This is a genomic window from Micromonospora sp. NPDC050200, from assembly GCF_040656135.1.
GTDB lineage: Bacteria > Actinomycetota > Actinomycetes > Mycobacteriales > Micromonosporaceae > Micromonospora.
On the sequence record NZ_JBFALG010000052.1, the window covers coordinates 1 to 44778 of the forward strand.

Consider the following 44778-nt stretch of genomic DNA (forward strand, 5'->3'; position numbering starts at 1 on the left):
GGCCAGCGCGCCCGCCGCGGCGAGCGCGGCCGACCCCTCGGGGGTACGCAGCGCGGCGAGCTGGTCGATGTCCACGCACCCATTCTCGCGGCCCGCCCTCCCGCCCCGTCCCGGTGGGGCGACCGGGCCGGGGCGGGGGCGATCATGGGCGGTCGGCCGCGACGCGCCGGGCGGCCGGCTGGCACTCTCCTTGACGGAGTGCTAGCCGAGGAATAACCTGCGATTAGCACTCTCACCCCGAGGGTGCCAGCTCCCGGGCCATCCGGCGCGGGCGCTGAACGCCAGGCGGACCGGCACCCGCGACGACGGCCCCGCCCGGTGGCATGTGGCAGATTGACGCTGGTCGGCGTGCCGACCGGCAACGACACCAAGTACCCCAGGAGGGTATGCCCGTGACTACCGCGACCAAGGTTGCGATCAAGCCGCTCGAGGACCGCATCGTGGTCCAGGCGAACGAGGCCGAGACCACCACCGCCTCGGGCATCGTGATCCCCGACACCGCCAAGGAGAAGCCGCAGGAGGGCACCGTCCTCGCTGTCGGCCCGGGCCGGATCGACGACAAGGGCAACCGCGTGCCGATCGACGTCAAGGTCGGCGACACCGTCCTCTACTCGAAGTACGGCGGCACCGAGGTCAAGTACGCCGGCGAGGAGTACCTGGTGCTCTCCGCCCGCGACGTCCTCGCGGTCATCGAGAAGTAAGCAACCGATCAGTGTCGTTGCCCCGGTCCGGCTCGCCGGGCCGGGGCAACGACGCTTCGAAGGGACATTCATGGCGAAGATCCTGAGCTTCTCGGACGACGCCCGGCACCTGCTCGAGCACGGTGTCAACGCCCTCGCGGACACGGTCAAGGTCACCCTCGGCCCGCGCGGGCGCAACGTCGTCCTGGACAAGAAATTCGGTGTGCCCACGATCACCAACGACGGCGTGACCATCGCCAAGGAGATCGAGCTCACCAACCCGTACGAGAACCTCGGCGCGCAGCTGGTCAAGGAGGTGGCGACCAAGACCAACGACGTCGCCGGCGACGGGACCACCACCGCGACCGTGCTGGCCCAGGCCATGGTCCGTGAGGGCCTGCGCAACGTGACCGCCGGGGCCAACCCGTCCGGTCTCAAGCGGGGCATCGACGCGGCGGCCGCCAAGGTCTCCGAGGCGCTGCTCGACCGGGCCGTCGAGGTTTCCGGCAAGGAGTCGATCGCGCACGTCGCGACGATCTCCGCGCAGGACGCCACCATCGGCGAGCTGATCGCCGAGGCGATGGAGAAGGTCGGCCGCGACGGTGTCATCACCGTCGAGGAGGGTTCGGCACTCACCACCGAGCTGGAGGTGACCGAGGGCCTGCAGTTCGACAAGGGCTTCATCTCGCCGAACTTCGTCACCGACGTGGAGTCGCAGGAGTCGGTCCTGGAGGACCCGTACATCCTCATCACCACGCAGAAGATCTCGGCGATCGAGGAGCTGCTGCCGCTGCTGGAGAAGGTCCTCCAGAACAGCAAGCCGCTGCTGATCATCGCCGAGGACGTCGAGGGCCAGGCGCTGTCGACCCTGGTGGTCAACTCGATCCGCAAGACCCTCAAGGTCTGCGCGGTGAAGGCCCCCGGCTTCGGCGACCGTCGCAAGGCGATGCTCCAGGACATGGCGATCCTGACCGGCGCCGAGCTGGTCGCCCCGGAGCTGGGCTACAAGCTCGACCAGGTCGGCCTGGAGGTGCTCGGCACCGCCCGGCGGGTCGTGGTCGACAAGGAGAACACCACCGTCGTCGACGGTGGCGGCCGGTCCTCCGAGGTCGCCGACCGGGTCGCGCAGATCCGCAAGGAGATCGAGGCCTCGGACTCCGAGTGGGACCGGGAGAAGCTGGCCGAGCGGCTGGCGAAGCTCTCCGGCGGCATCGCGGTCATCAAGGTGGGCGCGGCGACCGAGGTCGAGATGAAGGAGCGCAAGCACCGCATCGAGGACGCGATCGCCGCGACCAAGGCCGCCGTCGAGGAGGGCACGGTGCCCGGTGGTGGCGCCGCCCTGGCGCAGGTCCTGCCGGTGCTCGCCGACGACCTGGGCCTGACCGGCGACGAGAAGGTCGGTGTCTCGATCGTCCGTAAGGCGCTGGTCGAGCCGCTGCGCTGGATCGCCCAGAACGCCGGCCACGACGGCTACGTGGTGGTGCAGAAGGTCGCCGGCAAGGAGTGGGGCAACGGCCTCGACGCCGCCACCGGCCAGTACGTCGACCTGGTGAAGTCCGGCATCATCGACCCGGTGAAGGTGACCCGCAACGCGGTCACCAACGCCGCCTCGATCGCCGGCCTGCTGCTCACCACCGAGAGCCTCGTGGTGGAGAAGCCGGAGAAGGCCGAGCCGGCCGCCGCCGGTGGGCACGGCCACGGTCACGGCCACCAGCACGGCCCGGGTTTCTGACCCACGGCGTACGCCGACTCAGGGCGCACCGTCACGCGACGGTGCGCCCTGACGCGTTCCCGGGGTGCATTACGGAACGCTGACGTGGTTGGCGGTCCGGCCGATTGATCGACAACACTGGTCCGATGAGCAGCACCCCCCGCGGCCTCGCCGCGCTGGCCGGGATCACGGCCGCCGCCGTGGCCATCGGCGCCGCCGAGCCGGTCGCGGTCCTCACCGGCCCCCGGTCCGCCCCGCTGATCGCGGTCGGTGGGCTGGTCGTGGACGTCGTACCCGAGCCGTTCAAGCAGTTCGCCATCACCCTGTTCGGCACGTACGACAAGATCGCTCTGCTGGTCGGGACGGCGCTGCTGCTCGCCGCGTTCGCCGCGCTGCTGGGGCTGCTGGCGGTTCGCCGGTTGTGGGTCGGCCTGGCCGGCATCGCGGCCTTCGCCGCCCTCGGCGTGGCCGCCGCCCTGACCCGGGCCGGCGTGGACGCCGCCGACGCGCTGCCCTCGCTGGTCGGCGCGGCGCTGGGCGGGCTGGTGCTCTGGGCCTTCCTCGCCGGCCCGCTGGAGGTCGAGCCGTGGCCCTGGACCCCGCCGACGCCCCTGCCGACGGACGGCCGGGAGGCGACGGCCGGCCCGGTTCCGGCGGGCGGTCCGCCGGCCGGGTGGGAGCCGTTGGAGACCACCGACCCGGAGTCGCGGCGCCGGTTCCTGCGCGGGGTGGGCGTGCTGGCCGGCGCGGCCGCCGCGGCCGGCCTGGGCGGGCACTGGCTCGCCGGCCGCCGGGGCGTCTCGGCGGCCCGCGAGGCGGTCGCGCTGCCCACCCCGTCGGCGGTGGCCCCGGCCGTCCCGGCCGGCGCCGACCTGTCGCTGGCGCAGCTGGCCCCCTACGTCACCCCGAACAGCGGGTTCTACCGGATCGACACCGCGCTGGTGGTGCCGCAGGTGGATCCGGATACCTGGCGCCTGCGCATCCACGGGCGGGTGCGCAATCCGATCGAGCTGAGCTTCGCCGATCTGCTCGCCCGGCCGATGGTGGAGCGGTACGTCACCCTGGCCTGCGTCTCCAACGAGGTGGGCGGGGACCTGATCGGCAACGCCCGGTGGCTGGGCGTACCCATCCGGGAGTTGCTGGACGAGGCGGACCCGGAGGAGGGCGCGGACCAGGTGGTGGGGCGCTCGGTCGACGGCTGGACCTGCGGCACCCCGACGGCGGTGCTGCGGGACGGGCGGGACGCGCTGCTGGCGGTCGGAATGAACGGCGAGCCGCTGCCGGTCGAGCACGGCTTCCCGGTCCGGATGGTGGTGCCCGGCCTGTACGGCTACGTCTCCGCCTGCAAGTGGGTGACCGAGCTGGAGCTGACCAGCTTCGCCGACTTCGACGCGTACTGGGTGCCGCGGGGCTGGTCGGCGCAGGGGCCGGTCAGGACGCAGTCCCGCATCGACACGCCGCGCCCGCGGAACCGGCTCACGGCCGGCCCGGTGATGGTGGCCGGGGTGGCCTGGGCCCAGCACCGTGGGATCAGCCGGGTGGAGGTACGCGCCGACGGTGGCCCGTGGCGCGACGCGACGCTCGCCCCGACGGTGTCGGTGGACACCTGGGTGCAGTGGTCCTGGCGCTGGGACGCCACCCCCGGCGAGCACACCCTCCAGGTGCGGGCGACCGACGCCGCGGGCGAGCCGCAGATCGGGCGGGAGCAGCCGGTCGAGCCGGACGGCGCCACCGGCTGGCACACGGTGAAGGTCACCGTCCGCTGACCGGACACCCGACTGCTCTCCCGCTCGTCCCCGGGACGTCATCAGCTCCACAGCGTCTCCGACACGCTTCCCGTTCCGGGCGGAACGCACCGCAGGGCGGGAGCACGACGACGCCGCGCTCCGGTGCGGAGCGCGGCGTCGGTCGGGGTCTCTCGGCCGGGATCAGGCGACCTTGCGCTGGTCCGGCACGGCGGACTTGTGGGGGCGGCCCAGGCGGGCCTCCAGCCGGGCGACGTCGACCCGGGTCTGCCGCCGGTCGGCCAGGTCCTCCCAGCCGAGCGCGAGCAGGCGCAGCCGCTCGGACTCGCTGAAGCCGCCCCAGACGCCGTACGGCTCGCGGACGGACAGGGCGTGCGCCGCGCACTCGGCCCGGACCGGGCACGCCCGGCAGACGGCCTTGGCGCCGGACTCGCGGCGCAGCCGCGAGGAGCCACGCTCGCCGTCCGGGTGGAAGAACTGGGCGGTGTCGCGACCCCGGCAGGCGCCGAGCCGCTGCCAGTCCCACAGGTCGACGATGGGTCCGGGCAGTCTACGTACGTTCGACATCAGCACCCCTCTTCCCGCGCGGCACCGCGGAGGTCTCGTTCACATCCGGTGTCCGGGCGGCGGTCCGCGCAGGCGCACCGTTTCCGGCCCGGCGTCTCGGTACCCGACCTTTCCCCGACTCACACATGTGTGATCGAAAACGCCGGACGACTTGCGTCATATGCCCTAGATGTCGGAAAAGTTCGGAGGATTGCCGGGAACCTCCACCCCGGCACAGCCCGCCATGGTCTGCTCTCTGCGGAGAGGAGACCACCGTGCGTACCGTTCTCGTCTGCGTTCGGACACCACTCGCCGCGCAGCAGTTGACCTCGGCGGCCGCTCGGCTCGGCCTGGCCGCAGCCGTGCGGACCGCCGTCTCCGACCCCGAGGTGATGTTGCGGTTGGCCGAGCGCCCGGTCGACGTGGTGCTCGCCGACACGGCCCTCACCCGACCCGACAGCGCCGGCTTCGTCCGCCGGGTGCTGGCCCGCGCGCCGCAGGCCGCCGTGCTGCTGCTCGGTGCCGAGGAGTCCGAGGCCGCCGCCGCGACGATCAACGCCGGGGCCCGGGGGCTGATCCAGGGCACCGACCACGACCTGACCAGCGCGGTGGCCAAGGCCCTGCTGCTGCTCTCCGCCCCCGGCCGGACGACCCGGAACCGGGTCACCGACCCGGCCCGGGACACCGCCGCGGTCGGCGCGCCGCCCCGGCCCTCGGCCGGGCGTACCCCGGGCAAGCCCGGCCCGGGCTGGTCTCCCGGACCGGCCGAGGGACCCGGCGGCGGCCCGTCGGTGGTGCCGGTGCAGCGAGGCGACGACGAGGCCGAGCCGGACGCCGCCGAGCCGGACGCGCCCGCGCCCGCTGGCCGGCGTGGCGCGCCCGGCGCCCGGGGCGGGCGGAGCGCGGTCGGACTGACCGAGCGGGAGCTCCAGGTGCTGCTCGGGATGGCCGAGGGGAAGAGCAACGCCGAGATCGGGCGGGAACTGTTCGTCTCGGAGGACACCGTCAAGACGCACGCCCGACGGCTGTTCCGCAAGCTCGGCGCCCGGGATCGCGCGCACGCGGTGGCCGCCGGCTTCCGCGCCGGCCTGGTCGCCTGAGCGAGCCGCCCCGGCAGTCGGGCTCAGTCGTCGGAGGGGGACTCCTCCTCGGCGGCCTCGGTCAGCGTGTCGTGCACCCCGTCGGCGTAGCCGCGCGCGTAGTCCCAGGTGACGTAGTGGTCCGGGTCGGGGTCGTAGGCCGGCTCGTGCACCCGGGGGCGGCCGGAGCTGAGCAGGTGACGCAGGTTGCCCCGGAGCAGGTCCCAGTCGAAGTAGTGCGGCTCGCGGCAGTCCTCGCACTCGATCACCAGCCCGCGCACCCCGATCGGCGACAGCAGGGCCTGGTAGATCTCCAGGTCGGCCAGGTCCTCCAGGACGTCCTGGCGCTCGACCTCGGTCAGCGGGTCGAGCTGGTCGTCCTCCCGGGGATCGTGCAGGCCAGCAGCCGGATCGGCCGGGTCGCCGTTGAACGGGTCGATGGGCTCGTCGTGCACCCCCTCACCGTAGTCCCAACGCTCGCCGGACGCGTCCCCCCGGCCGTCCTGTGGCCCCGGCGACCCGCGGCGGCACCGCCGGGGGCGGCCCAGGTCAGTGGGTACGATGAAACGACGCGCCGTCACTCCGGCGTGCGCCGGTGCCCGCGCGCGCCACCTCGCTGAAGCCCGTCCAAGCAGCTCAGGAGAGCAATCGTGGAGAATTCGCCCAGCACTGATCTTTCCGGCGGCGCCGGCGGCGAGCCGGGTGGTCACCTGCCGGAGCTGCCGGCCGGCTCGGCGCGGGTGGTGCCGCTCGGTCTGACCTTCGACGACGTGCTGCTCCAGCCGGGCGAGTCGGACGTGGTGCCCAGCCGGGTCAACACCCGCACCCGGCTCACCCGCAACGTCGAGCTGACCGTGCCGCTGCTGTCCAGCGCGATGGACACGGTCACCGAGGCGCGGATGGCGATCGCGATGGCCCGCCAGGGCGGCATCGGCGTGCTGCACCGCAACCTCTCCCTGGACGACCAGGCGCTCCAGGTCGACCTGGTCAAGCGCTCCGAGTCCGGCATGATCACCAACCCGGTCACCGCCAGCCCGGACGACACCCTCCGCGAGGTCGACGAGCTCTGCGGCCGCTACCGCATCTCCGGCGTGCCGGTGGTCGACGGCGACGGGCAGCTGGTCGGCGTCGTCACCAACCGCGACATGCGGTTCGTCTCCGACCCGGCCACCCCGGTCCACGAGATCATGACCCGTACCCCGCTGGTCACCGCGTCGGTCGGGGTGAGCAAGGACGAGGCCCTCGACCTGCTCCGCCGGCACAAGGTGGAGAAGCTGCCGATCGTGGACGGCTCGGGCCGGCTGCGCGGGCTGATCACCGTCAAGGACTTCACCAAGAGCGAGCAGTACCCGAACGCCACCAAGGACGACGCCGGGCGGCTCCGGGTCGCCGCGGCGGTCGGCGTGGGCGACGACGCGTACAAGCGGGCCCGGACGCTGGTGGACGCCGGCGTCGACGTGCTGATCGTGGACACCGCGCACGGCCACCAGCGGGCGGTGCTGGACATGGTCCGCCAGCTCAAGAAGGACGTGAGCATCGACATCGTCGGCGGCAACGTCGCCACGTACGCCGGCGCGAAGGCGCTGGTCGACGCGGGCGCGGACGGCGTCAAGGTGGGTGTCGGCCCGGGCGCGATCTGCACCACCCGGATCGTCGCCGGGGTGGGCGTACCGCAGATCACCGCGATCATGGAGGCGGCGCGGGCCGCGCGGCCGGCCGGCGTCCCGGTGATCGGCGACGGCGGCATCCAATACTCGGGCGACATCGCCAAGGCGCTGGTCGCCGGTGCCGACACGGTGATGCTCGGCAGCCTGCTGGCCGGCTGCGAGGAGAGCCCCGGCGAGCTGATCTTCATCAACGGCAAGCAGTACAAGGCGTACCGGGGGATGGGCTCGCTCGGCGCGATGCAGTCCCGCGGCCAGGCCAAGTCCTACTCCAAGGACCGCTACTTCCAGCAGGACGTGCTCGCCGAGGACAAGCTCGTCCCCGAGGGCGTCGAGGGCCAGGTGCCCTACCGCGGGCCGCTGTCCGCCGTCGCCCACCAGCTCATCGGTGGGCTGCGCGCCGCGATGGGGTACGTCGGCGCGGAGAGCATCCCCGAGCTGCACCGCCGCGGTCAGCTCATCCGGATCACGGCGGCCGGGCTCAAGGAGAGCCACCCGCACGACATCCAGATGACCGTCGAGGCGCCCAACTACCACTCCCGCTGACCATCCCCTGCGACAACTGGAGTCCCCATGCGTGACGTGGTCGAGATCGGGCTGGGCAAGACCGCGCAGCGCGGTTACCACCTGGACGACATCGCCATCGTGCCGAGCCGCCGCACCCGGGACGTCGACGACGTCTCCACCGGCTGGCAGCTCGACGCGTACCAGTTCGGCATCCCCTGCGTCGGGCACCCGTCGGACGCGACGATGAGCCCGGCCACCGCCGTGCGGCTCGGCCAGCTCGGCGGGCTCGGCGTGCTCAACGTCGAGGGCCTGTGGACCCGGTACGAGAACCCGGCCAAGGTCCTGGAGGAGCTGGCCGGCCTCGGCGAGGACGCCCGGGCGACCAAGCGGCTCCAGGAGGTCTACGCCGAGCCGATCCGCCCGGACCTGATCGCCGAGCGGGTGCGCGAGCTGCGCGCGGGCGGCGGCACGGTGGCCGTCCGGGTCTCCCCGCAGCACACCCTGGCACTGGCGCCGGTGATCCTCGACGCCGGCGTCGACATCCTGGTCATCCAGGGCACCATCGTCTCGGCCGAGCACGTCTCGACCACCGACGAGCCGCTGAACCTCAAGGAGTTCATCGCCGACCTCGACCTGCCGGTCGTGGTGGGCGGCTGCACCGACTACAAGACGGCGCTGCACCTGATGCGCACCGGCGCGGCCGGCGTGATCGTCGGCATCGGCGGCGACGACTGGTCCACCACCGAGTCGGTGCTGGGCATCCGGGTGCCGATGGCCACCGCGATCGCCGACGCCGCCGCGGCCCGCCGCGACTACCTGGACGAGACCGGCGGCCGGTACGTGCACCTGATCGCCGACGGCGACATCCAGACCTCCGGCGACATCGCCAAGGCGCTGGGTTGCGGCGCGGACGCGGTGATGCTCGGCGAGCCGCTGTCGCTCTGCGAGGAGGCGCCGGCCGGTGGCGCCTGGTGGCACTCGGCCGCCAGCCACCCGTCGCTGCCGCGGGGCGCGTTCGAGGTCGCCGGCGAGCCGATCGGCTCGATGGAGCAGCTGCTCTTCGGCCCGGCCGACGAGCCGGACGGCCAGCTCAACCTCTTCGGCGGGCTGCGCCGGGCGATGGCCAAGTGCGGCTACCGCGACCTGAAGGAGTTCCAGAAGGTCGGCCTGGTCCTGGACCGCTGACCCGGACAAAACCACCCGACGCACCGGTCGTGCCGATTAGGCTCGGCCGGTGCGTCGTACCCGGCTGAGGACCACCGTCGCCGTCGTCCTGGCGGCGACGACCGTCGTGGGCGCCGGATGCACGTCCCACCGGCGCGACCCGGGCGCGTTCCGGCCCGGCGCCGCCGACGCCGGTGACCCGTACGTCCCGGGCCGCGGCAACGGCGGCTACGACGTCTCCGGGTACCGGCTGCGGGTGCGGTACGACCCGGCGGCCGACCGGCTGACCGGCCACGCGACCGTCACCGCCACCGCCACCGCCGCGCTCTCCCGGTTCAACCTGGACCTGATCGGGCTGGACGTCTCCCGGGTGACCGTCTCCGGGGCGGCGGCCCGGCACCGCCGCGACGGCGACGAGCTGGTGGTCACGCCGCCACGCGGGCTGCCGCGCGGCACCGGGTTCACCGTCGAGGTCGAGTACGCCGGGGTGCCGACCGCCGTCCCCGACGGCGAGCTGGGCAGCGGCGGATTCCTGCACACCGCCGACGGGGCGATCGCGCTGGGCCAGCCCGAGTCGGCGGCCACCTGGTTCCCGGTCAACGACCACCCGTCCGACAAGGCCACCTACGACATCGAGGTGGCGGTCCCCGACGGGCTGGCCGCGCTGAGCAACGGGGTGCCGGGGGAGCGCACCAGCGCCGGCGGCTGGACCACCTGGCGGTGGGCCGAGCGGGCGCCGATGGCCAGCTACCTGACCACCCTCGTGATCGGCGACTACCGGGTCGAGACCGGCACGCACGCCGGCAAGCCGATGGTCACGGCGGTGCCGGCGAGCCTGCCGGCGACCGGCCCGGAGGCCACCTCCCTGGCCCGCACCGGCGAGATCGCGGACTTCCTCGCCAGCCGGTTCGGGCCGTACCCGTTCGACTCCTACGGCGGCATCGCGGTCACCGACAGCCGGATCGGGTACGCGCTGGAGACCCAGTCCCGCCCGGTCTACGGGCCGGGCTTCTTCCGGGGCGGCCGGCCGAACCCGTCGGTGGTGGCCCACGAGCTGGCCCACCAGTGGTTCGGCGACAGCGTCTCGCTGGCGAGGTGGCAGGACATCTGGCTCAACGAGGGCTTCGCCACGTACGCGGAATGGCTCTGGGCGGAGCACGACGGTGGCCGGACCGCGCAGCAGGCCTTCGAGCTGCGGTACGCCGTCACCGACTGGTCCCAGCCGGCCGTGGACCCCGGCCGGGCGGCGATGTTCGGCGACGGGGTCTACCAGCGGGGTGCCCTCGCGGTGCACGCGCTGCGCCGGACCGTCGGCGACGAGACCTTCTTCCGCCTCCTGAGCGGCTGGACCGGAGAGCGGCGCGACGGCACCGCGAGCACCGCCGACTTCGTCGCGTACGCCGAGCGGGTCGCCGGCCGCCCGCTGCGCCCGCTCCTCGACGCCTGGCTGGTCGGCGGCGTCGCTCCCGCCCTGCCGTGACCCGCCGGTGACCGCCGCTCGTTAGGCTGCCGCGGACGGCACGGGAGGTGGCGGGTGGCCATGGCACGGATGCGGCGGGGTGTCGGTCTGGTGACGGTGGCGGTCCTCGGGCTCGCCGGCTGCGGGTCCGACCCGGAGCTGGAGCGGACGCCGGCCACGGCGTCGGCCCCGACGGCCGGGCGGCAGTTCGCGCCGGGCGCCGCCGGTGTCGGCGACGCCTACTTCCCGAGCTACGGCAACGGCGGGTACGACGTCGGTCGGTACACGGTCACGGTCCGCTACGACCCGGCGACCGACCGGCTCACCGGCACCACCACCGTGCAGGCCACCGCCACCACCGACCTGTCCGCGTTCCACCTGGACCTGGCCGGGCTGACCGTGCGGAAGGTGACCGTGGACGGCGTACCGGCCCGGCACGCGCGCGAGGCCGACGAGCTGATCGTCACCCCGGCCGCCGGCCTCACCTCCGGCAACGGCTTCACCGCCGAGATCAGTTACGAGGGCAGGCCGGAGCCGCTGCGCAACGAGGTGCTCGGCGAGAGCGGCTGGCTGCACACCGGCGACGGCGCGATCGCCCTCGGCCAGCCGGAGTCGGCGAGCACCTGGTTCCCGGTCAACGACCACCCCTCGGACAAGGCGACCTACGAGGTCGAGATCACCGTCCCGAAGGGGCTGACCGCGGTCAGCAACGGGGTGCCGAAGGGGCGGTCGGACCGGGGCGGCTGGACCACCCGGAAGTGGTCCGAGGCCGCCCCGATGGCCAGCTACCTGAGCACGGTGGTGATCGGGGAGTACCGGGTCGAGACCGGCGAGCACAGGGGACGGCCGGTGTTCAGCGCGGTCAGCACCAAGCTGGGCAAGGGGGCCGCCGACGCGTCGATGGCCCGCACCACGGAGGTCGCCGACTACCTGGAGAGCGTCTTCGGGCCGTACCCGTTCGCCGCGTACGGCGGGGTGGTGGTCGCCGACGACCGCATCCGGTACGCGCTGGAGACGCAGAGCCGCCCGGTCTACGGGTCGGGCTTCTTCCGGGGCGGCGAGAACACCGGCGTGGTCGCCCACGAACTGGCCCACCAGTGGTTCGGCAACAGCGTCTCGGTGGCGAAGTGGCAGGACATCTGGCTCAACGAGGGGCTGGCCACGTACGCCGAGTGGCTCTGGGCCGAGCACGGGGGCAACGGCACCGCCCAGGCGGCCTTCGACCGGCGGTACGCCGGTTCGTCCAGCCGCCTCTGGCAGACGCCGCCGGGCGAGCCGGGCCGGGAGAACCTGTTCAGCGAGTCGGTCTACCAACGGGGCGGGATGACCGTGCACGCGCTGCGAATGGCGGTCGGCGACCCGGTGTTCTTCAAGATCCTCAAGACCTGGGCGGCGGAGAAGCGCAACGGCAACGCCACCACCGCCGAGTTCGTCGCGCTGGCCGAGCGGGTCTCCGGCAAGCAGTTGGACAAGCTCTTCGACGCCTGGCTGCACGGTACCGACCGGCCGCCGGCCCCGGAGCGCCGCTAGTTCTTCACCCGCAGCTCGGGGTGGGCGGCGAGGAACGGCTCGGCGTCGCCGGCCTTGAGCGCGGTGAGGAACTCCCGGCCGACCGGCTTGAGCTCCTCACCCCGGTAGGCGCTGCCCTTGCCCACCCCGCTGCCGGGGAGCGCGACCAGGGTGAACCGGTCGACGCCCAGCCCGCCGAGGGCGTACGCGAGGTCGACGATGCGCGGGCCGCCGGCGTAGATCAGGGTGTCGCCGAGCACGTCGACCACCTGCTGGACCCGGTCCGGCCGCCGGGCCAGGTCCTCGTCGAGGATCTTGGTGGCCAGCGCCCGGAGCAGTTGCTGCTGGTGACGCTGCCGGGCGTAGTCGCCGCCGGGGATGTAGCGCTGCCGGGCGTAGTCCAGCGCCTGCCAGCCGTTGAGGTGCCGCTGGCCCTTCTCGTAGACCATCTGCGGCCCGATGTAGCCGCCGCCGGAGGGCGCCGGGTCGCGGTGCCTGCCGTCCGGCCTGCGGTGCAGGGAGGCCACCCGCTGGTCGACGTGGATGTCCACCCCGCCCAGGGTGTCCACCAGCTTGTCGAAGCCGTTGAAGGTGATCACGGCGCCGGCGTCGATCCGCAGCCCGGTGTAGCCGCTGACCGTGCTGCGCAGCAGCTCGTACCCCTGGGCGGCGCTGGGCTGCTTCGGCTTGTCCGGCACCCGGCTGCCGTAGCTCATCGCGTGGGTGAGCTTGGTCTTCCCGCCCCGGTAGCCCGACTTCGGGAAGGCCGGGATGTCCACCAGCAGGTCGCGGGGGAGGGAGAAGAGGTACGCGCGGTCCAGCCCCGCCGGTACGTGCAGCACCAGCACCGAGTCACCGTGCGGCTCCCAGCCGGGGACGCTGACCCGGGTGTCCACCCCGACCAGCAGCAGGTTGAGCGGCCCGGTGATGCCGGCCCCGGGCGGGGTGGTCGGGCTGGGCTCGGCCGCGACGCTCGGCGTGGCGGTGGCCGTGGCGGTGGCCGTCCCCGGTCGGGGCTCCGGCCGTTCGTCGGCGACCAGCCGGCTGACCACCAGGGCGCCCGCGACGACCAGGACGACCGCGGCGAGGGCGGCCAGCAGCAGTACCCGGCGTGGGCGCCGCGCCCCTGTCTTGTGAGCCATGGCTCCGCCCCTCGTGATGGAAACGCTCCGACGGGGGTCCCGAGTTGCGGGCGCGGCCTGACGGATCGGCTGACCCGAGCATGATCGCGCGAAAACTGCCGCTGGCGCGATGGCTACTCAGCGGTAATGATGCGTCCATGCGGTACGACGTGGTCGTCATCGGGTCCGGTTTCGGCGGCAGCGTCAGCGCGCTCCGGCTGGCCGAGAAGGGCTACACCGTCGGCGTGCTGGAGGCCGGCCGCCGGTTCGCCGACGACGAGTTCCCGCAGACCTCCTGGCGGGCCCGGCGCTTCCTCTGGGCGCCCCGGCTCGGCTGCTACGGCCTGCAACGGATAACCCTGCTCCGCTCGGCCGACCGGAAGGCCGGCGGCGGGGTCATGGTGCTCTCCGGGGCCGGGGTGGGCGGCGGATCCCTGGTCTACGCCAACGCCCTCTACGAGCCGCTGGACGCCTTCTACGACGACCCGCAGTGGCGGGGCGTCACCGACTGGCGCGACGAGCTGGCCCGCCACTACGACCAGGCGAAGCGGATGCTCGGCGTCACCACGTACCCGGTCGACACCGGCGCGGACCGGGTGATGCGCCGGGTCGCCGAGCGGATGGGGGTGGGGCACACCTTCCACGCCACCCCGGTGGGCGTGCACATCGGCCGCCCCGGGCAGCGGGTGCCCGACCCGTACTTCGGCGGCGTCGGCCCCGGGCGTACCGGCTGCACGCACTGCGGCTCGTGCCTGACCGGCTGCCGCCTCGGGGCGAAGAACACGCTGGTCAAGAACTACCTCTGGCTGGCCGAGCGGCTCGGCGTCGACGTCCACCCGCTGACCACGGTGACCGCCGTCCGGCCGGCCCCCGGTGGCGGGTACGAGGTGCACACCGAGCGGACCGGCGCCTGGCTGCGCAAGCGGCGGCAGGTGGTCCACGCCGACCAGGTGGTCCTCGCCGCCGGGGCGCTGGGCACCCAGCGGCTGCTGCACGAGATGAAGGCGACCGGTGCGCTGCCCGGCCTGTCCCCCCGCCTCGGGGAGCTGACCCGGACCAACTCGGAGGCCATCCTCGGTGCCTCGGTGCCCCGCCGGCGGGCCCGCGCGCAGCGGTTGGACCTCACCGAGGGGGTGGCGATCACCAGCTCGTTCCACCCGGATCCGCAGACCCACATCGAGCCGGTCCGCTACGGCCGGGGCTCGAACGCGATGGGGCTGCTCCAGTCGCTGCTGGTCGACGGCGGGCCGCGCCGGGTCCGGCGCTGGCTGGGCAGCCTGGTCCGGCAGCCCGGCACCGCCGCCCGGATGTTGTCGGTGCGCGGCTGGTCGGAGCGTACGGTGATCGCCCTGGTCATGCAGTCGGTCGACAACTCGCTGACCACCCGGTTCCGGCGCGGCCCGTTCGGCCGGCGGCTGGTCTGCGGCCCGGGCCACGGCGCGCCCAACCCGACCTGGATCCCGGCCGGCAACCACGCGGTCCGGCTGCTCGCCCAGGAGATCGGCGGTACGCCGGGCGGCGCGCTGACCGAGCCGTTCAACATCCCGATGACCGCGCACATCCTGGGCGGGGCGGTGATCGGGGCGTCCCCGGCCGACGGGGTGGTCGACCCGTGGCACCGGGTGTACGGCCACCCGGGGCTGCACGTGGTGGACGGCGCGGCGGTCTCGGCCAACCTCGGCGTGAACCCGTCGCTGACGATCACCGCCCAGGCGGAGCGGGCGATGTCCTTCTGGCCGAACAGGGGTGGGGACGATCCCCGCCCGCCGCTCGGCGAGGCGTACCAGCGGGTGCCGCCCGTACCCCCGAACCACCCGGCGGTCCCGGCGGACGCCCCCGCCGCGCTGCGACCCTGATCCCCCACCCCCACCCCGGCGATCTTGCAGTTTCGGCCCTCTTCATGCGACGTATGTGACTTTTGTCCGGGCGGAAAGTGCAAGATCGCGGGAAGAGGGGTGGTGCTGGGCGGGGTGTGGCCGGAGCGGGGGTGCCGGTCGGTAGGCTTTCTGCACATGAGCACGCCTCGCCCCGTCCTCGTGGTGGACTTCGGAGCCCAGTACGCCCAGCTCATCGCGCGCCGGGTGCGCGAGGCCAAGGTCTACTCGGAGATCGTCCCGCATTCGATGCCGGTCGCCGAGATGCTGGCGAAGGATCCGGCCGCGATCATCCTGTCCGGCGGCCCGTCCAGCGTCTACGCGCCCGACGCCCCGCAGATCGACGCCGGGATGTTCGACGCCGGGGTGCCGGTCTTCGGCATCTGCTACGGCTTCCAGGCGATGGCCCAGGCGCTCGGCGGCACGGTCGCGAAGACCGGCAACCGCGAGTACGGCGGCACCCCGTTGCGCCCCCGCCTCCTCGCCCCCGGCGTGCTGCTGCGTGACCTGCCGGCGGACCTGCCGGTCTGGATGAGCCACGGTGACTGCGTGACCGAGGCCCCCGAGGGCTTCACGGTGACCGCCGAGTCGGCGGGCGCCCCGGTCGCCGCCTTCGAGGACGTGACGGGTCGCCGGGCCGGCGTGCAGTTCCACCCGGAGGTCGGGCACACCGCGCACGGCCAGGAGATGCTGACTCGCTTCCTGTACGACATCGCCGGCATCGCACCGACCTGGACGCCCGAGAACATCATCGACGACCAGGTCGTCCGGATCCGCGAGCAGGTCGGCGACAAGGAGGTCATCTGCGGCCTGAGTGGCGGCGTGGACTCGGCGGTCGCCGCCGCGCTGGTGCACAAGGCGGTCGGTGACCAGCTCACCTGCGTCTTCGTCGACCACGGCCTGCTGCGCGCCGGTGAGGCCGAGCAGGTGGAGAAGGACTACGTCGCGGCGACCGGCATCAAGCTGAAGGTGGTCGACGCGCAGGAGCGGTTCCTCGGCGCGCTGGCGGGGGTCACCGACCCGGAGCAGAAGCGCAAGATCATCGGCCGGGAGTTCATCCGGGTCTTCGAGGCCGCCGCCCGCGAGATCGCCTCCCACGGCGACGTCGAGTTCCTGGTGCAGGGCACCCTCTACCCCGACGTGGTGGAGTCCGGTGGCGGCACCGGCACCGCCAACATCAAGAGCCACCACAACGTCGGCGGCCTGCCGGAGGACCTGAAGTTCGCCCTGGTCGAGCCGCTGCGCACGCTCTTCAAGGACGAGGTCCGGGCGCTCGGGCTGGAGCTGGGCCTGCCCGAGGCGATGGTCTGGCGGCACCCGTTCCCGGGTCCGGGCCTGGCCATCCGGATCATCGGCGCGGTCGACCGGGAGCGGCTGGATCTGCTCCGCAAGGCCGACCTGATCGCCCGGGAGGAGCTGACCGCCGCCGGCCTGGACCGGGGCGTCTGGCAGTTCCCGGTGGTGCTCCTGGCCGACGTGCGCAGCGTCGGTGTGCAGGGTGACGGGCGCAGCTACGGGCATCCCGTGGTGCTGCGCCCGGTCTCCAGCGAGGACGCGATGACCGCCGACTGGTCCCGGCTGCCCTACGAGGTGGTCGCCCGGATCTCCACCCGTATCACCAACGAGGTCGCCGAGGTCAACCGGGTGGTCCTGGACGTGACCAGCAAGCCGCCGGGCACCATCGAGTGGGAGTGAGCCGGCCGGCTCACGCGGTCGGCGGCGCGGCCGCCGGCCGGGACTCCGGCTCCGGCCGCGGGGCCGGGACCGGCTCGGTCTGACCGGGCTGCCCGGTCGCGGTCGGCCACGCGTACGGGGCCGGCTGCGGCGCCGGGGTCGGCCAGGTCGCCGGACCGGCCTGCGGCGCGGCACCCGCCGGGTGCGGCCAGGCGGGCGCGCCCGCCGGCTCCTCCGGCATCAGGAACCACATGATCGGGTACGCCAGCGCGGCGACTCCACCGGTGAGCAGGGTCGCCACGGCGAAGACCACCCGGACCAGGGTGGGGTCGACGGCGAAGTAGCGGCCGAGGCCGCTGGCGACGCCGGCCACCATCCGGTCGGTGGTGGGTCGGCGGAGCTGCTTGTACGGGGCCTGGGGTGAGTTCGTCGAGGTCATGTCTCCACCCTCCGCGCGGGGTGGCCGGGCGACCTCGGTGACCGCCCGGATCCCTACCCTGACCGATCCCTGACGTGCCAGTCCTGAGTCAGGAATCTGACTCTTTTCGATACAGGTAACCGTGGGCGGGGAGAATTTGGCTCCGTGACCACCTTGCTGGAGCCGCTCCGCAGGATCGCGGCATACGCAGTCTGTGCTGATTCAGTCGACCGAGTGTTGCTGGTCCGCGCGTCGGAGCGCTCCGGCACCCCCGGCGTGTGGTCCCTGCCCGGCGGGGCGGTCGACCACGGCGAGGACCCGAAGCACACCGTCGTCCGGGAGACCGCCGCCGAGACCGGGCTCTCGGTCGCCGTCTCCGGGTTGGCGGACGTCCTCGCCGACATGCGGGCCCTGCCCGAGCGGGGCATCACCATCCACACCGACCGCCTGCTCTACCGGGTCTCGGTGCGCGGCGGCACGCTGACCGACCGGATGGAGCGCCCCACCGACCTGGCCCGCTGGTACACCCTCGACGAGGCCCGTGAGCTGCCGCTGCGCTCGTTCACCGCGCGCGCCCTCGGCCTGCCCGCCTCCTCCGCCGACCTCGTCCCGGACGAGCCGCCGGAGTTCCCCTCCTTCTACGCCGTCCCGGGCCCGGACGGCCTGCACCGGGCGCAGCGCTTCGCCGCGTACGCGGTGGTGACCGACCCCGACGACCGGGTGCTGCTGACCCGGGTCTCCGACGGGTACCCGGGGGCCGGCTGCTGGCACCTTCCCGGCGGCGGCACGGACTACGGCGAGCAGCCCGGTGCCGCGCTGATCCGGGAGCTGGTGGAGGAGACCGGCCAGACCGGCCGCCTGGTCGAGTTGCTCGGCGTGGCGAGCCACCGGGACGCCGCCTCGCTCGGCCCGGAGGGCTATCCGATCGACTGGCACGGGGTGCGCGCCTTCTATCGGGTGGTGGTCGACAAGCCGGCCCCGCCGACCGTCGCCGACGTCGGCGGTTCCACCTGTGAGGCCCGCTGGTTCGCCCGCGAGGAGCTGGGCGCCCTCCCCACCGACCGCCTCACCGAGGTCACCGCCGAAGCCGTCCAGGCCGCCCGCCTGACCTGACCCCGCCCGGCCCTCCGCCGTCGACCCTGAGGTCGACCACCTGATACCACGCCCCGGCTGCCGCTAACCTCATGATCGATGTGGCGGGCGGCCGGACGGCGGGGGAGTGGTGGGCTTGGAGCAGCGGCGGAGGGTGGGGGCGTACGGGGTGCTGCGCGGGGCCGGCGGGCGGGTGCTGCTGGCTCGGGGAGCGGCGTCCTGTCCGTTTCCGGGGGTGTGGCAGCTGCCGGGGGGCGGCGTCGCGCATGCGGAGCACCCGGTGCGCGCGGTGGTCCGCGAGTTCGCCGAGGAGACCGGGCTGACCGTCGAGGTGACCGGGGTGCGGGCCGCCCTGGCCGACGTCACCACCTTCCGGGCCGACGGCGTCGCCGTGCACACCGACCGGCTGGTCTTCGATGTCGAGGCACGCGGCGGTGAGCTCCGCCCGGAGCCGGCCGGCGGCAGCGACGAGCTGGCCTGGTGCACCCCGGAGGAGGCGGCGGCGGTGCCGCTGATGCCGTTCACCGCCGAGCTGCTCGGCCTACCCGTCACGCCCCTGCCGGCCGACCTGCCCGGTGCCCTGCCGGCCGAGCAGGCCGCCACCCCGCCGGCCGACCGGCGCCAGCGCTTCGCCGCGTACGGGCTGGTCACCGATCCGGCGGGCCGGATCCTGCTGACTCGGATCGCGCGCGGCTACCCGGGTGCCGGTCGGTGGCACCTGCCCGGGGGTGGCACGGATCACGGTGAGCAGCCGGCCGCCGGACTGCTGCGCGAGCTGGTGGAGGAGTCCGGGCAGCTCGGGACGGTTGTCGACCTGTTGACGGTCGACAATCTGCACCACCCCGCGGCGCTCGGCCCGGAGGGTCGCCCACTGGATTGGCACGCCGTCCGGGTGGTCTACCGGGTGCGGGTCTCCGCGCCCACCGAGCCCGTGGTGACCGAGCTGGCCGGCGGGTCGACGGCGGAGGCCGGCTGGTTCACGTCCGCGCAGGTGGCGAAGCTGTCGCTGACCGAGGTCGCCGCGCTGGCAAGCGGACGCCGGAGCCGGTAGGCACCCGCTCACGGGGCCGGCGGTGGGGTGCTCCGGTACAGTCGTACGTGAGGTTGGCGGAGAAATCGGGCGATGAAGCCCGACATGGGAACAAGAGAGCGGTTCGCGCGGTTTAACGGAATATAAGTACCGCCGTCAGCTATCGCCAACCACCACTTCCCTGTGCAATGGTGTACTCCGCTTGAAACGGGCTGCCGGGCCAGGAGCGGTCCGGCACGAGACAGCCGGACACCCGCCCCCCGTGGGCGGTCAGCCGATCCGGTGATGGAGGAAACGTGCCGAGAGCCCCATGGCGCCGGCGTCGTACGACTGACAGTCCGCGCCCCGCAGGGCGTCGCTGGGCGGGCCGGTTGCGCCGCAGCAGCACGTTCGCCCGCCAGGTGCTGCTGGTCCGGGTGGGCCGCCGCGACGGCGACCCGCGTACCGGCACCGAGCTGGTCGTCCCGGAGCGCCTCGTCGACCGGCCCCGCCGGTACGGCTTCGACCGCGCCCGCCGCGCCGAGATCGAGGCCGTCATGCCGGTCAGCCCGGCCCTCGCCCCCGCCTCGCCGGTGGACGACTCGCCGGCGATGTCGATCCCGCTGCTCCCCGGCGAGCGCACCGCGTCGCGCCGGATGAAGTTCGCGCTGGTCAACGCCTGCACCCTGGCCAGCCTGGTGCTCGGCATCAACGCCATCTTCGTGGCCATGGCCGGCGAGACCCGGGTGGCCGCGCTCCTGCTGATCGCCTGCGTCGCCTTCGACGGCCTCGACGGCGCGCTCGCCCGCAAGCTCGGCGTGGCCAGCCCGTTCGGCGCCCAGATGGACTCGCTGGCCGACATGTGCTCGTTCGGCCTGGCCGCCCCCGTGGTGGTCTACGCCTCGCTGGCCGGGTCGGCGCCCACCGCGGCCGCCGCGGTGGCCGCGGCCCTCGTCGCGGCCTGCGCCGCGATCCGGCTCGCCCGGTTCAACGTCTCGCCGAAGGACGGCCGGTTCTTCTGCGGGGTGCCGACGACCATGGCGGCGGCGGTGCTCGCCCTCACGGTCGCCATCGGCCTGCCGCTGCCCGCCGTGGTGCAGATCGCCGGGGTGGCGCTGCTGGCCTTCGCGATGGTCTCCAGCTTCCCGTACGCGAAGCTCGCCCGGCTGCTCAAGCTGCCGCCGTGGCTGTGGCTGGCCCCGGTGATCGGCGCGCTGGTCGACATCCGGCTCACCTTCGCCCTGGCGGTGGTGGGCTACCTGGTCAGCGGCCCGGTGCTCTGGCTGCACCAGCGCCGCACCGCCTGATCCACCCGCACGTACGCAGAAGGGGCGCCGCGACCGCGGCGCCCCTTCTCGCGTTCGTCAGCGCCAGCGGGCGATGACCGTGGACCCGCCGACCACCTTGTCGCCCGGCCCCACCAGCGGCTCCGCCGCCTCGGCCGGCAGGTAGACGTCGGTCCGCGAGCCGAACCGGATCAGGCCGAAGCGCTCGCCCCGGGCCAGCAGCGCGCCGATCGGCGCCCGCTGCACGATCCGCCGGGCGATCAGCCCGGTGCGCTGCGCCACCACCACCGTGCCGTGGTCGGTGTCCAGCACCGTGTACGCGGCCACGTTGTGCTCGGCGTCCGGCTTCATCGCGTTGACGAAGCCGCCGTCGGCGACGAAGTAGTCGACCACCTTGCCGGGCACCGGCGCGCGGTTGACGTGCACGTCCAGCACCGACAGGAAGACCGCGACCCGCAGCCACTCGCCGTCGCCGAAGCGCTCGTCGTGCAGCCGCTGCACCGAGAGGACCTGGCCGTCGGCGGCCGCGACCACGGCCGACGGGTCCTCCGGGACGTCCCGCTCCGGGTCCCGGAAGAAGGCGGCCACCGGGCCGGCCGCCAGCGCCGGCAGCAGCCACAGCTTGGACTTCGGGCGCACCACCCGGGCCACCGCGGCCAGCCCGAGGGCGATGCCGGCCGCCGCGACGCCGTTCGAGTCGATGTGCATGCCGCGGGTCAGCGGCACGCTGGAGGGACGGTGCGCCGGCGCCAGCCGGGCGGCGAGCGCGGCGCTGGCCGGGGTGAAGCGCAGGTGGTGCACCCGCACCGGCGGCTGGTTGCGCAGCACCAGGTCGGTGCCGACTCCGTGCAGCACGCCCTGCCGGTCCAGCTCGGCGGCGGCGCCCTCGGTGCGGAACACCGGCGCGGCCACGCTCAGCACCGAGCCCTCGCTGAGGTACTTGGCCAGGCCGTCGACGGTCGTCCGGGCCTGCTCGGCGGTGCCGGTCAGCGGCTCGGCGGCGATGACCACCTCGGCGGCGTCCGCCTCGGCGAGGGAGTCGACGACGCGTACCCGGTCGGCGACCCAGCGGCCCTGGGCCGTCACGTGTTCGCGCAGCGCGGCGGCGCTGGCCGTCTCGGCCGGGACGACGGTGAGCGTGTCGCCGGGCAGCAGCGCGTCGACCGCCGCGGCGAGCACCGCGGACTCGGGGGACGCGCCGACCAGGAGGGCGGCCTTCGGGTCGTTACGCCGGGCGAGCTCGGCGACGAGGGTACGGGCGGCACGCTCGCCGATGCGGACCGGACCGGACCGGCCGGGGGTGCGCTCGGCGGGGGACTGGGTCATGTCGGACGGGCTCCTGACGAGGTAGAGACGGGCTGTCGCGGCGGGACCGCCACGTGCGACCTGGTCCGCCGGCCCCGGACGGGACCGGTGACCGGACGGCTCGGCCGTGGACGAGGCCCGGCGGCGCGGGCCGGCCGGCGGAGGCGGGATCTCCACCGGCCAGCATACGAGTCCGCGGCCGGCGATCGCACCGCCGCGGTCAGTCGGGTGACCGCCGTTCCCCGGCCGGACGGCCGGTGGTCGGTTCGGCGGGCGACCGGTGGGGCGACCCGTCCGGCGCGTCGGCCGCCCGGTCCTCGACCGCTGCGGCGGGCCGGTCGCTGATCGCGGCCGTGGGCCACTCGTCCGCGTCGCCGGCCGGGCCGATCGCCCGGGTCTCCCACCCGGCGGAGCGGTCGCCGGTGCCGTCCCTGCCCCACACCGGGGCCGTGGCGTCGTCCGGACCGGCGAACCGGACCTCGGCCGTCTCCTGTTCGGTGACCGGGGCGTCGATCGCCTTCGGGCCGATGAGCGTGGGCTCGTCGTCCTGCGGACCGGTGTACCGGACCTCGGCCGTCTCCTGGTCCCCCGAGCCACCGGGCGGGCCCGGCCAGCCGGCAGCGGAGCGGTCGGGCTCGGCCGGCTCCGACCCGGCGGCCGCCGGGGTCTCCCGGTCGTGCCGGCCCGACCGCAGCGCGCCGACCAGGCCGAGCAGCCCGGTCACCAGCAGCGCGCCGGCCAGGAACCAGCCCACCGGGGGCAGGGCGAGCCCCAGGATCTGGGCGAGCAACCACCAGACGGAGAGCCCGAGGAAGAGCAGCCCGAAGGCGAGCGAGACGAGATCCGTGCGGTGCACCCTCACCGGGTCACCTCCAGGTTGCCGGCGTTGACGTGGACGTTGAGGCGCAGCGTGCCGCCGCCGGGCCCGTCCGGGCCGAGGTCGGTGGTCTCCCGGGAACGGCCGTCCAGCCCGCCCGAGCGCCGGCCGAAGACCGTGGCGTCCCCGGCGTTGACGTCGGTCACGGTGGTCACGTCCACATTCGGTGGCACCACGATGGTCGCCTGGCCGAAGTTGACCACGAAGGTGATCTCGGTGGTCCGCTTGTCGAGGTTGAGCCCGCGCAGGTCCAGCGTGGCGTCGCCGAAGCTGTTCTCGTACCGGTTGGCCAGGCCGCGGAGGTCGGTGGGTGCCCAGGCGACGTTCCCGTCCACGCCTCGGATCCGGTCGTAGGACTCGGCCACCGTGGCCACGCCCAACGCCGCCGCGGTCACCAGCCCCAGCGCGATCAGCCAGCGGGCCCGGCCGAACCAGGTGCCCACCAGCAGCCCGAGGCCGATGGTGGCCAGCGCCGCCGCGAAGTAGGCCGCGGCCCCGACCGGGAAGACGCCCAGCAGGTCCAGGATGGCCACCACGCCCAGGGCGAGGAAGATCAGCGAGAAGGTGACCGCGCCCAGCGCCGACCGCTCGCGCGGCCGCTTCGGCGGCTTCACCCGCGGCGGCGGGGGCGGCGGCAGGGGCGGCCCGGCGTACGGCCCGCGCGGTGCGAACGGCGGACGGTAGCCGCCGGACGGCAGGGCCGCACCCACCGGCGGCACCGGGGGAACCGGTGCGGTCGGCGTGGCGGCCGGCGACCCGGACGGCCAGGCGGCCGGCGCGGGCTCCCCGGTCACCGGCGCGGCCGCCCAGGCGGCGATCTCCGCGCCCTGCCGGCTGCCGGGCGGCGCGGCCAGCGGTGCCGGCGACCAGGCGGCCAGCTCGGCGGTCCGCTCGGCCGGCACGGTCACCGGCAGCGGCGCGGTGGGCGCGGCCGGCGCGAGCGGGCCGGGCGGGACCGGCTGTGCCGGGGTGAAGAGGCCCGGCGCGGGGTAGCTGACCGGTGGTACCGGGCCGGGTGGCGCGGTGGCCGGGGCCGGCGGGCCGGCGACGACGTCGGCGGGTGGGGTGCGGCCGTCCCGGTTGAGCAGCAGCGCGCCGCCGATGAGGATCGCCGCGCCGAGCAGCACGGCCCGGAAGGCGTCGGTGACGATGTAGCCGAAGGTCACCGCGACCAGGATGCTCAGCACGATGACGGTGACCGGCGACATGCTGGACCGGCCCCGGCCGAGCATCGACTCCACCGGGGAGCCGCTGTCGCCCTCGCTGGGGATGACCAGCAGGGCGGCGACGTAGAGCAGGATGCCGACGCCGCCGAAGAAGCCGAGCACCGCGAGGATCACCCGCCAGAGCACCGGGTCGGTGTTGGTGGCCCGGCCGATCGCCGCGCAGACCCCGGCCAGGTAGCGGCCCTCACGCGGCCGGACCAGCCCGTACCGCGAGGTGAAGCCGGCGCCGCCGGACGGCGGCGGAGCGTACCCCCCGGGTGGTGGCGGCGTGGGGTCGCCGCCGTGGGCCGACGCCCACGGGCCTGGCGCGCCCGGGCCGGCGGTGGTGGGCGGCGGATTCTCCGGCTCGGCCGCCCACGGGCGGGGCGGCGGGGCAGCTTCCTCGGTCATGCTCCGATCCTGCTGCGCCGGATGCCCGAGCGTCCTCAGGACCCGACCCTGACCCCACCCTGAGATCCCGGGGACGCGAATGTCCGGGGCGTCCCCGTGGTCGGTGGGCGTCGCGCCGTGTGACGATCGGATCGGAGCCGGGACCGCCCGGCGTCCGCGCCGCACCGGCCCTGCCCAGGGGAGCCTCCGATCAGCACCGTGACGACCCAGCCGCCCCGTCTCTACCGGGCGCCCGAGCACCGGCTGGCCGCCGGGGTGGCCGCCGGCATCGCCGACCACCTGGGCATCCCGGTGCTGCGGGTACGGGTCGCCTTCATGGTCCTGCTCGGCCTCAGCGGCCTGGGGGTGCTGCTCTACGCCGCCTTCTGGGCGGTGGTCCCGCTGCGCCCCGGCGACACCGCCGCCCCGCCCCGGCGGGACCTCTCCCAGCTGCTGCCGTTCGTGCTGATCGGGCTGGGCGTGCTGCTGGTGCAGGTGATGGTCTTCGACTCGGTGGGCGCGACGGGCACCGCCGGCTGGCTGGTTGCGATCATCGCGGTGGGCGCCGGCGTGATCTGGCACCAGTCCGCGCCGGAACGCCGCCGGCAGTGGGGCGAGTCGATGCCGGTGCCCTGGCTCGGCGCGGTGGTCGAGGAGAGCGACCGGCGGGCCTTCGTGCTCCGCTTCGTCGGCGGCGGGGTGCTGGTCGCGGTCGGCATCATCGGGGTGGCGGCGGTCTACTCCCCGGTGCAGAACTTCGACGCGGTGGTCAACGGCGTGATCTTCGCGCTGGTCGGGCTGGCCGGCGTCGGCGTGGTGGCGGCCCCCGTGCTGTGGCGGACGTACAACCAGCTCCGCTCGGAGCGGGAGGGGCGCATCCGCGAGCAGGAGCGCGCCGAGCTGGCCGCCATGGTCCACGACCAGGTGCTGCACACCCTCGCCCTGATCCAGCGCAACGCCACCGACGTCAAGACGGTGCAGCGGCTGGCCCGCGGCCAGGAGCGCTCGCTGCGTAACTGGCTCTACAAGCCCACCGCCTCGCCCACCGAGCGCTTCGCCGCCGCGCTGGAGCAGGCCGCCGCCGAGGTGGAGGACACCTTCGCGATCACCGTCGAGGCGGTGGTGGTGGGCGACCGGGAGACCGACGAGCGGGTCGGCGCGCTGGTGGCCGCGGCCCGGGAGGCGCTGGTCAACGCGGCCCGGCACGCCGGGGTGCAGACCGTGTCCCTCTACGCCGAGGTCGAGCCGGAGCAGGTGAGCGTCTTCGTGCGGGACCGGGGCAAGGGCTTCGACCCGGATACGGTGGAGGACCACCGGCACGGCGTACGAGGATCGATCGTCGGGCGGATGAAGCGGCACGGCGGCCGGGCGGAGATCCGGTCCGGGCCGGGAGAGGGGACCGAGGTCCGGTTGATCCTGCCGATCACCGGTAACGGCTCCACGGCGGAGAGGGACAGATGACCATGGCCGAGCAGTCGATGGAACCGGTCGAGGGCGCGGACGCCCGGGTGGAGCGGCTGCGGGTCTTCCTCGTCGACGACCACGCCATGTTCCGGGCGGGCGTACGGGCCGAGTTGGGCGCGCACGTCGAGGTGGTCGGGGAGGCGAGCACGGTGGCCGAGGCGGTCACCCGGATCGCCGCGACCCAACCCGACGTGGTGCTGCTCGACGTGCACATGCCCGACGGCGGCGGCCGGGCGGTGCTGGAGGCGATGCGGCGTACCCATCCGCAGGTCAAGTTCCTGGCGCTGAGCGTGTCGGACGCCGCGGAGGACGTGATCGGGCTGATCCGGGCCGGCGCCCGGGGCTACGTCACCAAGACCATCTCGCCGGACGAGTTGACCGCCGCGATCCGCCGGGTTGCCGACGGTGACGCCGTGTTCAGCCCCCGGCTGGCCGGGTTCGTGCTGGACGCCTTCGCGGCCCGGCCGGACGCGCCGGTCGCCGATCCGGAGCTGGACCAGCTCACCAACCGGGAGCGGGAGGTGCTGCGCCTGCTCGCCCGGGGGTACGCGTACAAGGAGATCGCCAAGGAGCTGTTCATCTCGATAAAGACGGTCGAGACGCACGTGTCCAACGTGTTGCGCAAGCTCCAGATGTCCAACCGGTACGAGCTGTCCCGCTGGGCGGCGGACCGCCGGCTGGTCTGAACCGCCTCCTCCGGCCCCGGCACCGCGATGGTGCCGGGGCCGGAGTCCGTTCCGGGCTCGCCGGGTCGGGCGCAACGCGATCCGGTGGGTGGCCGGCGACGGCGCGGGGACCGGCAGGACCCTGGCTCGATCCGCGCGCCGGCGGGTGCTCACTCGGTACGCAGCACGGTGAACGCCTCGGCCAGCCGGCCCGCCGGCAGCCCGGCGTTGTCGGCGATCGTGGTGAGCCGGTCGCGTACCCAGGTCTCCACGTCCAGGTGGTCGGTCTGCGAGCGGTGTGCCCGCATCGCGGCGATCCTGCGCTCGACGTGGTCGGTGACGTCGACGGCGTGGTCCGGGGCGGGGCCGCCGGCGTACCAGATCTCCCGGACCACCCACGGTTCCAGACCCTCGGCGAGCAGGTCCGGGTGGGCGAAGGGGTTGCGGGCGTCCGGGTAGACGGCGCAGGTGGTGGCCTCGCCCACGGCGAGGTGGTCGGGGTGGCTCGGCCCGGTGAGGTGCTCCCACCGGCGCAGCGGCGAGTTGGTCAGCACCCGGTCGGGGCGGAACCGCCGGATGGCCGCGGTGACGTCCCGGCGCAGGTCGAGCGTCGGCGCGAGGGTGCCGTCGGCGTACCCGTCGAGGAAGTCGACCCGGGTCACCCCGACGGCGGCCGCCGCGGCGCGCTGCTCGGCCTCGCGCACCCGGGGCATCCGCTCGCGCGCGGTGTCGTCGAAGCCGCCGGCGTCGCCGCGGGTGACGATCAGATAGGCGACCTCTACGCCGTCCTCCACCCAGCCTGCTATCGTGCCCGCACAGCCGAAGTCGACATCATCCGGATGGGCAAAAACAGCCAGCGTCCGGTGGACGTCGGAGAGTGCCGGAGCGGAGGCGGGAAAGCTCACAAGTCCCCAGCCTACGGGTGGCGCGCCGATGCGGTGCCTCGATGTCTTACCTGGTCAGAACGGCACGACCAGGGCACTTCATGATCTTTTCTCAAGTATCGGCAACGTGGCGGGCAACTAACGGCTTGATAACGGCACCTTCACGTAATGGGCCGGTGGGTGTCACAGTGGCAGCACCTCACCCCTGGCGTGAGGCACCCCGTACGTCCCGCTGACCACGGCACCGCCCCCCAACGCGGTTCGTGGCCGTCGAGCCTGCGCGGTGTCGAGCGCGAGAGGTGCGGTGGCCCGGCGGATCGGTCCCCCTGGGGTGTCCCGATTTCTCTGCGGTAGTACCGGTGACCTGCCAGATGGGTCGCCGGCGGTGTCACCCCCATGCGTGCGTGAAACCCACGACGGAACCAGGTCAGAAAGAGGAGGCCCCTCGGAATGAGAGTCTCGAAGCGGGCGAGCGGCGCCATCGCCGTGGGCGCGGCGTTCGCGCTCATCGCGTCCGGCTGCTCCACCAACGACGACGACGGCGGCAGCGCCGCCAAGAGCACTGACGGCAGCATCGTTGTCGACGGCACGGAGCCGGAGAACCCCCTGGTTCCGTCGAACACCACCGAGACCGGTGGCGGCAAGATCATCGACTGGCTGTTCACCGGTCTGGTCGAGTACCCGAACAACGGTGGCGCGCCGCAGAACGCGCTGGCCGAGTCGATCGAGACGAGCGACTCCAAGGTCTACAAGATCAAGATCAAGCAGAACACGAAGTTCCACGACGGCACCGTCGTCAAGGCCAAGAACTTCGTGGACGCCTGGAACTGGGGCGCCTACTCGCCGAACGGCGCGCAGAACTCCAGCTTCTTCGCCGACATCGCCGGCTTCTCGGACGTCAACACCTCCGACCCGGACGGCGACGGCCCGAAGAAGGCCCCGGAGCCGACCGCGAAGGAGATGTCCGGCCTCAAGGTCGTCGACGACTGGAACTTCGAGGTCACGCTCTCCTCGCCGACCGCCGTGTTCCCGACCAAGCTCGGCTACAGCACCTTCATGCCGCTGCCGGACGCCTTCTTCGCCGGCAAGGCGGAGGACTTCGGCAAGAAGCCGATCGGTAACGGCCCGGTCAAGTTCGTGTCCTGGGAGAACAATGTCGCGATCAAGCTGACGCGGTTCGACGACTACTCCCTGCGCGACAAGATGAAGATCAAGGACGTCAACGTCAAGATCTACCAGGACGACACGGCGGCCTACAGCGACCTGGTCTCCGGCAACCTGGACTTCATGCAGCAGGTTCCGGTCTCCTCGCTCGCGGGTGACAACTGGAAGAACGACCTGGGCGACCGGGCCATCGCTTCCACCACCCCGGTGACCGGCATCATCGCCTTCCCGATCTACGACGCCCGCTTCAAGAACGCGGACCTGCGTAAGGCGATCTCGCTGTCGATCAACCGCCAGGAGATCAGCGACAAGATCTTCTTCGGCAACCGCAAGCCGGCCGACAGCTGGGCCAACCCGCTGACCCCGGGCGCCAAGGCGGGCAACTGCACCTCTTGCAAGTTCGACGTGGAGCAGGCCAAGGCGCTGTACGCCAAGTCCGGCGGCTTCAAGGGCCAGCTGAAGCTGTACTACAACGCCGACGCCAGCCACAAGGAGTGGATGGAGGCCGTCGCGCAGCAGATCAAGACCAACCTGGGCATCGACGCCGTCGCCACCGGCGTGCCGACCTTCGCGGTGTTCCGCCAGAACATCAACGCCCACAAGATGGACGGCATGTACCGCGCCGGCTGGCAGCAGGACTACCCGGACGTCGAGAACTGGGTCAACCCGCTCTACGTGACCGGTGGTTCCTCGAACGACGGTCTGTACAGCAACCCGGAGGTCGACGCCCTGGCCAAGCAGGCCGGCGCCGCCCCGAGCCTCGAGGCCTCGCACGAGCTGTACGCGAAGGCTGTCGAGAAGATCGACGCCGATGCCCCGACCGTGCCGGTCTACTTCGGTGGCCAGCAGTCCGGGCACTCGGAGAAGATCAAGAAGATGGAGCTGACCAACGTCGGCGAGCTCGACATCACCTCGGTCGAGCTCTGATCCGAACGGTCTGACCCCGGGTCGGGCTCGCCTACAGGTGAGCCCGGCCCGGGGCCGTTCCGCGAGGGGGTGTACAACATTCCCTCGCAACGTTGTCACCATCGTGTCGGCCGTCCGACGCGCCCCCTGTCTGGAAGGACCACCCCATGGGCCGTTATCTGTTGAGACGGCTGCTCCAACTCGTCCCGGTGTTCATCGGTACGACGTTAATGATCTACGCGCTCGTCTGGGCGGTACCCGGTGATCCGTTCGCCGGCAAGTGCGGTGATCGGGGCTGCCCGGATAACTACGTCGCCATGATGACCGAGAAGTACCACCTCAACGAGCCATGGATCGTGCAGTACGCCATCTACATGAAGAACCTTTTCCAGGGGGACTTCGGCTCGACCTGGTCCGGGCGCTCGGTCAACGACATCATCGCCGCGTCGTACCCCAACACGCTGAAGCTGGCCGCGGTCGCCCTGCTCATCGAGGCGCTCATCGGTCTCACCGCCGGTGTGCTGAGCGGTCTCCGGCGTAACGGCTTCCTGGACAACCTGGTCCTGGTCTCGACGCTCTTCCTCATCGCGCTGCCGGTCTTCGTCGTCGGCTTCGTGCTCCAGTGGCTCTTCGGCGTCAAGTGGGGCATCGTCCACCCGACGGTGTCGAACGAGATGCGCATCTCCGAACTGATCCTCCCAGGCTTCGTGCTGGGTAGCGCGTCGATGGCGTACATCGCCCGGGTGGCGCGCACCAGCATCGCGGAGAACCGCCGCGCCGACTACGTCCGGACCGCGATCGCCAAGGGTCTGCCCATGCGCCGGGTGGTCGGTGTCCACCTGCTGCGCAACTCCCTGATCCCCGTGGTGACGCTGCTCGGCACCGACCTCGGCGCCCTGATGGGTGGCGCGATCATCACCGAGGGCATCTTCAGCATCAACGGGATCGGCCGCCAGGTCCTCCGGGCGATCGTCACCAAGGAGAGCGCTACCGTTGTCTCCATCGTGGTCGTACTGGTGCTCGTCTATCTCCTGATGAACCTGCTGGTGGACCTGCTCTACGCCGCCCTGGACCCGAGGATTCGCTATGAGTGACCCGAGCGCCGCTTCCATCGTCAGCACCCCACGGGTGGAGCAGCCGAGCGAGATGGTGCCGGCGACCCCGGGCCAGCCGGAGAACGCCCACAACGAGAAGCCCCGCGGCCTGCTCGGTGACGCCTGGCGGGACCTGCGGCGCAAGCCGCTGTTCTGGATCTCCGCCACGTTCATTGTGATCTTCGTGTTGATGTCGGTCTTCCCGTCGCTGTTCACCTCGGGCGACCCGACGAACGGCACGCTGTCCCGCAGCCGGGTGGAGCCCTCCGGTGACGCCTGGTTCGGCTACGACGTGCAGGGTCGTGACGTGTACGCCCGGGTGATCTACGGCGCCAACGCGTCGATCGTGGTGTCGCTGCTCTCGGTGATGGGCACGATGCTGATCGGCGGGACGATGGGCATCATCGCCGGTTACAAGGGCGGCTGGGTCGACGCCGTGCTCTCCCGGGTCGCCGACATCTTCTTCGGCCTGCCGTTCGTGCTCGGCGCCATCGTCATCCTGACCACCTTCAACGGCGCCGGCACCGACAACAGCGAGTGGAAGATCAAGGGCCTGGTGATCGCGTCCCTGGTCCTGCTGGGCTGGCCGGTGGTCATGCGGCTGATGCGCTCATCGGTGCTCGCCACCAAGGAAGCCGACTACATCGTCGCGGCCCGGGCCATGGGCGCCGGCAGCGGTCGGATCATCCTCAAGCACCTGCTGCCGAACTGCCTGGCACCGCTGCTGGTGTACGGAACGATCATGGTCGGCTCGTTCATCGGCGCCGAGGCCACGCTCTCCTTCCTGGGTATCGGCCTGAAGCACCCGGTGGTCTCCTGGGGAATCATGATCAACGAAGCGCAGGCATACCTGCGGCCGTCGCCGTTCCTGCTCTTCTTCCCCTCCGCGTTCCTCGTCACCGCCGTGCTGAGCTTCGTCATGCTCGGTGAGGCGGTCCGCGAGGCCCTCGATCCGAAACTCCGCTAGGGGAGACTGAGTTGTCCGACATTCTCGTGTCCGAGCAGTCCGCACCCGGCGCCGACGGATCCGGCCGCCCCTCCGGCCGGCTGCTCGAGGTCGACGACCTGCGGGTGGAGTTCCGCACCCGGGACGGCGTCGCCAAGGTCATCAACGGGGTCACGTACCACGTCGACGCGGGGGAGACCCTCGCCGTGCTCGGCGAGTCCGGCTCGGGTAAGAGCGTCACCGCGCAGACCATCATGGGCATCCTGGACATGCCGCCCGGTCACGTCACCGGCGGTCAGGTCCGCTTCCACGGCAAGGACATGCTCAGGATGTCCGCCGAGGAGCGCCGCCGCATCCGCGGCGAGGGCATCGCGATGATCTTCCAGGACTCGCTCTCCGCGTTGAACCCGGTCTTCACCGTCGGGTTCCAGATCGCCGAGCAGTTCCGCGTCCGGCGCGGCCTGAGCCGCGCGGACGCCAAGAAGCGCGCGATCGAGATGCTCGACCAGGTCAAGATCCCGAACGCCAAGGGCCGGTTCAGCAACTACCCGCACCAGTTCTCCGGCGGTATGCGGCAGCGCGCGATGATCGCGATGTCGCTGGCGCTCGACCCCGAGGTGCTGATCGCGGACGAGCCGACCACCGCGCTGGACGTGACCGTGCAGGCCCAGATCATGGACCTGCTCGGCGAGCTCCAGCGGGAGCGGCGGATGGGCATGATCCTGATCACCCACGACCTCGGCGTGGTCGCCGACGTCGCGGACCGGATCGCGGTCATGTACGCCGGCCGGATCGTCGAGGAAGCCGACGTGTACGACCTGTACGCCAAGCCGGCGCACCCGTACACCCTCGGCCTGCTCGACTCGATCCCGCGGCTGGACGAGAAGGGCCAGCAGCTCCGGACGATCAAGGGCCTTCCGCCGAACCTGATGAACATCCCGCCGGGCTGCCCGTTCAACCCGCGCTGCCCCATGGCGCAGCCGGTGTGCCGGGAGAAGGTCCCCCCGCTGCTGCAGATCGGCACCGGTCGGGCCAGCGCCTGCCACTTCGCCGAGGAGCTGGTGAACCGTGTCTGAGAACATCCTCGAAGTCCGCGACCTGGTCAAGCACTACCCCGTGACCCGGGGGATCGTGTTCAAGAAGACCATCGGTCAGGTCAAGGCCGTCGACGGCGTCTCCTTCGACCTACGGGCCGGCGAGACGCTGGGCGTGGTCGGCGAGTCCGGCTGTGGCAAGTCGACGCTGAGCCGGGTGCTGATGAACCTGGAGAAGCCGACCGCCGGCAGCGTGCACTACAAGGGCCAGGACATCTCCAAGCTGTCCGGCGGCGCGCTGCGTCGGCTGCGCCGGCAGATCCAGTTGGTCATGCAGGACCCGTACACCTCGTTGAACCCGCGGATGACGGTCGGCGACCTGATCGGTGAGCCGTTCGAGATCCACCCGGAGGTGGCGCCGAAGGGCAGCCGCCGCAGCAAGGTCAAGGAACTGCTCGACCTGGTCGGCCTCAACCCGGAGCACATCAACCGGTACCCGCACCAGTTCTCCGGCGGCCAGCGGCAGCGCATCGGCATCGCCCGGGCGCTCGCCCTGCGGCCCGAGATCATCATCTGTGACGAGCCCGTCTCGGCCCTGGACGTCTCGATCCAGGCCCAGGTGATGAACCTGCTGGAGAAGCTCCAGAACGAGTTCGGCCTGTCGTACGTCTTCATCGCCCACGACCTGTCGGTCGTGCGCCACCTCTCCGACCGGGTCGCGGTGATGTACCTCGGCAAGATGGTGGAGATCGGCACCGAGGACGAGATCTACGAGCGGCCGACCCACCCGTACACGCAGGCGCTGCTGTCGGCGGTGCCGGTGCCGGACCCGACGCTGCGGGACAACAAGGCGATCATCCGGCTCACCGGTGACGTCCCCTCCCCGATCAGCCCGCCCTCGGGCTGCCGGTTCCGCACCCGGTGCTGGAAGGCGCAGGACATCTGCGCCGAGCAGCCGCCGCTGCTGCAGATCCGGCCGGGCTCGGATCACCCGAGCGCCTGCCACTTCGCCGAGAAGCGGGAGATCGTCGCCACCCACCAGGTGTGACCGGTCCGAACCGCCTGCCGGCGTCCGCGTGACGCCGGCAGGCGGTTCGTCGTATCCGGGCCCGGCCGGGCGGCCGGGCGCCGGTCAGGGCTTCGAGGAGGTACGCCGCACGACGGCGGACCGGGCGTCCCGCCCGGCTCCCGGGCCGGCCGCACCCGTCACAGCGGCCCGCGGCCGGCGCGGAGCAGGAGCAGGGCCAGCTGGGTGCCGTCCGCGCCGAGCGACTGCCGGAACCGCTCCAGGATCTCCCGCTCCCGGGACAGCACCAGCCGGGTGCCGCCCGAGGCCATCCGGGTGGCGCCGACCTGCTGGGAGAGCTCGGCCCGTTCCTGCCAGAGCCCGATCAGGGTCCGGTCGATCTCGTCGATGCGCTCCCGGATGGCCGCGATCCGGGCCGCCGCCGCCGGCTCGTCGGTGCCGAACCCGGGTGCCGCGTTCCGGCCGGTCTGGCCCGCCCGGGAGCGCGCCGTGTTGCCGCTCTGTTCCGCCACGTCTGTCATCGTCGGTCATACCTCTCTGACGTCGTGCCCGGTGTCGGGAACCCGGAACGCAGAAAGCCCCGGGCTTCAGGAGCCCGGGGCTTTCGTAGGTCTGGTTGATCAGGCGCGACCCACGGCTGCCGGACTCCCGGTGCCGTAGTAAAAGTAGAAGCGCTGACCGAACACGGGATCGAGTATGCCGATCGCGGGGGCGGCTGCGCAAGGATTCCGCCAACAGATGGGAATGTCACACGGCCCCGACGCCGGGGCCGTATGGACGGAGATGCCGGTGAACCGGCCGGTGCGCCGGAGACCACGCCGTCGCGCCGGGGCGTGCGCGGGCGGGAAGTGTCCGGCCGGCGGCATAGACTCGCCGTGCGATGCATCCTCTCTTCGACATCCCCGCGTCCCCGTCCGCGCCCGAGCCTGTCCGCACCCCGCCGCGCCGGCCCGGGTCCACCGCCGTGCACCTCGATCCGCAGGCCCTGGTCGAGGGGCTGAACGGCCCCCAGCGGGACGCGGTGACCCACGCCGGCTCGCCGCTGCTGATCGTGGCCGGCGCCGGCTCCGGCAAGACCCGGGTGCTCACGCACCGGATCGCGTACCTGCTCGCCGCGCGGGACGTGCACCCCGGCGAGATCATCGCGATCACCTTCACCAACAAGGCGGCCGGCGAGATGAAGGAGCGGGTGGCCCACCTGGTCGGCCCGCGCGCCCGGCTGATGTGGGTGTCGACCTTCCACTCCGCCTGCGTGCGGATCCTGCGCGCCGAGCACGAGCACGCCGGGCTGAAGTCCACCTTCTCGATCTACGACGCGGACGACTCGCGCCGGCTGATGCAGCTGGTCGCCCGCGAGCTGGACCTCGACCCGAAGCGCTACCCGGCGCGCGGGCTGGCCGCCCAGGTCTCCAACCTCAAGAACGAGCTGGTCGACCCGGAGGAGTTCGCCGCCCGGGCCAAGGGCCCCAACGAGCGGGCGCTCGCCGAGGCGTACACGCTCTACCAGCGCCGGCTGCGCGAGGCGCACGCGCTGGACTTCGACGATCTGATCATGACGACGGTGCACCTGCTCCAGTCGCACCCGCACGTCGCCGAGAGCTACCGCCGCCGGTTCCGGCACGTGCTGGTCGACGAGTACCAGGACACCAACCACGCGCAGTACGCGCTGATCAAGGAGCTGGTCTCCGGTACCGCGGGGATCGAGCCGGCCGAGCTTTGCGTGGTGGGCGACGCCGACCAGTCGATCTACGCGTTCCGCGGCGCGACGATCCGCAACATCCTGGAGTTCGAGCGGGACTTCACCGACGCCCGGACGATCCTGCTGGAGCAGAACTACCGCTCCACCCAGACCATCCTCAACGCCGCCAACGCCGTGATCGACCGGAACACCTCCCGTAAGCCCAAACGGCTGTGGAGCGACGCCGGGGCCGGCGAACAGATCGTCGGCTACGTCGCCGACACCGAGCACGCCGAGGCGGACTGGGTGGGTCGGGAGATCGACCGGCTGGTCGACGCCGGCGACACCCGCCCCGGCGACGTCGCCGTCTTCTACCGCACCAACGCCCAGTCCCGGGTCTTCGAAGAGGTGTTCATCCGGGCCGGCCTGCCCTACAAGGTCGTCGGCGGGGTGCGCTTCTACGAGCGCAAGGAGGTCCGCGACGCGCTGGCCTACCTGCGCGGGGTGGTCAACGACGACGACACGGTCAGCCTGCGCCGGGTCCTCAACACCCCGCGCCGGGGCATCGGCGACCGGGCCGAGGCGTGCGTGGAGGCGCTCTCCAGCCGGGACCGGATCTCCTTCGGCGCGGCGCTGCGCCGGGCCAGGGACGCCCCGGGCATCTCCACCCGGGCCGCCAACGCCATCGCCGAGTTCGTCGCGCTGCTCGACGGCGCGCGTGAGCTGGCCGAGACCGGCACCCCGGAGGAGGTGCTGGAGGCGCTGCTCACCCGCTCGGGCTACCTCACCGAGCTGGAGGAGAGCCTCGACCCGCAGGACGCCGGCCGGGTGGACAACCTCCAGGAACTGGTCAGCGTCGCCCGGGAGTACACCGAGCGGATCGAGGCGCTGGGCGCCGACGGCGAGCGGGCCACCGTGGCCGGGTTCCTGGAGCAGGTCGCGCTGGTCGCCGACGCCGACCAGATCCCCTCCGACGACCCCGACCACCAGGGCGTGGTCACTCTGATGACGCTGCACACGGCCAAGGGCCTGGAGTTCCCGGTGGTCTTCCTGACCGGCTTGGAGGACGGCGTCTTCCCGCACCTGCGCTCGCTGGGCGACAGCCGGGAGCTGGAGGAGGAGCGCCGGCTGGCGTACGTGGGCATCACCCGCGCCCGGCAGCGGCTCTACCTCTCCCGGGCGGTCACCCGCTCGGCCTGGGGGCAGCCGGCCTACAACCCGCCGTCACGGTTCCTGGAGGAGTTGCCGCCGGAGCTGGTCCGCTGGGAGCGCACCGAGGGGTCGTACACCTCGTGGGCCGGCGGGGGCGGCGGCGTGGGCGGCCGCGCGGACCGCGCGGCCGGCGCACGGGGCGGCTTCACCGGGGGTACGCCGAAGGCGGCCCAGCTGGCGAAGCGGCTCGGGGTGGACGCCAGCCGACTCGCGACCGCCAGTGAGCTGCCGCAGGGGCCGAAGGTGGCGGCTGGGGACCGGGTCAACCACCAGCGCTACGGGCTCGGCCGGGTGCTCGCCGTGGAGGGGCACGGCCCGGGCGCTCGGGCGCAGATCGACTTCGGCGACCAGACCATGTGGCTGGTGCTCCGGCACGCCCCGATCGACAAGCTCTGAGCGACGACGGGCCCGGCCCGGCGAACGAACCGCCGGACCGGGCTCTCGTGTGCCGTGGGCGGGCTGTAGGTTCTCGTGGATCTTGTCGGGCGGTCGCGTGGACCATACCGCCGTCCCTGATCGTTTTCCCCACAGGACCTTGTCGTTCAGCATCCGAAGGTCCGCCTCCCGACGGTGACGCAGTGCGAGCGAGGCGCACTCACGTGCGGACAACCCGGCGCCGGTCGCCCACGCCCCTCAAATGAGCACGAGCCGGCCCTGGGGCCGAAGCAGGCGGCCCAGCGGCCGTAGCGCACCTACGCCGCTCGGTGTGCCACCGGTGGGCTGAGCCGGGCGAAACCGGCTTGTCGGTAGTACGGAAAGTACGGGTACGGTGCGGTCCGGCGGCTGGCGGTGTCGAGGCGCGCGAGCTGGTGCGGTGCCAGACTCCAGCCGACCGCGCCGAGGTTGTCGCGAAGCTGCCGTTCGTTGCGGGCGCCGATGATGACCGAGGAGACGGTCGGCTGCTGGAGCAGCCAGTTGATGGCGACCTGCGGAACTGTCCTGCCGGTCTCTTCCGCGATCTCATCGAGCGCGTCGACGACATCGAAGAGGTGTTCGTCGGCCACCGGTGGGCCGAAGTCGGCCGTCTGGTGCAGTCGGCTGCCGGCCGGGAGCGGTTGGCCGCGCCGGATCCGGCCGGTGAGCCTGCCCCAGCCCAGCGGGCTCCAGACCAACCCGCCGACCCCTTGGTCGAGGCCGAGCGGCATGAGTTCCCACTCGTAGTCCCGGCCGACGAGCGAGTAGTACACCTGATGCGCCACGTAGCGGGGCCAGCCGTGACGCTGCGCGGTGGCCAGGGATTTCATCAGCTGCCAACCGGAGAAGTTGGAGACGCCGACGTAGCGCACCTTGCCGGCCCGGACCAGGTCGTCCAAGGTGGACAGCACCTCGTCGACCGGGGTGCCGGCGTCGAACGCGTGCAGTTGCAGTAGATCGATGTGCTCGGTGCCGAGACGGCGCAGCGCGTCCTCGCAGGCTCGGACCAGCCGGGCGCGTGAGGTGCCCGCCTCGTTGGGTCCGTCGCCCATCGGCAGCCCCGTCTTGGTGGACACCAGCACCCGGTCCCGACGGCCCTTGATTGCCTCGCCGAGCACGCGTTCGGACGCGCCGTCGGAGTAGACGTCGGCGGTGTCGAACAGGTTGACGCCCGCGTCGAGGCAGATGTCGACGAGCCGGCGCGCTTCCCGTACATCGCTGGTGCCCCAGGCGCCGAACAGGGGACCCTGTCCGGCGAAGGTGCCGGTACCGAAGCTCAGAGCCGGCACCATGAGCCCCGAAGTGCCCAGCCGCCTGTATTCCATGACCAAACCCCACCTCTAACGGTACTGTGGTTCCGTTAGAGTCAAAGTTAGCACATGCCACCGACTAATGGAACTGGAGACCCGTTATGAGTCATGCCGTTGAACCCGGCAGCGTCCGGCCCGGCGGCCGCACCGCCCGGGTCCGCGCGTCCGTGCTGCGCGCCGCTGGCGACGTGCTGGCCGAAGCGGGCTTCACCCAGCTCGACCTGGCCGATGTGGCCCGCCGCGCCGACGTGGGTAAGACGACCGTCTACCGCCGGTGGGGCACGGTGACCAATCTCGTCACCGACCTGCTGCTCGACATGGCCGAACAGTCGCTGCCGCGCGCCGACACCGGCACGCTGCTCGGCGACCTGACCGCCAACGCCCAGCTGGTCCAGCGCACCCTCACCGACCCACGGCAGGCGGCGCTGTTCAAGGCCATCATCGCCGCCGCCACCGGCGACACCCGAACCGCACAGGCGCTGCACCGCTTCTACGACACCCGCATCAGCGAGTGGGCACCCTGCGTCGAGCAGGCCATCGAACGCGGCGAGGTCCCGGCCGACACCGACGCCCGGGAAGTCATCCGAGCCGTTTCCGCGCCGCTGTACTACCGCCTGCTCGTCACGGCCGAAGACCTCGACGAAGCCACGGCAGACCGCGCGGCGCAAGCCGCCGTCGTCGCCGCCCGCGCGGGCGCGTACCGCCAGCGCACGGCCAACGCATCTTAAGCCGCTCATGGCATAGCCAGGCCCGGGTCGTCCGCACCGACACGATTCTGAGAAACCGACATCCTCGGTGAGAACCTGCAGGCGGGCTCAGCAGGCCACGTCGATGCCCTTGGCGCGCAGGAACGGTGCCGGGTCGATCTGGCTCCACATCTGACCCTGGTGCACCTCGAAGTGCAGGTGCGGGCCGGTCGAGTCGCCGGTGGAGCCCTCGTAGCCGATCACCTCGCCGGCGCTGACCTTGTCGCCGACGCCGACCTTGAGGCTGCTCTGGTGGGCGTAGTGCGTCAGGTAGCCGTTGCCGTGGTCGATGAAGACGGAGTTGCCGTACCCGTCGCCGGCGTCGCCGGCCTTGACCACGGTGCCCGCGGCGGCGGCGTGGATGGGGGTGCCGGCGGGCATCGCGAAGTCGATGCCGGCGTGCAGGGTGCCCCACCGCTGTCCGTAGCAGGAGGTGATCTCGGCGCCGGCCATCGGGATGACCCAGGACGGCTTCGGCTTCGTCGTCTTCGTGGGCGTCGGCTTCGGCTTCGGGGTCGCCTTCTGAGTCGGCGTGGCCGACGGGCTGGTGGTCGGGCTGGCCGTGGTCGGGCTCGGGGTGGCCGACGGGCTGACCGGGGTCGCGGACTCGCGGGCGGAGCGGTCGGCCCGCTCGGCGGCCTCGGCCCGGGACCGAGCGTCCAGTGAGACGGCGGTCGGGGCGGGGGCATCGTCCCGGTCGAACGTGACGGTGGCGACGCCGGCGAGGCCGAGGGCGACCAGGGTGGCCGCGCCGACGACGAGGGCGCGCCCGCCGCGGGGCTGCCGCAGCCGGTGCCGGCCCGGGGCGGCCCCGGTCTTCTCGTTCTGGGTGGGGGTGTCTTCCTGCACGGCTGACCTTCACACTCAGGGGGGCTGGGACCTGCCCATCCTGGGTGTCGACGGGGTTCGCGCCGGGTGCCGGTACCGAGGGGGCGCCGGTCGCCGCCGGGGCAACTGTCCGTCATTGCGCCGGGATGACCGCTTCTGCCCCGATACCTGATCTTGAGTGTCCGTGGTCTCGCTCACAGTCCTGGGTGTGATCCAGCAGACTTGCCGCCACGAAAAACCGCCCGGATCGCATGATCCGGGCGGTCAACGGGCGATACGGAGCGTCAGGAGCCCGCTACCTCGCTGTAATATGCCTCGACTTGCAGCTTGATGTCCACTCCGCGCTCCTGGAGCCACGGCACCGGGTCCCGCGGCTCGCCCTTGACATGGATCTCCAGGTGCAGGTGGGAGCCGTACGAGTGGCCGGTGTTCCCGACCAGGCCGAGCTGGTCGCCCGCCTTGACCTGCTGCCCCTTCTCGACGTTCAACGAGGAGGAGTGGCCGTAGATGGCCTCGCTGCCGTCGGCGTGCTGCACGATCACGGCGTAGCCGTACCCGCCGAACCAGCCGGCCTTGGTGACGGTGCCCGAGTGGATGGCGACGTAGGGGGTGCCCTCGGCGGCGACCAGGTCGATGCCGGTGTGCAGCTTGCCCCAGTGCATCCCGTAGGGGGACTTGAAGTCGTAGCCCTGCAGGGGCAGCAGCCACGGGTCCTGCTCGCTGGCACTGACCTCGGCGTCCCGGTTGGTGTCCCGGGAGGCGCGGTCGGCGGCGTCGGCCCGGGCCGCCGCGTCCTGGCTGGTGATCGAGGCCTGCTTGAGCTCGTCGAGGACCGACGGGCTCACGCTCTTGGCATCGGGGAGCGCGTTCGCGCCCAGCGCGACGATGCCGGCGCCGACGAACGCGGTCGTGACGACCGCCGCGTAGCGGCTGCGTGGGGGGGTGGGTACGCGGCGGCGGCCGCGATATTTATCGGGCTCAGACGACAGGCGCTGGCGCACGCACACCCTCCGTTGTCGGGGATCCGATGCGATCTGCGGCCGTTCGGTGAAGCTCGGTCGAACGTCCGTTGGTCGCGTCGTCACCCGTCCTTGGACCTGATGACAACCGTGGACACGTTAGCCCTCCGCCGCGCCGGTCACAAGCGGAAGCGCCGAATTGGCGAGTCTTTCTGTCCCTTTCCGTCCATCATTGTCATAGCTGAGGACGCCGGACGGCCACCCCCGTTACTGCCCGTTCGTCGCGCAGAGTGACCGTTCGGCGGAGGCGTCCGGCTTCCTGACGGGGTGGCCGGACGGTAGGGGCGCGGCCCGGATTTCCCGCCCCCGCCCGGGCGGGTTACCGTTCGTTCAGGTGATAGCCGCGGAGCCCGTGAAAGGTGTGCGCTGATGAGCTCTCGTATCCGGGTCGTCGTCGCGAAGCCGGGCCTCGACGGCCACGACCGCGGCGCCAAGGTCGTCGCGCGCGCCCTGCGCGACGCCGGCATGGAGGTCATCTACACCGGCCTGCACCAGACCCCGGAGCAGATCGTGGAGACCGCGATCCAGGAGGACGCCGACGCGGTCGGCCTCTCCGTGCTCTCCGGGGCGCACATGACGCTCTTCCGTCGGGTGCTGGAGCTGCTCGCCGAGCGGGACGCCCGCGACATCGTCGTCTTCGGCGGCGGCATCATCCCGGACGCCGACATCCCCGAGCTGCAGCAGCTCGGCGTGGCGAAGATCTTCACCCCGGGCGCGACCACCCAGTCGATCGTCGAGTGGGTCCGGGCGAACGTCGCCCAGGCCGTCGCCTGACGGCAGCCGCCGCGCCGGCTCCACCCCGCCGGAGTGACGTGGGCCGGGGTCGTCGGCAGGCCAGGGCCACGGGATCGCCGGGGGACGGCGGTGCGGGCCAGGGCTGCCGACGGCGGCAGTGAGGGTCAGCCGGATCTGAGCACGGGGGAAGGGCCGGACGCACCCCTCACACGCCCGGCCCTTCTATGCACGATGCCCCGCCGCCACCCCTCGACCGACAGGGCATCGGCCGCTCCCGTCATCGCGCTGAATCAGCGCTCCGACATCAGACTCAACGACGCCCCCAGCAGGGGGTTACGCGTCCCCGGCGACATCCTTTCCCGGCGGCTGCCGGCCGCGCCCGCGCACCGGCGAGTCGTGGGCGGCGCGCTGTGCATTACCGCACACCGCGCACCCGCTCGGTTGCCGCTCGTGCCCATCTCGCTAGGCTGCGGCCGACGGCCTGTTTCAACTGATGGCGGGCGTCAACGGAGTTTCCACAACGCTGGTGGCGGCGCGACGGCGCGCCGCGGAGACGGGACGGGACGCGCAATCGTGGACCTGTACGAGTACCAGGGGCGGGACCTGTTCGAGCGGCACGGGTTGCCCGTGCTCGCCGGCGGCGTCGCCACTACCCCGGAGGAGGCCCGCGCGATCGCCGAACGCCTCGGCGGTCGGGTGGTCGTCAAGGCGCAGGTGAAGGTCGGCGGCCGAGGCAAGGCCGGCGGCGTCAAGCTGGCCGAGGGCGCGGAGGAGACGGTGGCCCGCGCCACCGACATCCTCGGCATGGACATCAAGGGTCACACCGTCCACAAGGTCATGATCACGGTGACCGCGGACGTGGCCGAGGAGTACTACTTCTCGTACCTGCTCGACCGGGCGAACCGCACCTTCCTCTGCATCGCCAGCGTCGCCGGCGGCATGGACATCGAGCAGGTCGCCGCGGAAACCCCCGACAAGGTGGTCAAGGCCCCGATCGACGCCGTCAAGGGCGTGGACGAGGCGAAGGCCCGTGAGATCGTCAGCGCCGCCGGCTTCCCGGCCGAGGTCGCCGACCAGGTGGTCGAGGTCGCGGTGGGCCTGTGGAAGGCCTTCGTCGCCGAGGACGCCACGCTGGTCGAGGTGAACCCGCTGGCCAAGACGGGCGAGGGCAGACTGCTGCTGCTCGACGCCAAGATCACCCTCGACGAGAACGCCGGATTCCGGCACCCGGACCACGAGGCCCTGGTCGACCAGGCCGCGGTGGACCCGCTGGAGCAGGCCGCCAAGGAGAAGGACCTCAACTACGTCAAGCTCGACGGCGAGGTCGGCATCATCGGCAACGGCGCGGGCCTGGTCATGTCCACGCTCGACGTGGTCGCGTACGCGGGCGAGCGGCACGGCAACGTCAAGCCGGCGAACTTCCTCGACATCGGCGGTGGCGCGAGCGCCGCGGTGATGGCCAACGGCCTGGAGATCGTGCTCTCCGACCCGTCGGTGAAGAGCGTCTTCGTCAACGTCTTCGGCGGCATCACCGCCTGCGACGAGGTCGCCAACGGCATCGTGCAGGCGCTGGCCCTGCTGGAGCAGCGGGGCGAGAAGGTCACCAAGCCCCTGGTCGTCCGCCTCGACGGCAACAACGCGGAGGCCGGTCGGGCGATCCTCGACGCGGCCGACAACCCGCTCGTGCAGCGGGTCGACACCATGGACGGCGCGGCCGAGCGGGCCGCCGAGCTGGCAGCTGCGGGGGTCTGATCATGGCTATCTGGCTGACCAAGGAGTCGAAGGTCATCGTCCAGGGGATGACCGGTTCCGAGGGTTCCAAGCACACCCGGCGGATGCTCGCCGCGGGCACCAACGTGGTCGGCGGCGTCAACCCGCGCAAGGCGGGCCAGAAGGTCGACTTCGACGGCACCGAGCTGCCGGTCTTCGCCTCCGTCGCGGACGCGATGAAGGAGACCGGGGCCGACGTCACCGTCATCTTCGTGCCGCCGCAGTTCACCAAGGGCGCCGTGGTCGAGGCGATCGACGCCGAGATCCCGCTGGCCGTGGTGATCACCGAGGGCGTCCCGGTGCACGACACCGCCGCCTTCTGGGCGTACAACGTGGGCAAGGGCGCCAAGACCCGGATCATCGGCCCGAACTGCCCCGGCATCGCCTCTCCGGGCGCCTCCAACGCCGGCATCATCCCGGCCGACATCACCGGCTCCGGCCGGATCGGCCTGGTCAGCAAGAGCGGCACGCTGACCTACCAGATGATGTACGAGCTGCGTGACATCGGCTTCTCGACCTGCGTCGGCATCGGCGGTGACCCGATCATCGGGACCACCCACATCGACGCCCTCGCCGCGTTCGAGGCCGACCCGGAGACCGACGCCATCGTGATGATCGGCGAGATCGGCGGCGACGCCGAGGAGCGGGCCGCCGAGTTCATCAAGGCCAACGTCACCAAGCCGGTGGTCGGCTACATCGCCGGCTTCACCGCGCCCCCCGGCAAGACCATGGGGCACGCCGGCGCGATCATCTCCGGCTCGGCGGGCACCGCCGAGGCGAAGCAGGCGGCCCTGGAGGCCGTCGGCGTGAAGGTCGGCAAGACGCCGACCGAGACCGCCAAGCTGATGCGGGAGATCATGTCCGGCCGCTGAGCGGACGGGTGAGACACCGAGGGGGTCGACCGGGGACGGTCGGCCCCCTCAGTACCTGTTGTTCCAGAACGGATATCTGCCGCTGGCCCGCAGGATCGTGCTGCCGATGATGTTGAGCACGCCGAAGGCGATCGCCAGGTAGCCGAGCACCGGCGACTGGCCGTACCGCTTGGCGTCGCGGATCGACAGGTAGCCGAAGACGATGCCCAGGACGCCGCAGCAGATCAGACCCAGGACGATGCCGAGGACGCCCCACAGCGTGGTGCGGTTCCTGCCGGCCGGCGGCGGGGGCGGGGGCGGCGGCGGGTACGGAGCGTTCACGGCTTCCTCCCAGCGCTTCCTGCCGCGACTACTGTCGCGTCCTGCGCCGAGGCTAGACCGGATCGGCGTCCGGAAACCGGTGGATCACGGAACTCGCCGAAGCCAGGTGGGGCCGCCGGGCAGCCGACGCCCGTGCGGCGTGCCAGAGTAGACCCGATGTCCTCGGTCACCCCTGATCAGCCCCGCCGTCCCGCCGCCGGCGTCCGCGCCGGCGCCCGCCGGGACGATGCCCGCCCGGCCGGCACCCCCCGCGAGGGTGCCCGTCGGGACGATGCCGGCCGGGACGATGCCCGTCGGGACGATGCCCGTCGGGACGATGCCCGTCGGGACGATGCCCGTCGGGACGATGCCCGTCGGGACGATGCCCGTCGGGA

General features: G+C 72.5%; 38 protein-coding genes and 2 pseudogenes. 26 read left to right on the plus strand and 14 right to left on the minus strand.

Translation table 11 applies throughout. The annotated features are described in order from the left end of the window. The 4 genes and pseudogenes from AB0I41_RS26870 to AB0I41_RS26885 all read left to right on the plus strand — a co-directional run. Positions 1-205, plus strand: a pseudogene (locus tag AB0I41_RS26870) (hypothetical protein); the annotation flags it as partial. Positions 206-386: 181 nt separating this feature from the next. After that, a complete protein-coding gene (gene groES / locus AB0I41_RS26875) occupies positions 387-701 on the plus strand; it encodes a co-chaperone GroES (RefSeq protein WP_018222648.1) in 315 nt (104 codons plus the stop codon). Positions 702-771: 70 nt separating this feature from the next. After that, positions 772-2412 carry a chaperonin GroEL gene (groL, locus tag AB0I41_RS26880; protein ID WP_357113024.1) on the plus strand — a complete coding sequence of 547 codons (1641 nt, stop codon included), beginning with the start codon at positions 772-774 and terminating at the stop codon, positions 2410-2412. Positions 2413-2537: 125 nt separating this feature from the next. Then, positions 2538-4157 carry a molybdopterin-dependent oxidoreductase gene (locus AB0I41_RS26885; protein ID WP_357113027.1) on the plus strand — a complete coding sequence of 540 codons (1620 nt, stop codon included), beginning with the start codon at positions 2538-2540 and terminating at the stop codon, positions 4155-4157. Positions 4158-4319: 162 nt separating this feature from the next. Here the strand turns inward: AB0I41_RS26885 and AB0I41_RS26890 are convergent, their stop codons facing one another. After that, positions 4320-4703: a WhiB family transcriptional regulator gene (locus tag AB0I41_RS26890; RefSeq protein ID WP_357113030.1), complete on the minus strand. Its 384-nt coding sequence runs from the start codon at positions 4701-4703 to the stop codon at positions 4320-4322. Positions 4704-4957: 254 nt separating this feature from the next. Between AB0I41_RS26890 and AB0I41_RS26895 the strand changes: the two genes are divergently transcribed. Beyond that, positions 4958-5782 (plus strand): helix-turn-helix transcriptional regulator, encoded by an 825-nt coding sequence (locus AB0I41_RS26895; protein WP_357113033.1) that lies wholly within the window; start codon positions 4958-4960, stop codon positions 5780-5782. A 23-nt stretch (positions 5783-5805) separates the two neighbouring features. Here the strand turns inward: AB0I41_RS26895 and AB0I41_RS26900 are convergent, their stop codons facing one another. Continuing rightward, positions 5806-6216, minus strand: coding sequence for a DUF5319 domain-containing protein (locus AB0I41_RS26900; RefSeq protein WP_334569265.1), 411 nt, complete (start codon positions 6214-6216; stop codon positions 5806-5808). Positions 6217-6411: 195 nt separating this feature from the next. Between AB0I41_RS26900 and guaB the strand changes: the two genes are divergently transcribed. Genes guaB through AB0I41_RS26920 form a run of 4 tightly spaced genes read left to right on the plus strand, consistent with a single transcriptional unit; the run spans position 6412 to position 12085 of the window. Then, positions 6412-7971, plus strand: coding sequence for an IMP dehydrogenase (gene guaB / locus AB0I41_RS26905; protein ID WP_357113037.1), 1560 nt, complete (start codon positions 6412-6414; stop codon positions 7969-7971). A 27-nt stretch (positions 7972-7998) separates the two neighbouring features. Continuing rightward, positions 7999-9117, plus strand: coding sequence for a GuaB3 family IMP dehydrogenase-related protein (locus AB0I41_RS26910; protein WP_357113041.1), 1119 nt, complete (start codon positions 7999-8001; stop codon positions 9115-9117). A gap of 49 nt (positions 9118-9166) precedes the next feature. Next, the gene (locus AB0I41_RS26915; RefSeq protein ID WP_357113044.1) at positions 9167-10576 is read left to right on the plus strand and encodes a M1 family metallopeptidase; all 1410 of its coding nucleotides are present in this window, start codon (positions 9167-9169) and stop codon (positions 10574-10576) included. Positions 10577-10636: 60 nt separating this feature from the next. Beyond that, positions 10637-12085: a M1 family metallopeptidase gene (locus AB0I41_RS26920; protein WP_357113047.1), complete on the plus strand. Its 1449-nt coding sequence runs from the start codon at positions 10637-10639 to the stop codon at positions 12083-12085. Here AB0I41_RS26920 and AB0I41_RS26925 read toward each other — a convergent pair. Further along, entirely contained in the window at positions 12082-13206 is a 1125-nt protein-coding gene (locus AB0I41_RS26925; protein ID WP_357113050.1) for an LCP family protein, read from the minus strand. The genes AB0I41_RS26920 and AB0I41_RS26925 overlap by 4 nt on opposite strands. Before the next feature lie 137 nt (positions 13207-13343). On the opposite strand from AB0I41_RS26925, the gene AB0I41_RS26930 reads away from it, so the two are divergent. Beyond that, positions 13344-15041, plus strand: coding sequence for a GMC family oxidoreductase (locus AB0I41_RS26930; RefSeq protein WP_357113054.1), 1698 nt, complete (start codon positions 13344-13346; stop codon positions 15039-15041). 156 nt (positions 15042-15197) lie between these two features. Further along, positions 15198-16754, plus strand: coding sequence for a glutamine-hydrolyzing GMP synthase (gene guaA / locus AB0I41_RS26935; protein ID WP_357113057.1), 1557 nt, complete (start codon positions 15198-15200; stop codon positions 16752-16754). A 10-nt stretch (positions 16755-16764) separates the two neighbouring features. Here guaA and AB0I41_RS26940 read toward each other — a convergent pair whose 3' ends face one another. Next, positions 16765-17172, minus strand: coding sequence for a PspC domain-containing protein (locus AB0I41_RS26940; RefSeq protein ID WP_357113060.1), 408 nt, complete (start codon positions 17170-17172; stop codon positions 16765-16767). Positions 17173-17316: 144 nt separating this feature from the next. Here AB0I41_RS26940 and AB0I41_RS26945 point away from each other — a divergent pair, with 144 nt between their 5' ends. The 3 genes from AB0I41_RS26945 (at position 17317) to AB0I41_RS26955 (ending at position 20559) form a co-directional block, all read left to right on the plus strand. Continuing rightward, positions 17317-18264, plus strand: coding sequence for an NUDIX hydrolase (locus AB0I41_RS26945; RefSeq protein ID WP_357113063.1), 948 nt, complete (start codon positions 17317-17319; stop codon positions 18262-18264). A gap of 115 nt (positions 18265-18379) precedes the next feature. Beyond that, positions 18380-19294 (plus strand): NUDIX domain-containing protein, encoded by a 915-nt coding sequence (locus AB0I41_RS26950; protein WP_357113066.1) that lies wholly within the window; start codon positions 18380-18382, stop codon positions 19292-19294. 350 nt (positions 19295-19644) lie between these two features. Then, complete coding sequence (locus AB0I41_RS26955) at positions 19645-20559, plus strand: CDP-alcohol phosphatidyltransferase family protein (protein WP_357113068.1); 915 nt, start codon at positions 19645-19647, stop codon at positions 20557-20559. Positions 20560-20616: 57 nt separating this feature from the next. Here AB0I41_RS26955 and AB0I41_RS26960 read toward each other — a convergent pair whose 3' ends face one another. The 3 genes from AB0I41_RS26960 to AB0I41_RS26970 all read right to left on the minus strand — a co-directional run bounded on the left by AB0I41_RS26960 (position 20617) and on the right by AB0I41_RS26970 (position 24336). Further along, the gene (locus AB0I41_RS26960; protein WP_357113071.1) at positions 20617-21864 is read right to left on the minus strand and encodes a phosphatidylserine decarboxylase; all 1248 of its coding nucleotides are present in this window, start codon (positions 21862-21864) and stop codon (positions 20617-20619) included. Positions 21865-22063: 199 nt separating this feature from the next. Continuing rightward, positions 22064-22705, minus strand: a complete 642-nt coding sequence (locus tag AB0I41_RS26965; RefSeq protein ID WP_357113124.1) for a hypothetical protein — start codon at positions 22703-22705, stop codon at positions 22064-22066. Next, positions 22702-24336, minus strand: a complete 1635-nt coding sequence (locus AB0I41_RS26970) for a PspC domain-containing protein (protein WP_357113074.1) — start codon at positions 24334-24336, stop codon at positions 22702-22704. The genes AB0I41_RS26965 and AB0I41_RS26970 overlap by 4 nt, the downstream gene beginning before the upstream one ends. A gap of 198 nt (positions 24337-24534) precedes the next feature. Here AB0I41_RS26970 and AB0I41_RS26975 point away from each other — a divergent pair, with 198 nt between their 5' ends. Then, positions 24535-25776: a PspC domain-containing protein gene (locus tag AB0I41_RS26975; protein ID WP_357113076.1), complete on the plus strand. Its 1242-nt coding sequence runs from the start codon at positions 24535-24537 to the stop codon at positions 25774-25776. Between the two features lie 2 nt (positions 25777-25778). Next, positions 25779-26465, plus strand: coding sequence for a response regulator transcription factor (locus tag AB0I41_RS26980; RefSeq protein ID WP_357113118.1), 687 nt, complete (start codon positions 25779-25781; stop codon positions 26463-26465). Positions 26466-26614: 149 nt separating this feature from the next. Here the strand turns inward: AB0I41_RS26980 and AB0I41_RS26985 are convergent, their stop codons facing one another. Continuing rightward, entirely contained in the window at positions 26615-27349 is a 735-nt protein-coding gene (locus tag AB0I41_RS26985; RefSeq protein WP_357113079.1) for a PIG-L deacetylase family protein, read from the minus strand. Between the two features lie 429 nt (positions 27350-27778). Here AB0I41_RS26985 and AB0I41_RS26990 point away from each other — a divergent pair, with 429 nt between their 5' ends. The 5 genes from AB0I41_RS26990 (at position 27779) to AB0I41_RS27010 (ending at position 33520) form a co-directional block, all read left to right on the plus strand. Continuing rightward, positions 27779-29419 carry an ABC transporter substrate-binding protein gene (locus AB0I41_RS26990; RefSeq protein ID WP_357113082.1) on the plus strand — a complete coding sequence of 547 codons (1641 nt, stop codon included), beginning with the start codon at positions 27779-27781 and terminating at the stop codon, positions 29417-29419. Positions 29420-29565: 146 nt separating this feature from the next. After that, positions 29566-30492, plus strand: coding sequence for an ABC transporter permease (locus AB0I41_RS26995; RefSeq protein ID WP_357113084.1), 927 nt, complete (start codon positions 29566-29568; stop codon positions 30490-30492). Further along, positions 30485-31459 (plus strand): ABC transporter permease, encoded by a 975-nt coding sequence (locus AB0I41_RS27000; protein WP_357113088.1) that lies wholly within the window; start codon positions 30485-30487, stop codon positions 31457-31459. Before AB0I41_RS26995 ends, AB0I41_RS27000 begins: the two co-directional genes overlap by 8 nt. Before the next feature lie 26 nt (positions 31460-31485). Then, positions 31486-32514: an ABC transporter ATP-binding protein gene (locus AB0I41_RS27005; RefSeq protein WP_357113121.1), complete on the plus strand. Its 1029-nt coding sequence runs from the start codon at positions 31486-31488 to the stop codon at positions 32512-32514. Next, the gene (locus AB0I41_RS27010; protein ID WP_357113091.1) at positions 32507-33520 is read left to right on the plus strand and encodes a dipeptide ABC transporter ATP-binding protein; all 1014 of its coding nucleotides are present in this window, start codon (positions 32507-32509) and stop codon (positions 33518-33520) included. The genes AB0I41_RS27005 and AB0I41_RS27010 overlap by 8 nt, the downstream gene beginning before the upstream one ends. A gap of 158 nt (positions 33521-33678) precedes the next feature. On the opposite strand, the gene AB0I41_RS27015 is transcribed toward AB0I41_RS27010, so the two are convergent. Continuing rightward, on the minus strand, positions 33679-34011 hold the full coding sequence (locus AB0I41_RS27015; protein WP_357113094.1) for a chorismate mutase: 333 nt from the start codon (positions 34009-34011) through the stop codon (positions 33679-33681). Between the two features lie 368 nt (positions 34012-34379). On the opposite strand from AB0I41_RS27015, the gene pcrA reads away from it, so the two are divergent. Next, positions 34380-36785, plus strand: coding sequence for a DNA helicase PcrA (gene pcrA / locus AB0I41_RS27020; protein ID WP_357113097.1), 2406 nt, complete (start codon positions 34380-34382; stop codon positions 36783-36785). Positions 36786-37081: 296 nt separating this feature from the next. On the opposite strand, the gene AB0I41_RS27025 is transcribed toward pcrA, so the two are convergent. Further along, positions 37082-38128, minus strand: a complete 1047-nt coding sequence (locus AB0I41_RS27025) for an aldo/keto reductase (protein WP_357113099.1) — start codon at positions 38126-38128, stop codon at positions 37082-37084. A gap of 152 nt (positions 38129-38280) precedes the next feature. On the opposite strand from AB0I41_RS27025, the gene AB0I41_RS27030 reads away from it, so the two are divergent. Beyond that, positions 38281-38841 (plus strand): TetR/AcrR family transcriptional regulator C-terminal ligand-binding domain-containing protein, encoded by a 561-nt coding sequence (locus AB0I41_RS27030; protein WP_357113101.1) that lies wholly within the window; start codon positions 38281-38283, stop codon positions 38839-38841. An 87-nt stretch (positions 38842-38928) separates the two neighbouring features. On the opposite strand, the gene AB0I41_RS27035 is transcribed toward AB0I41_RS27030, so the two are convergent. Then, on the minus strand, positions 38929-39708 hold the full coding sequence (locus tag AB0I41_RS27035; protein WP_357113103.1) for a M23 family metallopeptidase: 780 nt from the start codon (positions 39706-39708) through the stop codon (positions 38929-38931). A 263-nt stretch (positions 39709-39971) separates the two neighbouring features. Next, positions 39972-40688 (minus strand): M23 family metallopeptidase, encoded by a 717-nt coding sequence (locus AB0I41_RS27040; RefSeq protein ID WP_357113105.1) that lies wholly within the window; start codon positions 40686-40688, stop codon positions 39972-39974. A 387-nt stretch (positions 40689-41075) separates the two neighbouring features. On the opposite strand from AB0I41_RS27040, the gene AB0I41_RS27045 reads away from it, so the two are divergent. The 3 genes from AB0I41_RS27045 to sucD all read left to right on the plus strand — a co-directional run bounded on the left by AB0I41_RS27045 (position 41076) and on the right by sucD (position 44083). Next, entirely contained in the window at positions 41076-41480 is a 405-nt protein-coding gene (locus AB0I41_RS27045; RefSeq protein ID WP_357113107.1) for a cobalamin B12-binding domain-containing protein, read from the plus strand. Between the two features lie 534 nt (positions 41481-42014). Next, a complete protein-coding gene (gene sucC / locus AB0I41_RS27050; protein WP_357113110.1) occupies positions 42015-43193 on the plus strand; it encodes an ADP-forming succinate--CoA ligase subunit beta in 1179 nt (392 codons plus the stop codon). 2 nt (positions 43194-43195) lie between these two features. After that, positions 43196-44083 carry a succinate--CoA ligase subunit alpha gene (gene sucD, locus AB0I41_RS27055; protein ID WP_357113113.1) on the plus strand — a complete coding sequence of 296 codons (888 nt, stop codon included), beginning with the start codon at positions 43196-43198 and terminating at the stop codon, positions 44081-44083. A gap of 48 nt (positions 44084-44131) precedes the next feature. Here sucD and AB0I41_RS27060 read toward each other — a convergent pair whose 3' ends face one another. Together AB0I41_RS27060 and AB0I41_RS27065 are read right to left on the minus strand one after the other, a co-directional pair. Continuing rightward, positions 44132-44404 (minus strand): DUF4190 domain-containing protein, encoded by a 273-nt coding sequence (locus AB0I41_RS27060; RefSeq protein ID WP_357113116.1) that lies wholly within the window; start codon positions 44402-44404, stop codon positions 44132-44134. A gap of 84 nt (positions 44405-44488) precedes the next feature. After that, a pseudogene (locus tag AB0I41_RS27065) lies at positions 44489-44778 on the minus strand (hypothetical protein); the annotation flags it as partial.

Coding starts and splice junctions, on each gene's coding strand:
- groES (WP_018222648.1), top strand. CDS start 387: ATGCCCGTGACTACCGCGACCAAGGTTGCGATCAAGCCGCTCGAGGAC.
- groL (WP_357113024.1), top strand. CDS start 772: ATGGCGAAGATCCTGAGCTTCTCGGACGACGCCCGGCACCTGCTCGAG.
- AB0I41_RS26885 (WP_357113027.1), top strand. CDS start 2,538: ATGAGCAGCACCCCCCGCGGCCTCGCCGCGCTGGCCGGGATCACGGCC.
- AB0I41_RS26890 (WP_357113030.1), bottom strand. CDS start 4,703: ATGTCGAACGTACGTAGACTGCCCGGACCCATCGTCGACCTGTGGGAC.
- AB0I41_RS26910 (WP_357113041.1), top strand. CDS start 7,999: ATGCGTGACGTGGTCGAGATCGGGCTGGGCAAGACCGCGCAGCGCGGT.
- AB0I41_RS26920 (WP_357113047.1), top strand. CDS start 10,637: ATGGCACGGATGCGGCGGGGTGTCGGTCTGGTGACGGTGGCGGTCCTC.
- AB0I41_RS26925 (WP_357113050.1), bottom strand. CDS start 13,206: ATGGCTCACAAGACAGGGGCGCGGCGCCCACGCCGGGTACTGCTGCTG.
- AB0I41_RS26930 (WP_357113054.1), top strand. CDS start 13,344: ATGCGGTACGACGTGGTCGTCATCGGGTCCGGTTTCGGCGGCAGCGTC.
- guaA (WP_357113057.1), top strand. CDS start 15,198: ATGAGCACGCCTCGCCCCGTCCTCGTGGTGGACTTCGGAGCCCAGTAC.
- AB0I41_RS26940 (WP_357113060.1), bottom strand. CDS start 17,172: ATGACCTCGACGAACTCACCCCAGGCCCCGTACAAGCAGCTCCGCCGA.
- AB0I41_RS26960 (WP_357113071.1), bottom strand. CDS start 21,864: ATGACCCAGTCCCCCGCCGAGCGCACCCCCGGCCGGTCCGGTCCGGTC.
- AB0I41_RS26970 (WP_357113074.1), bottom strand. CDS start 24,336: ATGACCGAGGAAGCTGCCCCGCCGCCCCGCCCGTGGGCGGCCGAGCCG.
- AB0I41_RS26980 (WP_357113118.1), top strand. CDS start 25,779: ATGGCCGAGCAGTCGATGGAACCGGTCGAGGGCGCGGACGCCCGGGTG.
- AB0I41_RS26990 (WP_357113082.1), top strand. CDS start 27,779: ATGAGAGTCTCGAAGCGGGCGAGCGGCGCCATCGCCGTGGGCGCGGCG.
- AB0I41_RS26995 (WP_357113084.1), top strand. CDS start 29,566: ATGGGCCGTTATCTGTTGAGACGGCTGCTCCAACTCGTCCCGGTGTTC.
- AB0I41_RS27000 (WP_357113088.1), top strand. CDS start 30,485: ATGAGTGACCCGAGCGCCGCTTCCATCGTCAGCACCCCACGGGTGGAG.
- pcrA (WP_357113097.1), top strand. CDS start 34,380: ATGCATCCTCTCTTCGACATCCCCGCGTCCCCGTCCGCGCCCGAGCCT.
- AB0I41_RS27025 (WP_357113099.1), bottom strand. CDS start 38,128: ATGGAATACAGGCGGCTGGGCACTTCGGGGCTCATGGTGCCGGCTCTG.
- AB0I41_RS27045 (WP_357113107.1), top strand. CDS start 41,076: ATGAGCTCTCGTATCCGGGTCGTCGTCGCGAAGCCGGGCCTCGACGGC.
- sucD (WP_357113113.1), top strand. CDS start 43,196: ATGGCTATCTGGCTGACCAAGGAGTCGAAGGTCATCGTCCAGGGGATG.